Annotated in this window: 58 protein-coding genes (2 of these 58 cut by a window edge); 29 read left to right on the forward strand and 29 right to left on the reverse strand. The window is 46.1% G+C overall.

From position 1 onward, the window contains the following. Positions 1-218 carry the end of a DinB family protein gene (locus ACN0W5_RS09800; protein WP_417453952.1) on the forward strand. 277 nt of this gene lie to the left of the window's left edge, so only the last 218 of its 495 coding nucleotides appear in the window; its start codon lies beyond the left edge, outside the window; its stop codon occupies positions 216-218. Positions 219-235: 17 nt separating this feature from the next. Here ACN0W5_RS09800 and ACN0W5_RS09805 read toward each other — a convergent pair whose 3' ends face one another. The 4 genes from ACN0W5_RS09805 to ACN0W5_RS09820 all read right to left on the reverse strand — a co-directional run bounded on the left by ACN0W5_RS09805 (position 236) and on the right by ACN0W5_RS09820 (position 4295). After that, a complete protein-coding gene (locus tag ACN0W5_RS09805; RefSeq protein WP_417453953.1) occupies positions 236-1396 on the reverse strand; it encodes a PA0069 family radical SAM protein in 1161 nt (386 codons plus the stop codon). A 188-nt stretch (positions 1397-1584) separates the two neighbouring features. Further along, complete coding sequence (locus ACN0W5_RS09810) at positions 1585-2565, reverse strand: hypothetical protein (RefSeq protein ID WP_417453954.1); 981 nt, start codon at positions 2563-2565, stop codon at positions 1585-1587. Between the two features lie 42 nt (positions 2566-2607). Further along, entirely contained in the window at positions 2608-3519 is a 912-nt protein-coding gene (locus ACN0W5_RS09815; RefSeq protein WP_417453955.1) for a DMT family transporter, read from the reverse strand. Positions 3520-3707: 188 nt separating this feature from the next. Then, positions 3708-4295, reverse strand: a complete 588-nt coding sequence (locus ACN0W5_RS09820; protein WP_417453956.1) for a TetR/AcrR family transcriptional regulator — start codon at positions 4293-4295, stop codon at positions 3708-3710. Between the two features lie 262 nt (positions 4296-4557). On the opposite strand from ACN0W5_RS09820, the gene ACN0W5_RS09825 reads away from it, so the two are divergent. Next, entirely contained in the window at positions 4558-4950 is a 393-nt protein-coding gene (locus tag ACN0W5_RS09825; protein WP_417453957.1) for a DM13 domain-containing protein, read from the forward strand. Between the two features lie 136 nt (positions 4951-5086). Here the strand turns inward: ACN0W5_RS09825 and ACN0W5_RS09830 are convergent, their stop codons facing one another. Beyond that, positions 5087-6019 (reverse strand): threonine/serine dehydratase, encoded by a 933-nt coding sequence (locus tag ACN0W5_RS09830; RefSeq protein WP_417453958.1) that lies wholly within the window; start codon positions 6017-6019, stop codon positions 5087-5089. Positions 6020-6263: 244 nt separating this feature from the next. Here ACN0W5_RS09830 and ACN0W5_RS09835 point away from each other — a divergent pair, with 244 nt between their 5' ends. After that, the gene (locus ACN0W5_RS09835) at positions 6264-6710 is read left to right on the forward strand and encodes an Lrp/AsnC family transcriptional regulator (protein WP_417453959.1); all 447 of its coding nucleotides are present in this window, start codon (positions 6264-6266) and stop codon (positions 6708-6710) included. A 67-nt stretch (positions 6711-6777) separates the two neighbouring features. Next, on the forward strand, positions 6778-7398 hold the full coding sequence (locus ACN0W5_RS09840; RefSeq protein WP_417453960.1) for a LysE family translocator: 621 nt from the start codon (positions 6778-6780) through the stop codon (positions 7396-7398). A 79-nt stretch (positions 7399-7477) separates the two neighbouring features. On the opposite strand, the gene ACN0W5_RS09845 is transcribed toward ACN0W5_RS09840, so the two are convergent. Beyond that, positions 7478-8281 carry a substrate-binding periplasmic protein gene (locus ACN0W5_RS09845; RefSeq protein WP_417453961.1) on the reverse strand — a complete coding sequence of 268 codons (804 nt, stop codon included), beginning with the start codon at positions 8279-8281 and terminating at the stop codon, positions 7478-7480. 135 nt (positions 8282-8416) lie between these two features. On the opposite strand from ACN0W5_RS09845, the gene ACN0W5_RS09850 reads away from it, so the two are divergent. Next, positions 8417-8884, forward strand: a complete 468-nt coding sequence (locus ACN0W5_RS09850; protein ID WP_417453962.1) for a thiol-disulfide oxidoreductase DCC family protein — start codon at positions 8417-8419, stop codon at positions 8882-8884. Between the two features lie 41 nt (positions 8885-8925). Here ACN0W5_RS09850 and ACN0W5_RS09855 read toward each other — a convergent pair whose 3' ends face one another. The 6 genes from ACN0W5_RS09855 to ACN0W5_RS09880 all read right to left on the reverse strand — a co-directional run bounded on the left by ACN0W5_RS09855 (position 8926) and on the right by ACN0W5_RS09880 (position 14502). Continuing rightward, positions 8926-9771 (reverse strand): alpha/beta hydrolase, encoded by an 846-nt coding sequence (locus ACN0W5_RS09855; protein ID WP_417453963.1) that lies wholly within the window; start codon positions 9769-9771, stop codon positions 8926-8928. 2 nt (positions 9772-9773) lie between these two features. Then, complete coding sequence (locus ACN0W5_RS09860; RefSeq protein ID WP_417453964.1) at positions 9774-10484, reverse strand: ABC transporter ATP-binding protein; 711 nt, start codon at positions 10482-10484, stop codon at positions 9774-9776. Then, positions 10485-11231 (reverse strand): ABC transporter ATP-binding protein, encoded by a 747-nt coding sequence (locus tag ACN0W5_RS09865; RefSeq protein WP_417453965.1) that lies wholly within the window; start codon positions 11229-11231, stop codon positions 10485-10487. After that, positions 11224-12240, reverse strand: coding sequence for a branched-chain amino acid ABC transporter permease (locus tag ACN0W5_RS09870; RefSeq protein ID WP_417453966.1), 1017 nt, complete (start codon positions 12238-12240; stop codon positions 11224-11226). The genes ACN0W5_RS09865 and ACN0W5_RS09870 overlap by 8 nt, the downstream gene beginning before the upstream one ends. A gap of 7 nt (positions 12241-12247) precedes the next feature. Continuing rightward, complete coding sequence (locus ACN0W5_RS09875; protein WP_417453967.1) at positions 12248-13174, reverse strand: branched-chain amino acid ABC transporter permease; 927 nt, start codon at positions 13172-13174, stop codon at positions 12248-12250. Between the two features lie 140 nt (positions 13175-13314). After that, on the reverse strand, positions 13315-14502 hold the full coding sequence (locus ACN0W5_RS09880; protein WP_417453968.1) for an ABC transporter substrate-binding protein: 1188 nt from the start codon (positions 14500-14502) through the stop codon (positions 13315-13317). A gap of 481 nt (positions 14503-14983) precedes the next feature. Between ACN0W5_RS09880 and ACN0W5_RS09885 the strand changes: the two genes are divergently transcribed. Beyond that, complete coding sequence (locus ACN0W5_RS09885) at positions 14984-16354, forward strand: DEAD/DEAH box helicase (RefSeq protein WP_417453969.1); 1371 nt, start codon at positions 14984-14986, stop codon at positions 16352-16354. An 81-nt stretch (positions 16355-16435) separates the two neighbouring features. On the opposite strand, the gene ACN0W5_RS09890 is transcribed toward ACN0W5_RS09885, so the two are convergent. Beyond that, positions 16436-16996, reverse strand: a complete 561-nt coding sequence (locus ACN0W5_RS09890; RefSeq protein ID WP_417453970.1) for a PAS domain-containing protein — start codon at positions 16994-16996, stop codon at positions 16436-16438. Positions 16997-17223: 227 nt separating this feature from the next. Here ACN0W5_RS09890 and ACN0W5_RS09895 point away from each other — a divergent pair, with 227 nt between their 5' ends. Both ACN0W5_RS09895 and arfB read left to right on the forward strand, forming a co-directional pair. Beyond that, a complete protein-coding gene (locus tag ACN0W5_RS09895; RefSeq protein ID WP_417453971.1) occupies positions 17224-17889 on the forward strand; it encodes a glutathione S-transferase in 666 nt (221 codons plus the stop codon). A gap of 51 nt (positions 17890-17940) precedes the next feature. Further along, positions 17941-18366, forward strand: coding sequence for an alternative ribosome rescue aminoacyl-tRNA hydrolase ArfB (gene arfB / locus ACN0W5_RS09900; RefSeq protein WP_417453972.1), 426 nt, complete (start codon positions 17941-17943; stop codon positions 18364-18366). 23 nt (positions 18367-18389) lie between these two features. On the opposite strand, the gene ACN0W5_RS09905 is transcribed toward arfB, so the two are convergent. Then, entirely contained in the window at positions 18390-18869 is a 480-nt protein-coding gene (locus ACN0W5_RS09905) for an Lrp/AsnC family transcriptional regulator (RefSeq protein WP_417453973.1), read from the reverse strand. 125 nt (positions 18870-18994) lie between these two features. On the opposite strand from ACN0W5_RS09905, the gene ACN0W5_RS09910 reads away from it, so the two are divergent. Next, positions 18995-19678 (forward strand): AzlC family ABC transporter permease, encoded by a 684-nt coding sequence (locus ACN0W5_RS09910; RefSeq protein ID WP_417453974.1) that lies wholly within the window; start codon positions 18995-18997, stop codon positions 19676-19678. Continuing rightward, entirely contained in the window at positions 19675-19974 is a 300-nt protein-coding gene (locus ACN0W5_RS09915; protein ID WP_417453975.1) for an AzlD domain-containing protein, read from the forward strand. Before ACN0W5_RS09910 ends, ACN0W5_RS09915 begins: the two co-directional genes overlap by 4 nt. Before the next feature lie 66 nt (positions 19975-20040). Here ACN0W5_RS09915 and ACN0W5_RS09920 read toward each other — a convergent pair whose 3' ends face one another. Then, positions 20041-20520 carry a GNAT family N-acetyltransferase gene (locus ACN0W5_RS09920; RefSeq protein ID WP_417453976.1) on the reverse strand — a complete coding sequence of 160 codons (480 nt, stop codon included), beginning with the start codon at positions 20518-20520 and terminating at the stop codon, positions 20041-20043. Between the two features lie 344 nt (positions 20521-20864). On the opposite strand from ACN0W5_RS09920, the gene ACN0W5_RS09925 reads away from it, so the two are divergent. Continuing rightward, the gene (locus ACN0W5_RS09925; protein ID WP_417453977.1) at positions 20865-21470 is read left to right on the forward strand and encodes a hypothetical protein; all 606 of its coding nucleotides are present in this window, start codon (positions 20865-20867) and stop codon (positions 21468-21470) included. A 23-nt stretch (positions 21471-21493) separates the two neighbouring features. On the opposite strand, the gene ACN0W5_RS09930 is transcribed toward ACN0W5_RS09925, so the two are convergent. Further along, positions 21494-23170 carry a monovalent cation:proton antiporter-2 (CPA2) family protein gene (locus tag ACN0W5_RS09930; protein WP_417453978.1) on the reverse strand — a complete coding sequence of 559 codons (1677 nt, stop codon included), beginning with the start codon at positions 23168-23170 and terminating at the stop codon, positions 21494-21496. Between the two features lie 285 nt (positions 23171-23455). Here ACN0W5_RS09930 and ACN0W5_RS09935 point away from each other — a divergent pair, with 285 nt between their 5' ends. Continuing rightward, positions 23456-25033, forward strand: coding sequence for a gamma-glutamyltransferase family protein (locus ACN0W5_RS09935; RefSeq protein WP_417453979.1), 1578 nt, complete (start codon positions 23456-23458; stop codon positions 25031-25033). Continuing rightward, positions 25033-26433: a M20 family metallopeptidase gene (locus tag ACN0W5_RS09940; RefSeq protein WP_417453981.1), complete on the forward strand. Its 1401-nt coding sequence runs from the start codon at positions 25033-25035 to the stop codon at positions 26431-26433. The genes ACN0W5_RS09935 and ACN0W5_RS09940 overlap by 1 nt, the downstream gene beginning before the upstream one ends. On the opposite strand, the gene ACN0W5_RS09945 is transcribed toward ACN0W5_RS09940, so the two are convergent. From ACN0W5_RS09945 to ACN0W5_RS09960, 4 genes are all read right to left on the reverse strand, one after another. Beyond that, positions 26430-27881 (reverse strand): M81 family metallopeptidase, encoded by a 1452-nt coding sequence (locus ACN0W5_RS09945; RefSeq protein WP_417453982.1) that lies wholly within the window; start codon positions 27879-27881, stop codon positions 26430-26432. The two genes, ACN0W5_RS09940 and ACN0W5_RS09945, sit on opposite strands and share 4 nt — an antisense overlap. 77 nt (positions 27882-27958) lie before the next feature. Further along, positions 27959-29014, reverse strand: coding sequence for a DctP family TRAP transporter solute-binding subunit (locus ACN0W5_RS09950; protein ID WP_299372491.1), 1056 nt, complete (start codon positions 29012-29014; stop codon positions 27959-27961). Positions 29015-29111: 97 nt separating this feature from the next. After that, positions 29112-30392, reverse strand: a complete 1281-nt coding sequence (locus ACN0W5_RS09955) for a TRAP transporter large permease (RefSeq protein WP_417453983.1) — start codon at positions 30390-30392, stop codon at positions 29112-29114. Next, positions 30389-30916, reverse strand: a complete 528-nt coding sequence (locus ACN0W5_RS09960; RefSeq protein WP_417453984.1) for a TRAP transporter small permease — start codon at positions 30914-30916, stop codon at positions 30389-30391. Before ACN0W5_RS09960 ends, ACN0W5_RS09955 begins: the two co-directional genes overlap by 4 nt. Positions 30917-31170: 254 nt before the next feature. Between ACN0W5_RS09960 and ACN0W5_RS09965 the strand changes: the two genes are divergently transcribed. Beyond that, the gene (locus ACN0W5_RS09965; protein ID WP_417453985.1) at positions 31171-32049 is read left to right on the forward strand and encodes a MurR/RpiR family transcriptional regulator; all 879 of its coding nucleotides are present in this window, start codon (positions 31171-31173) and stop codon (positions 32047-32049) included. Between the two features lie 4 nt (positions 32050-32053). Beyond that, complete coding sequence (locus tag ACN0W5_RS09970) at positions 32054-33136, forward strand: D-TA family PLP-dependent enzyme (RefSeq protein WP_417453986.1); 1083 nt, start codon at positions 32054-32056, stop codon at positions 33134-33136. A 28-nt stretch (positions 33137-33164) separates the two neighbouring features. Here ACN0W5_RS09970 and ACN0W5_RS09975 read toward each other — a convergent pair whose 3' ends face one another. Genes ACN0W5_RS09975 through pxpB form a run of 3 tightly spaced genes read right to left on the reverse strand, consistent with a single transcriptional unit; the run spans position 33165 to position 35778 of the window. Next, positions 33165-33938, reverse strand: a complete 774-nt coding sequence (locus ACN0W5_RS09975; protein ID WP_417453987.1) for a LamB/YcsF family protein — start codon at positions 33936-33938, stop codon at positions 33165-33167. Positions 33939-33958: 20 nt separating this feature from the next. Then, entirely contained in the window at positions 33959-35032 is a 1074-nt protein-coding gene (locus ACN0W5_RS09980) for a biotin-dependent carboxyltransferase family protein (RefSeq protein ID WP_417453988.1), read from the reverse strand. Continuing rightward, complete coding sequence (gene pxpB / locus ACN0W5_RS09985) at positions 35032-35778, reverse strand: 5-oxoprolinase subunit PxpB (protein ID WP_417453989.1); 747 nt, start codon at positions 35776-35778, stop codon at positions 35032-35034. The genes ACN0W5_RS09980 and pxpB overlap by 1 nt, the downstream gene beginning before the upstream one ends. Before the next feature lie 277 nt (positions 35779-36055). On the opposite strand from pxpB, the gene ACN0W5_RS09990 reads away from it, so the two are divergent. From ACN0W5_RS09990 to ACN0W5_RS10010, 5 genes are all read left to right on the forward strand, one after another. Continuing rightward, positions 36056-37033, forward strand: coding sequence for a TRAP transporter substrate-binding protein (locus tag ACN0W5_RS09990; protein ID WP_417453990.1), 978 nt, complete (start codon positions 36056-36058; stop codon positions 37031-37033). Between the two features lie 119 nt (positions 37034-37152). Then, positions 37153-37725, forward strand: a complete 573-nt coding sequence (locus tag ACN0W5_RS09995; protein ID WP_417453991.1) for a TRAP transporter small permease — start codon at positions 37153-37155, stop codon at positions 37723-37725. A 14-nt stretch (positions 37726-37739) separates the two neighbouring features. Further along, on the forward strand, positions 37740-39035 hold the full coding sequence (locus tag ACN0W5_RS10000) for a TRAP transporter large permease (RefSeq protein ID WP_299372527.1): 1296 nt from the start codon (positions 37740-37742) through the stop codon (positions 39033-39035). Positions 39036-39091: 56 nt separating this feature from the next. Then, positions 39092-39613, forward strand: a complete 522-nt coding sequence (locus tag ACN0W5_RS10005) for a winged helix DNA-binding protein (RefSeq protein ID WP_299372529.1) — start codon at positions 39092-39094, stop codon at positions 39611-39613. 272 nt (positions 39614-39885) lie between these two features. Then, positions 39886-40863 (forward strand): helix-turn-helix domain-containing protein, encoded by a 978-nt coding sequence (locus ACN0W5_RS10010; RefSeq protein ID WP_417453992.1) that lies wholly within the window; start codon positions 39886-39888, stop codon positions 40861-40863. A 61-nt stretch (positions 40864-40924) separates the two neighbouring features. On the opposite strand, the gene pspF is transcribed toward ACN0W5_RS10010, so the two are convergent. Further along, complete coding sequence (pspF, locus tag ACN0W5_RS10015; protein ID WP_417453993.1) at positions 40925-41923, reverse strand: phage shock protein operon transcriptional activator; 999 nt, start codon at positions 41921-41923, stop codon at positions 40925-40927. 161 nt (positions 41924-42084) lie between these two features. On the opposite strand from pspF, the gene pspA reads away from it, so the two are divergent. The 3 genes from pspA to ACN0W5_RS10030 all read left to right on the forward strand — a co-directional run bounded on the left by pspA (position 42085) and on the right by ACN0W5_RS10030 (position 43630). Beyond that, positions 42085-42753, forward strand: a complete 669-nt coding sequence (pspA, locus tag ACN0W5_RS10020) for a phage shock protein PspA (RefSeq protein ID WP_299372538.1) — start codon at positions 42085-42087, stop codon at positions 42751-42753. A gap of 75 nt (positions 42754-42828) precedes the next feature. Next, the gene (locus ACN0W5_RS10025) at positions 42829-43056 is read left to right on the forward strand and encodes a hypothetical protein (RefSeq protein ID WP_046509633.1); all 228 of its coding nucleotides are present in this window, start codon (positions 42829-42831) and stop codon (positions 43054-43056) included. Between the two features lie 76 nt (positions 43057-43132). After that, complete coding sequence (locus ACN0W5_RS10030; RefSeq protein WP_417453994.1) at positions 43133-43630, forward strand: hypothetical protein; 498 nt, start codon at positions 43133-43135, stop codon at positions 43628-43630. A 115-nt stretch (positions 43631-43745) separates the two neighbouring features. Here ACN0W5_RS10030 and ACN0W5_RS10035 read toward each other — a convergent pair whose 3' ends face one another. The 3 genes from ACN0W5_RS10035 to ACN0W5_RS10045 all read right to left on the reverse strand — a co-directional run bounded on the left by ACN0W5_RS10035 (position 43746) and on the right by ACN0W5_RS10045 (position 47331). Next, positions 43746-44030 (reverse strand): DUF2218 domain-containing protein, encoded by a 285-nt coding sequence (locus tag ACN0W5_RS10035; protein ID WP_417454033.1) that lies wholly within the window; start codon positions 44028-44030, stop codon positions 43746-43748. 98 nt (positions 44031-44128) lie between these two features. Then, on the reverse strand, positions 44129-45286 hold the full coding sequence (locus ACN0W5_RS10040) for an ABC transporter substrate-binding protein (protein WP_417453995.1): 1158 nt from the start codon (positions 45284-45286) through the stop codon (positions 44129-44131). Next, the gene (locus tag ACN0W5_RS10045; protein ID WP_417453996.1) at positions 45286-47331 is read right to left on the reverse strand and encodes a TonB-dependent receptor domain-containing protein; all 2046 of its coding nucleotides are present in this window, start codon (positions 47329-47331) and stop codon (positions 45286-45288) included. The genes ACN0W5_RS10040 and ACN0W5_RS10045 overlap by 1 nt, the downstream gene beginning before the upstream one ends. Before the next feature lie 151 nt (positions 47332-47482). On the opposite strand from ACN0W5_RS10045, the gene ACN0W5_RS10050 reads away from it, so the two are divergent. After that, a complete protein-coding gene (locus ACN0W5_RS10050) occupies positions 47483-48499 on the forward strand; it encodes a helix-turn-helix domain-containing protein (RefSeq protein WP_417453997.1) in 1017 nt (338 codons plus the stop codon). Positions 48500-48537: 38 nt separating this feature from the next. On the opposite strand, the gene ACN0W5_RS10055 is transcribed toward ACN0W5_RS10050, so the two are convergent. Next, the gene (locus tag ACN0W5_RS10055; protein ID WP_417453998.1) at positions 48538-49392 is read right to left on the reverse strand and encodes a MurR/RpiR family transcriptional regulator; all 855 of its coding nucleotides are present in this window, start codon (positions 49390-49392) and stop codon (positions 48538-48540) included. Positions 49393-49755: 363 nt separating this feature from the next. Between ACN0W5_RS10055 and ACN0W5_RS10060 the strand changes: the two genes are divergently transcribed. The 4 genes from ACN0W5_RS10060 to ACN0W5_RS10075 all read left to right on the forward strand — a co-directional run bounded on the left by ACN0W5_RS10060 (position 49756) and on the right by ACN0W5_RS10075 (position 55038). Further along, a complete protein-coding gene (locus ACN0W5_RS10060; protein ID WP_417453999.1) occupies positions 49756-50787 on the forward strand; it encodes an ABC transporter substrate-binding protein in 1032 nt (343 codons plus the stop codon). A 36-nt stretch (positions 50788-50823) separates the two neighbouring features. After that, the gene (locus tag ACN0W5_RS10065; RefSeq protein ID WP_417454000.1) at positions 50824-53058 is read left to right on the forward strand and encodes an ABC transporter permease; all 2235 of its coding nucleotides are present in this window, start codon (positions 50824-50826) and stop codon (positions 53056-53058) included. Then, positions 53055-54152, forward strand: a complete 1098-nt coding sequence (locus ACN0W5_RS10070; RefSeq protein WP_417454001.1) for an ABC transporter ATP-binding protein — start codon at positions 53055-53057, stop codon at positions 54150-54152. The genes ACN0W5_RS10065 and ACN0W5_RS10070 overlap by 4 nt, the downstream gene beginning before the upstream one ends. 64 nt (positions 54153-54216) lie before the next feature. After that, positions 54217-55038, forward strand: a complete 822-nt coding sequence (locus ACN0W5_RS10075; RefSeq protein ID WP_417454002.1) for an inositol monophosphatase family protein — start codon at positions 54217-54219, stop codon at positions 55036-55038. 106 nt (positions 55039-55144) lie between these two features. On the opposite strand, the gene iolG is transcribed toward ACN0W5_RS10075, so the two are convergent. Next, positions 55145-56134 (reverse strand): inositol 2-dehydrogenase, encoded by a 990-nt coding sequence (gene iolG / locus ACN0W5_RS10080; RefSeq protein WP_417454003.1) that lies wholly within the window; start codon positions 56132-56134, stop codon positions 55145-55147. A gap of 222 nt (positions 56135-56356) precedes the next feature. Here iolG and ACN0W5_RS10085 point away from each other — a divergent pair, with 222 nt between their 5' ends. Continuing rightward, positions 56357-57671, forward strand: partial view of a bifunctional 5-dehydro-2-deoxygluconokinase/5-dehydro-2-deoxyphosphogluconate aldolase gene (locus ACN0W5_RS10085; protein ID WP_417454004.1) — the 5' portion only. The gene runs 605 nt beyond the window's last position; the window shows 1315 of its 1920 coding nt (coding positions 1-1315); its start codon is at positions 56357-56359; the stop codon falls past the right edge of the window.

A 57671-nucleotide genomic window follows, 5' to 3' on the forward strand; every position in this document is an offset into this window, starting at 1 on the left:
TGAAATATGCACAAAGTATATCTCAAGACACTTTGGATAATGATCTTAGCTACAAAAATGTTGCCGGAGATAATCATTGTGATCCCATGAGCGCCCTTCTTCGACACGCCTTTAACCATCAAACGCATCATCGTGGTCAAGTACATTGCCTGTTAAGTCAAACCGATGTTCCACCTCCTTCTCTAGATATTATGTATTATTTGCGGGCTCAGGATTAGAATTCATCTGGAAAATGTCAGCCAAATAAATCCATCTGGTTCGCTAACACAGCCTTCTTATCAGGACTTGATCTGCAAAAATCAGGCGGAATGCAAAATTGGCTGATATCCAAATGCCGTAGTGATCTTTTATTTAGTCCATAGCGCTTTCGGGCCAAAGAGAAGCGATCGGCAATGAGTTGCGCAAAAACACCTTCTCCACGCATACGCTTGCCCCAACGTGAATCATACTCACGACCGCCCCGCATCGATTTCAATATTCCCATGATACGATTAGCCCGATCCGGGTAATGCAAGCGTAACCATTCAAGCCATAAATCTTTGATCTCACCCGGCAGCCTTAACAGCACATAACTACAGGAAACTGCGCCCGCCCGCGCGGCCAAACCCAGAACACGTTCTATTTCATGATCATTCAACGCTGGAATAATTGGCGCCATGAGCACCGACACAGGCACACCAAGCTCCGTAAGCTGCCGAACGGCATCCAGTCGTTTAGATGGCGTGCTCGCTCTGGGTTCCATCGCCCGCGCCAACTTCCGGTCCAAAGTTGTTACAGATATAGCTACAGATACTAAATTCTTCTGCGCCATACGCTGCAAGATATCTGCATCGCGCATCACCAGATATCCTTTGGTGATAATACCCACAGGCTGGTTAAAAGCTTCGCAGACCTCTAGGGCCTGTCGGGTGATCTTTTGTTCCCTCTCTATGGGCTGATAAGGATCAGTATTCGCACCAAACGCTATGACCTTACATTCATATGTTTTTTTTGACAGCTCTTTGCCCAGTAATTCTGCAGCATCATCCTTTACATAGATCAAACGCTCAAAATCCACCCCCGGCGAATGCCCAAGATAGGCGTGCGTTGGTCTGGCAAAACAATAAATACAGCCATGCTCGCACCCCTTGTAAGGGTTGAAGGATAATTCAAAGGGGATATCCGGCGAACTATTCTTTGATATTACCGAACGACTTGGGTCTTTCGAGATATCGGTTTGTAGCCTCGTCCCCTCGTCCAAGCTGCCCCAACCATCGTCAGTTCTTTCCCGTTCATGCGTTTCAAAGCGTCCGACACGGTTTGTTATTGCTCCCCGCCCCCGAAGCGCATCGGGATGAAGGTGCCCCTTTTCAAGCTTGTTCTGTTTATCCGGTATTTGCTCTGTCTTTTGATCCATAAACAAGAAATACATCATTAAGAACAAAAAGAGAACAAAATCATTTACCTAATAACAAAAGCATCAAATAATTGTTATAAATTAGATAATTAAAGAAAAATATATAATGAATGAGAGTTTTGAATTTTCAGCGAATCGCATTCACTTTAACCAATAACGTCTAGACAATCACCTTGCCTGTTCGGCTATTATTTTCTTTTCAACAAATACCCGTAAAACAGACCACCTAAGAGAGGCGTTAAATATATAGGCACCTGATACAGCGCCAGAAAGGGAAGTATTTCCTGTAGGAAAGCAATCGGAATAACAGCAGCAACAAGACCTAGGTTTCTGTTCCCAGCAACCATGGAAAAGGATAAAATGCTTTCCGTTTGAATACTTCCGACAGAGCGAAACAAATGACCTATTCGCCGAATAAAAAGTCCAATGATTGAAAAAAAGAATTGGGACCCAAAGTTTGCGATGGTCACGACAATTAATAGCAAGACCATATACAAGGGATCATTTTCAATAATTTCGGATACCCCCGCCATCGCAGTTGCCACAAACAGCACCATAATAAGGGTACTTACCCCATCCAATTGGGGACTGTTTCTTTTAATGCGTTCTCGCCCCAATACTTTGCGGACAACAAACGCAAGTAAAAATGAACTTCCCACAGTGATCAGTAATTTTTGAAACAACGCCCACTGATCAAAAGTCATTTGATCCCCCAGCGTCATTCCAATAACCCATGGCGCTGTCAAAGGTATAATTGCAGTACCAGCCAAGGTGATATTAAACACCAATTCCCCATCAAGCTTTAGAAGGTATGCGAGATTTGGCGCAGACCCTAAAGGTGGGGCACACGCAGCCAATACCAACCCAATATGTATCGGAGCAGCAAGGGAGAAATAACCCGCTATCCAGTCAACACTTAAGGGAAATACCAACATCAAGCCGACAAGGAAAAGCACCAGAGAAACCGGATTTTTTAAATGACCAAGGACACGCGCCAAATCAACCCGGATCATGGCCAAAGTTATAAGACCAATGATAATAAAGCTCATATATGGCAGAAGCATTTTGCTAACAGAAGCAGGTAGATAGGCACAAAGTGGTAGGCTAAGCGTCAAAATAATCGAAGCTCTGTTCCCAATACTCGCAAGCAGTACGGATAGTGCCCCCATAACCCTTTTACCTTACCTCATAAACGTCTGATAATGAACCTGCTATTGAGAAGAAACCACCACCGGTTTTCGTTTTTTTCGAACAGACAGCCAGACCCCAAAGCCGATCAAAATGGCCCCGACAGCATGATATACTTCAGGCGTTTCCCCAAGTAAAAGGATGGCCAGAGATGCCGCAAAAACGGGCAACAGATGGATAAACTGCCCCGCTAAACTGGCCCCAACGTGCTTAACCCCTTCGTTCCAGCAGATGAAGGCAACAATTGAAACAGGCACACCCGCATAGAACACAGCCAATAAATTATTCCGTGTCATTTCCAGCGGGGCCGCTTTTATCCAACCGGGCAAATAAAGTGTCGCTAGGGCAACTTCGCCAATAAGCACACTCAACAGTATAAAAGAAAAAGGCGATGCCCCAGCAGGTTTCCACCTAAGCAAAAGTGAGTATAGCGACCAACTCAACACAGCCCCCAGAACAAACAAATCACCGCTGTTCAGAGTCAGGTTCATAAGGTTTTCCGGATGTCCCCGGACAAGGAGGGTTAGAACACCACAAAAAGAAATAACAATGCCGACAACCTGTATTGAACGAATTCTGTCGCCAAAAACCACAAATGACAGGCCTATAATAATAACCGGGATCATAGAGTTAAAAAGCGCCGCATTGGTTGCCGGGGTTGTCTGTAACCCGAAATAAAGAAGCGTGTTAAAGCTCGCGACGCTCAACAATCCCAAAATAATCATCTTACCAATAACAGGTCGGTATAGATGCCAGTCTTTCTTTAGTGAAAAAATTGTAAAAGGAAAAAGACATGCAAGTGCTAGCGTCCAACGCCAGAAAGAAAGCGTCAGAGGTGCTATTTCTGTTGAAATGGCACGACCAACAATAAAGTTCCCGGCCCAAAGTAATTGCGCCGTTATCAAGAACAAAACTGCCCAGCGTTGAGAAGACATGCCAACCTCATTTTCAGGCGATATTAGGATTTATCTTCATCAGCTTTGTGGATGCCGTGAAGACAAAGCGAAGCTAAGGCATAGGATCTGGTTCAGCAAGACTTGAATCAAATGAAACAATAATTAGATCTGACAGGCTATAAATTACCAAGAAACAATCTCATCGCTCGCATCGTTTTCCCAGATTATTACAAACCAAATTCTGTCAGAGTTCTTTCGCTCGTTTTTCGTATATCTGACGATAAGTATCCCGTTTTCGCCATTATACGAAGGCCGTTATAAGCAACGTTCAAGCTCATTGCCCTTGTTTCTAAAACCTCTTCATCTTGCCCCTCAGGATCTTCAAGATCCTTCAAGGCACAATAAAATCCCTGCACCATTTTTCCCATCATATACTGACAAGCTTTCCTTACATCCGGATCATGAGGGGCCTGATCAACTGCCGTATTACAAAGAAAACATCCCCGCCGATCGTTATCATCTTCGACGGCAAGAATAATCGTCTCAAACAGCATTCGAATTCGCTGTCCTCCGTCTGATATTTCTTTTCCTCGAAGAAGTTGGACCGCAGGCTCAATACAGTTTTTTTCGTATTGCTTTAAGGCAGATAAATACAAATTTCTTTTGTCACCAAAAGCTTTATAAAGGCTGCCCCTGGCAATTTGCATTGCCTCAAGAAGATCGGAGATCCCCGTCCCCTCATAGCCCTTAGTCCAGAACACCTGCAGTGCATTATTCAATGCGACTTCGACATCAAACTCTCGTGGTCGTGCCATTTTTTGCGCTCCTAAATCTATAACGTGTTCCCAAACAGAATAGAGCGGGCTGATTTATTCAACTGCCAATCCAGCAGTAACGAAATCATCACGCCTTTGTGTTTTTGACTGATCAGTCCCCAACACTATATTAGTCAGGAAGCAGGATCAATACCCCAAAGGGGAGCAAATATTCTTAAACAGTCTATAGCTAGATCAGCTCAAACAATTGAACGACGCCTTCCGGAATCGTTCAGCTATTTCTTAATTGTGGAGACAAAAAGTGAACCGTATATTCAGATTTCTTGCGATAACATTCTTGGCAGCGACAACCTTCTCTATCACATCGGCACATGCAGGTGGCATCGTATCAAAAGGAACGTTTGAAGGCAGAAGCGACCATATCACCACTGGTAATGTAGAAATTAAAAAAGCAAGCGATGGCAGTTACATCGTTATTCTAGCTGATAATTTTTCTCTTGACGGTGCCCCGGATCCAAAACTTGCCTTTGGTAAAGATGGTGTCGATAAAAGCACTATCTTTTCGCCCCTCAAAAGCAAAACGGGTAAACAGGAATACAGCCTTCCAGCAAGCATCAACCCAGCGAACTTCAACGAAATCTACGTCTGGTGTGAAAAATTTGATGTTCCTTTGGGTGTCGCCAACCTGAAATAACTCTCCAAATATCTAAGAGAAAACTTTCTCCCAAGAACAGGTTGTCACTCCCCCCGAGGCAACCTGTTCAACAAACGGCTAATCATTTTCATGGTTAGCCGTTTCCTGTCTTATCAGGGGTAAACGATCAGGTGAATTAAAAAGAAGTTAGCGAAGCGTTGCCACCACAAACCAGAACACCAACCTTCTCATTTTTCTCTGGAACATAGGCACCAGACAACAACCCGGCCAACGCCGTCGCGCCACCTGGTTCAGCAATCTGGCGGTAACTGTTCCAGAGGCAATCCTGAGCAACTTTCACATCTGCATCATCGACAAGAACAGACTGATGAACGAAATTCTTACTGGCCTCGAAACCAAAATCGCCAATCGTACTTGCCCCCAAGGCATCAGCGGCCAGACCGGAAACAGAAACCCCAACCGGATGACCAGCATCCAAGGCAGTATGTAATGTGCCAGTTCCTTTGGTCTCGACAGCAATAATTTTGATTCTGCCACGATACCACGACGCCACACCACCAATTAAGCCGCCGCCGCCAACCGCGACCAACAAACTATCTATCTCTGGTGCCTGTTCTTCGAACTCAAGACCAACAGTTCCCTGCCCCGCAACAATCTCATACTGGTCATAAGCATGAAGTAATTTAGCACCTGTATCCTTTTGACGCTCAAGGCAAGCCGAAAAGGCTTCGGAGAAATTCTCCCCAACAACATTAATACATGCACCATACTGTTCCAGTTTTGCCAATTTTGCAGGGGAAACAATTTCGGGAACAAAAATCTCGGCCCTCACCCCCAGCTTACTAGCTGCATAAGCAACGGCAGCCCCGTGGTTTCCACCAGAAGCCGCAATAACCCCGGCCTCAGGAATCTCACCCGACAAAAGAGCATTAAACCCGCCTCTCGCCTTAAAAGATCCGGAATGCTGCATCTGCTCAAACTTTAAGGTTATAGGAACATCGTCAACAAGCTCGCCAGCAGGTGCTCTCAAAATGGGTGTACGACGAATGTGCTCTCGGATTGAGTCGTAAGCATTTAAAATTGTTGATTGCGTAATATGTCCGGTCACAGCTTCCACCGAGATAAATTAGAGAGATAAGGATTTCACCCAATAGAAGGTAAAATTACAACCTAAAACATTATGATTACTAACTTATTTTTCAAGCCCACAATAAAAAGAACTAGAGCCTGTCATACCGAACACACAGCACAGCAAAGCTGCACTCGCCACAAAATCGTATTTTTTCCACATAAATAAATATTTTTCAATTATTATTATTGACTAAAAGAAATTTTACAGTATAAATTCCTGAATGAATGAAACAGACCGGAAAATTTTGTCTCTTCTGCAAGACAACAATAAAACCTCGATGACAACTTTGGCAGAGCATACAGGCCTGAGCGTCTCTGCCGTTAACGATCGAGTGCGGAAATTACAATCCAACGGCACGATCATAGAAAATTGCGCCATTGTCGATCCTGAAGCACTGGGATTAGGCCTTTTGGCCTTCCTTTTCATTGACCTTCACCAGAACACAGATGAAGAGGCCTTTATTCAACAAATGAAACGTTTTGCTGAAGTACAGGAACTGCATCATGTAACAGGCCAACATAATTATATGGCCAAGGTCCGAGTTAAAAACACAAAGGGATTGCAAAGCTTCTTGTCTCAGAAACTAAAACGACAGCAAGGGGTTGCCCAAACAGAAACCCTTATCGTGCTGCAAAGCGAAAAAGAAACAACCGCCTTACCAACATAACGCCGATGTAAGTAGTGAACAAAAGATTGTTCTCATCGGCATTACAAACCGATGAAGAGATCAAACAATGTTAACACTTATCCTTAAGGGCCTTCTAATGGGCTTAGCAATCGCCGCCCCCGTCGGCCCTATGGCACTTCTTTGTTTAAAGCTAAGTCTGGAAAAAGGAATTAAATCCGGCATTGTCGCGGGGCTCGGTATTGCCATGGCCGACATGACTTATGGTCTTGTCGCACTACTCGGTTTTTCCGCCGTGATGACCGTTCTTCTCGATTACAACGAAACTATTCGCCTGATTGGCGGTATCGGACTTTTAGGGCTTGCAAGTCACACCCTCTTTCAAGCACAAAAATCAAAAAAGACAGCCACCCCGAAGCCTCACGCCCCACGAATAGCCTCAAAAGATCTGATCGTTACCTATACCACGGCCTATGGACTGACAATTACAAATCCAATGACCATTCTTGTCTTTCTGGCAATTTTTGCGGGGCTCGGGGATGAAATTTCACACGAAGGCAAATGGATTGTCGCTGCAGGTATTTTTATGGGCTCCCTTGGCTGGTGGATTATAATTGCCTGTATTGGTAACATTTTACGCGCACGGCTATCCCCAAACATAATCGCCACAATCAATATTATCTCGGGCATTATTATAGGCGGATTTGGCATCTATATACTTTCAACCTGAAAGCAACACCTCACCTAACCAGCCTTTTTTATCAAACCTTTTCCCAACTCCGACTTAGCAGGCAGGTTATTTGGCTTTCTTAATTTGAAGGCGTACTATCTGCGGGCCTATATCGCTCAAGAAGCTGTTGATATTTTTGGCTTACTGAAACCCTTGCCAACGCCAAATTAAAACTTTCGACAAAGCCAGAGGATACTGATTCCTTACTCAACATAAAATGTACCGGATCAGAATTTAGTATATGAGGCAAAGGCCGAATAAAATTTAATCGACGAGCCTCTATTGCGTGGTGATATCCAACATACAAATCAGCAATGACGATATCGACACGATCATTTAGTAACTGTTGAATACGAGCTTCGGTCTCAGCATTTAACCTCAACACCCCAGCATCCAAAGCCCTCTGTTTTTCCTTACCGTACTCGGGACCGTACCAACCGCCCAATCCGGCTGTAAGACTCAACCTTTTATCGACTGCCTTTTTTAGATCGTAATCTTTGTATTTTTCGTAGTCAGGTGATCGAACAAACATCGCCACAGTCTCATCCCGATAAGGATCAGAGAAATATGCATATACTGAGCGTTCTTCGGTAACGGATGCAGCAGGCATAATATCTATCACCCCACGTTCCAAAAGTATCTGCGCCCTCTTTGAAGGTGTCAAAACCAAGTTATATTTACAATCCAGTTCAGACATTATCGATTTCACAATATCAATATCCAGCCCTGTTGGGCCTTGGTTTACAGACATAAATTGATAGGGAATATAATTGTCAGAATAGGCAATTGAATATGTTTTCTCGCAAACTGCCGCCATGGCTATTGGCGACCAAAAGCTTACAAGCATACCTACAATAAAAACTGAACTTACACGAGATTTCATCGCCAACCTCTTTCATCTTGATCGGCCATACAGGCGGTTGAACCCTCTCACAAAAAAGTATACGACAAACGGGTGCCTGTTTAGCCTTCTTTTAAACCTGATTAGCACAGTTACACACCCAAACGGGAAAAGACAATGACAACCAATGCCTTACCTTTTAAAGACTATAGTTATCGTGATGATGCCCAGGTTTCAGATTTTAACGATGAAAATCCGATCATTGTTTTCGATGGTGAGTGCGCTCTGTGTTCTTCCTTTATTCAGTTTGTTATTAGGCACGATCAACAAGAGAAATTTCAATTCACGACAGGGCAGTCCAATTTAGGTCAGGCACTCTTTCTGCACTACGAATTAGATAACGTAAATTTTGAAACCAATCTTTTGATATCAAAGGGCAGAGCCTATGCCAAGATGTCAGCCTTTTCCCAAGCCACGTCCCTCCTGCCCTATCCAGCCAAGCTTCTCAGCCTAGCCAAACTCATCCCCTCACCGCTAGATAATTGGCTTTATGACGTAATCGCAAAAAACAGATACCGTTTGTTTGGAAAGGTCGACAGTTGCCTTTTGCCAGACAGTAAACTCAAAAAACGTCTGATTAAGTAATTCTAAAAAATAGCTACTTTTCTGTTCCAATAGGTTGTGCCTCAGCTTTTGAGCTGATGCATCGCCCATTGGAACAGGGCGCTTTCCTTCTGTGCCAGCTGGGCAACAACAGACAGGTGATGACAGTTCGCCGCGTTAATACGATCAAGCTGTTTGAACTTAGTCCCCCACACTTTTTCAAGGTCATCGGATTGCCGATGGAAACCACAGCTTTCGTCACCGCCAACGACGAGAAGAAAAGGACAGACATTGTGAGGTTCAACAAATAAAGGACTTAAAGATTTTGCCTCATCCATATCCAGTTCCAGTTTGGTATTAATGGATGTTGGAACCAGCTGTGTGAGGTCAAAAAGGCCGCTGATTGCGATAGCACTGTGTATTGGTTCTATATCAGAGGGCAGGCCGTAGATTGACCAGTCCGTGGCTAATAACATGCCAACCAAATGTCCCCCTGCCGAATGCCCACAGATCTGAATTTTACGCTGATCATAGCCATGTTCATCCGCATGATGCCAAAGCCAGGCAAAAGCCTGTCTGATTTCTTCGGTAAGTTCTCTCAATGTTACTGCCGGGCACAGGTCATAACCAAGCATGGCAACATTCACGCCCTCATCCAGAAAAGCATCGGCCAGAAAACTTGACTGGCTTTTATCCATTGCCTGCCAATAACCACCGTGAATAAAAACGTGCAACGGCGCATCTTTATTCTCACCCAAATAAAGATCCAGCTTTGCCCGCTCACCAGTCCCGTATGGAAGATCCAGCATTCCGGAAACAGTCTGACTGAATTCAACCGCACGACGATCCCATTCTGCAAAGATATTCATGTGGTCCGGTATCGCCGCACGGACGTTGTAATGTTTGTCTAACTCAGGATCTATCGTCACAGCTACACCCCCAGATAACGATGTTGCATATCTTCATTTGCCAACAAGTCTTCTGAACTTCCTGACCAGACAACCCGCCCCTTTTCCATCACATAATGTCGATCGGCAATCCGGGCCATGGCCTCGGGGTGTTTATCAATCACAAGAATAGCTTGCCCGGATTTCTTGAGATTATGTTCCAGAACATGCCAGATTTCGTCGCGAATAATCGGTGCGAGCCCTTCGGTCGCTTCGTCTAGAATCATAAAGCTCGGGTTGGTCATCAAGGCACGACCAATCGCCAACATTTGTTGCTCGCCCCCCGAAAGTGTCCGGGCGTATTGTTTGGCTCTTTCTCGAAGACGGGGGAACAGATCCATGACCATATCAACAGACCAAGGATCATCAACACCTGCGTGGTTGGCTGCCGTGGCGATCAGGTTCTCAAGCACGGTCAGATTTGAAAAAACCTGCCGACCTTCGGGAACATAGCCAATACCCAACTGCGCAATATTATGACTTCTGAAGTCCTGAATAGCGACGCCACCAAAAGTGATCTCACCCCTTTTCGCAGGTGTAAGCCCCATGATTGAACGAACGGTAGTGGTTTTCCCCATACCATTCCGCCCCATAAGGGTCACGACCTCTCCGGCCTTTATTTCCAGATTAACGCCAAACAGAACCTGACTGGGGCCATAACTGGTTTCAACGCCTGAAAGCTTCAAATCCCCCACTTAATAGTCCCCCAAATAAGCACGTCGTACCTCGGGGTGGTTCTTAATCTCGGCGGAAGTTCCCGTTATCAGCACCTGCCCTTTGACCAAGACGGTGATCATATCGGCAAGGGCAAAGACAACATCCATGTCGTGCTCGACCAACAGCATGGTTACATCACCCTTTAAAGGACGTAAAAGTTCCATCATCCGAAGAGATTCCGATTGCCCCATACCCGCCATAGGCTCATCCAACAACAACATGGACGGCGCAGTTGCCAAAACCATGGCCAGCTCCAATTGCCTTTGTTGCCCATGAGCCAGATCCATAACCGGACTATCGGCAAAATCAGAAAGCCCGACACGTTCCAGTATTTTCCGTGCAGGGATGCGTAAACTGTGATCTTTGCGCGCGTTATCCCAGAAGCGGAAACTGTGTCCCTGTTGGGACTGTATTGCCATCGCCACGTTATCTTCAGCGGTAAATTCAGGCAGCAAGCTTGTGATTTGATATGACCGCTGCAAGCCCGACCTCGCACGTTTATCCACGGGCCAACGGGTTACATCTTGCCCATCAAAACGAACACGCCCTGTATCGGATTGCAGTTCACCGGACAGCTGAGCAATTGCCGTGGATTTGCCCGCCCCATTCGGACCAATTAATCCGTGAATAGTGCCACGCTTCACCGAAAAAGTGAGACCGTCACTTGCAGCAATAGCCCCAAAACATTTGGTCAGACTTATGACTTCGAGAATAGGGTCAGCCATTATCTGCTCCTTTCCCGATCAAAAGGCCATAAAGCCCCTTACGAGCGAAAAGCACAATCAAGACCAGCATCGGTCCCAGAAAAATCATCCAGTGCTCTGTCCATCCCGCCAAAACTTCTTCCATCATCAACAAAGCGGCAGAGCCAAGAACCGGACCTATAAGAGATCCCATACCGCCGAGAATAACCATAATCATAATTTCACCAGAACCGGTCCAATGCATCAGACCGGGGCCGACAAACTCGGTATGGTTCGCCAGTAAAGCGCCTGCAAGCCCGGCGATCATGCCTGACAATACGAATGCGATTAGCTTGTATCGATAGACGGGATACCCCAGCGCCTTCATTCTGACTTCGTTCTGTCGACACCCGCGCAGAACCATGCCGAAACGACTTTTGACAATCCGAGAACAACACCACAAACACAGAAGCAAGAGAATTAGACAGGTGAAGTAAAAGCTTTTGGCATCATAAAGATCCAACAGAGGAATTTCACTTCTCTCCCAGATATTAAGACCGTCCTCACCGCCATAGGTAGGAATAGAGATCATGAAAAAGTACAACATCTGTGCAAAAGCCAGCGTTATCATAATGAAATAAACGCCTGTTGTTCGCAGGCTTAACGCCCCGATAATCAACGCCAGCAAACCACTAAAAATCATTGCAAGCGGCCATTGGATAAAAGCCTGTGTTGTCCCTTGCCATTCCCCGGGCAAAAAGGCCACAGCGGTGCCTTCGTAGCTGTGATGGGTCAAGATGCCAACAACATAGGCCCCCAAACCAAGAAACGCACCGTGGCCAAAACTGACCATCCCACCATACCCAAGGATGAGGTCCAGACTGACTGCCACAAGCGCATAAATCAGAATACGGCTAGCGATATCAACCAAAAAAGGCTCGTCGAAGAGGCTGGCAAGAAGTGGAACAGTAAAAAGAATCAAAAGCCCAACCAGAGAAACAATCTTTGTTCTTAAGCTAGCCTCAGCACCTATAATTTTATTCAAAAACATATGCCAGCTAGCTCCCGTATGCCTGGAACAAACCACGTGGTTTCCAGATCAGCACCACAGCCATCAGGACATAGATCGCAACAGACGATACGGAAGCAGCAACAGTATCAGCAGATGCAGGATCAAGAAGTTCGCGCATGATGGTTGGTAAAAAAGCACGCCCATAGGTATCAACCATCCCCACCAGTAATGCACCAACTAACGCACCACGGACAGAGCCAATCCCCCCAATAATAATAACCACAAAGGTAAGAATCAGAATTTTCTCGCCCATACCGACCTCGACCGCAAGCATTGGTCCAGCCAAGGCCCCGGCAAGTCCAGCAAGCATCGCCCCCAAACCAAAGACAATCGTATAAAGCTGATCGATGTTCACCCCCAAGGCACCAACCATTTCACGGTGTGTTGCCCCTGCCCGTATTAACATGCCAACACGGGTATGAATAATCAGATGCCGTAGTAGTAATGCAACGACTAGCCCCGCCCCGATAATAAAAAGTCTATAGGATGGATAAGGTGCGCCGGGAATAAATTCCAAAGTTCCAGAAAGAAGTTCCGGCGTTGACAGAAACAGCGCCTGAGGCCCCCAGAGGATTTTAACCAGCTCATTAAAAAACAGGATCATGCCAAAGGTCGCGAGCACCTGATCAAGATGATCGCGGTTGTAAAGTCTGCGCAAGGCAGAGAATTCCAATAGCATGCCAGTCAGTCCCGCCGCCGCCAAAGCAGCAAGAATACCAAGGGTAAAACTGTCGCTCGCCTGTGTCACACTGGCTGCCACATAAGCCCCGATCATATAAAGAGACCCGTGAGCAAGATTAATGAGGTGCATAATGCCAAAAACCAGCGTCAAACCCGCTGCCATCAGGAAAAGCATCACCCCCTGTTGCAGCCCATTCAGCGACTGTTCCAGAAACAGCTCAATCGTTAACATGAATACATTCCATACACACCCAATTAGGCCAGACACGCCAGAGCCGGTTGCTTACAATTCCCGGAAAGGAAAACCTTTTCCAAGAGAAGCAACCGGCCCTGTCTATCAATTAAGGGCCTATCAAATAAGGCTTACTATATTTAAAGCTTACACTCGGCTGCATAAGCATCCTGATGAGCTGTAAAAACTTTGCTCACAATCTTGTTCGTTACGGTATCCCCGTCTTTATGAACAATGCGGACATAAATATCCTGAACCGGATGCTGGTTTGATCCAAATTTGAAATCACCCCGCACAGAGTCAAACTCAGCTTTTCGAAGTGCATCCCGGAACTTGTCATCATCGGAAAGATCACCGCCAACCGAACGCACAGCTGAATCAATCAAAAGCGCAGCATCATAGCCCTGACTTGCATAAAGGGATGGGTTGCGACCATAAGCTTCCTTGAAAGCCTTCACAAAAGATACATTTGCCGGATTATCAATGTCCTTATTCCATTGAGATGTGTTGTAAACACCAATTGCTGCATCACCAACAGCTTTCAAAATCCCCTCATCGAAAGAGAACGCCGGACCGAAAAGAGGTGTTTCTCCGCTGAGGCCAGCTTGGGAATATTGCTTCACAAAGTTGATGCCCATCCCGCCCGGTAGGAAGAAATAAACCGCATCCGGTTTCGCCGCGCGCAGGTTCGCCAGCTCCGCAGCATAATCGACCTGACCAAGTTTCGTATAAACTTCCCCTGCTACGTCACCTTTATAGAAACGCTTAAAGCCTGCAATTGCATCTTTACCCGCAGGATAGTTCGGGGCCATCAGGTAAACGTTTTTCAGCCTCTTATCTGTCACATATTGCCCCGCAGCTTCGTGAAGATTATCGTTTTGCCACGCCACATTGAAATAATTTTTATCGCATTTTTTACCAGCCAAGGCAGATGGGCCTGCATTCGGGCTGATGTAAAACTTACCTGCTCGGGTCACACTTGGCACAACGGCCATTGCGAGATTAGACCAGACAATACCCGTCACGATATCAACATCGTCCTGCTTGATCATGCGGGTTGCGATTTGCTTTGCGTTGCCAACCTTACGCGCATCGTCCACTTCAATTACTTGTGTTTCGACACCGCCAAGCTGACCATCTTTCATTTTCAGGCCAAGCATAAAACCATCGCGGATATCAATGCCAAGACTGGCTCCGCCCCCGGAAAGTGTTGTGATCATCCCAATTTTCAAAGGCTCCGCAGCCTGAACAGCCGGAGATGCAAAACCTGCACTTAGTGCCATTGCACCAGCCATAAACAATGGTAACAGATGTTTTTTATTTTTCATTTTTCGCCCCTTGAAAAACAAGCCAAGAACTTGTCTTGTCATTACGGCCCAAAGCCTATGCAGCCCGGAACCTCCCTATATTATTATGGCGAACACGGTAATCGAAGGGGTCAGAACAGGCAACTTTTTATCACCAAGACCAATAGATACGCAGCTTTACTCCCCAATAAACGCTCTCGTTCAGGTATTGATCTGTGCCTCTTTATTTATAAATGTATAGTTACAACGCATAGGGGCCATGCAAAAGATATCGGTGGATCGGGCTTGACCCAACGAGAGCCTTCCTATAGTTAAACGTCACTTCGCGAAAAATCGAGGTGTTTCGGCACGTGTTTTTTCGCTCTGATGGGATTGCGTAATAATCCCGCCTAGATCGATAGCGCTTATCCTTGTGTTGGACATTGATGTCTCCAAAAGTGCGGCGAAGAGCTAGATTGATCCAGGTATAGCCTTCACCATGCTTTTAAAGGAACTTTCCTGCATGACTCAGTTTTCCGAGCTCAATCTGATTGAGCCGCTTCAACGTGCTATCGACGCACAAGGTTTCACCACGCCGACTGCTATTCAGTCCAAGACTATTCCTGCCCTTATGGAAGGCAGAGATGTTATTGGCCTTTCCCAAACAGGTGGTGGTAAAACAGCAGCCTTCGTTCTTCCGCTACTACAGCGCCTGTACGAACGAAAAGAGCGCTATGTTGCCAACCATCCCCAGGCTTTAATTCTTGCACCAACACGTGAAATTGCGATGCAAATCGGCCACGTTCTTCGTGATCTGTCCAAGTTTTTGCCTATCCGCTACACAACAGTCACGGGTGGTGCACCAATGTTCCCACAGTTCCGCGACCTTAATCGCGGCGTAAATATTCTTGTGGCAACACCTGGCCGTTTGATCGACCACGTAAAACGCGGATCTGTTAAGTTCGATCACACAACAACCCTTATTCTTGATGAAGCAGATCGCATGCTCGATCTTGGTTTCTCGGATGAAGTGATTGAAATCGCAAACAGCCTGCCAAAAGAACACCAGACCGTTCTTTTCTCTGCGACAATGCCAAAGTCTGTTGATCGCCTGATCAAGCAGCTTTTGACGAATCCCGTTCGTATTGAAACAGCAAAAGAATCAACAACAGCCGCGAACGTTACCCAACGTGCGTTTTATGTTCACGGCGGACAGAAGCAAGCGCTCCTAAGCCACATTCTGGACAAACACCCTGGCGAACGCGTTCTTGTTTTCATGCAGACAAAAGCAGAGTGTGACCGCTGGTCCGACGCCCTTCGCGAAGATGGCCGTCGTGTGGATGCAATTCACGGTGACAAGCAGCAACGCATTAGAACCAAGGTGATGAATAAATTCCGTCGCGGCGATATTGATGTGCTTGTTGCAACCGATGTTGCAGCCCGCGGTATCGACGTACAGGGCATTAAGATTGTTGTGAATATCGATCTACCTACTGACCCGGAAAATTATGTGCACCGTATTGGCCGTACAGGTCGTGCCGAAGCCACTGGTGATGCCTATTCATTTTGCTCACCAAAAGAAATCGGCACTCTGAAACGCATCGAAAAATCTATCCGTCAAGATATCACCGTTGAAAAGGATCACCCTTTCCACGTTGAAATCAGCATGCGCGATGCAAATTCTCAGCGACCAAATAACCGTCGAGGCAAGAGCTTCGGCAAACCCGGTGGCAACCGCGGTCGTGGTGGCCCAGGCCGTAGTGGTCCTGGCCGCAATGGTCCAGCACGTGGTCGTACAGGTAACAACGAAGGTGGATTTGGCGGACGTCAGGCTCAAAATGCCAATGGTGAAAACAGATCCCAAAAAAGATTCACCAAACGTCAGGCCGCATAACGTACCCGGCAAACGGCACACGAACACAAAGAAGGCTGCTCATCGGGCAGCCTTTTTTACGTGTAGAAATAACAAAAATATTTACTTCAAGTGAATAAAATCCGTATAAGCCACAACCATATTAACGGTTTCACCATCATCCGACAGCGGTAACAAAAGAGCATCCCCTTGCCACAAATTCGGGATATCTGACGGAATACCTTCTCGATCATAAACCGGGCACTTCTTTTCAGATACAATTCGATAGTTAGTCAAAACGTCTTCAATCGTCGCACCAAAACTTCCTTTTGCAACAGATTGCCCGGTCGGATCAAATCCGCGTGCTTCCACCTCTTTGGTACCAACAAGACGGTATATAAAATCAAGTGGCTGTCGTTTTACATCCACCAAAATAATGCTCGAAAGAAACACTTTCATTTCAATGGGGTCAAGATCAGCACGCGAAGGCATTACACGCCCTTTGCGCTTTGAATCCCAGTACGCGTAGAATGCCCGAATACTTTCCGGGCAGCTGTCCAGAAAATCCAGTGTTGTTATTCTATCATATTCCGGTTTCATTCTATTAACTGGCCCATCAACTTGCACTGCAACTGCAGCTATCCACCCTGTTTCAACTCTATGCCCCGTTACATTCTTGCGCATGCAACCAAACTATTATCTTGACCGAACGAAAGCAGATAAAGATTTCAAACAGTTAACCTGCATATCGTAATTTTATACTTACATATAGATTTCATAGCTATTCGCAATAGTACCTAGAGAATTATTTCCCATTTTTTCAAGAATATTTCTCTTGGAGATAAGATATTGAAACAACAGACATATGACGGTAAAAACTATAGGTACTCACGATTAGGGCACTCCTAAACATGTCTCACAAAATCCCCTTACTATACAGTTTCAGACGCTGCCCCTATGCCATGCGGGCAAGACTCGGCTTACAAAGCAGCCATCAAATTTGTGAGTTAAGGGAGATCGTTTTGCGAGATAAGCCCACTGAAATGCTTCTGGCCTCACCGAAAGGAACAGTTCCAGTTCTACTGCTTCCAAATGGCGACGTAATAGAAGAAAGCTTGGATATCATGCTTTGGGCTCTCAATAAAAATGACCCCGAAAATTGGTTATCGCCACAAACAGCTACTCTCGAAAATATGCTGGATCTCATTAATCGGTGTGAAGGCGAGTTTAAAGGACATCTTGACCGTTATAAATATGCCCCGCGTTACGAAGGAGCTGACCCAATTGCCCACCGTACTCTCGCTGAAAATTACTTGAATGAATTAAATACCATGCTCACAAAAAGTAACTTTTTGTTTGGCGCTCAGAGATCACTTGCGGATATGGCCATCGCACCTTTTATCAGACAATTTGCCAATGTTGACCGTACATGGTTTGATCAAACAGATTATCCGCAATTGAAAAACTGGCTCGCTGATTTTCTAGACTCACCCCGGTTTAAAAGCATTTTGACAAAATACCCAGTCTGGAATGCAGGCGATCCCGTTACATACTTCCCAGAAGGGGCAACTCTGTAAGATATATGGATGGCCAACTTCTAAACACTTGATAACCTTCTATAGGCTTTCATGCTTAAAATAACAAACACCATCCAGATTGCCGAAGAAGAGCTACAGGAAACCTTCATCAGGGCCTCAGGCTCTGGCGGCCAGAACGTCAACAAAGTTTCTTCGGCAGTCCAGTTACGATTTAATGCAAAGCTTTGCCCTGCGATTTCTGTATTTGTCTTTAACCGCTTAAAAAATCTCGCCAGCCACCTGATGACCCAAGATGGTGAGATCCTAATTACGGCAAACAGCCACCGTACTCAGGAACGCAACCGCCAGGATGCACGCGACAGACTTACCGATTTAATCAAAAAAGCCACCGTACAACAAAAATCGCGCCGCCCGACCAAACCGTCAAAGTCCGCAAAAACCAAGCGGACAGATAAAAAGAAACAACGCGGTGCGATCAAAAAAGACCGCGGCCGGGTTTCCAAATCAGACTACTAACCTGATCTTCTTTGTGAATTAATTCAACTTCTATCAATCTCATCGTCTTTTAACATCGGGACAAAAGTCGTTGCTTTCACGCGGGAAACGGCAATTGATGTTTGGAAGCGCCGTACATTACTGTCATTAAAAAAGAAACGATGGGTGAAGGCTTCGTAATCTTTCATATTCTTTGCGATGACAATAAGTACAAAATCAGAGCCTCCCGCCACGCAATAACAATGCTGAACCTGCGGTTCTTTTTTTGCGCGTCGTTTAAAAGCATCCGTCTCGTCAATTCGGTCACGTTCGAGATCGACAGAGATTACGGCCGTCACCTCATAACCAACAGCTTCTGGATCAACAATCGCATTTTCTGATTGGATAACCCCGCTTTCACGCAAACGTTTTAAACGTCGCTGAACCGATGCAGTCGATGCATTTGCTTTTTCCGAGAGCAGAGCTATTGGCGTACGCGCATCTAACTGAAGCTCTTCCAATATCCGTTTATCAACATTATCCATATTATTTCAATCATAATTATAAAATATTAGATCTTATTTAATCACATATAGACATTTAACGATACAAAACAATCTTTCTATCTTGATACCTTTGAAGCCTCTTTAAACACTTTTTGGTAATTTTAATGAAACAAGGCTTTATAAGTATTTTGCCATTAGCTGCTGGTGCTGCCGCCTATGGATTTGTCTTTGGCGTTATTGCCGCACAACTTGATTTCCCGTGGTGGGGCATCGCCTTAATGAGTGCCTCGGTACATGCGGGCTCATCCCAGATTGTCGCGGTAGAGCAATTCGCATCAGAAGGATTTGTGATTGGTGCCGTCCTTGCTGGCTTGGCGCTGAATATGCGATATCTCGGCATCATAGCCTCACTCAATTCAGTCCTCAAAGAGGTTCCCCTTCTTCAACGTCTTTTTGCCATTCACATTACAAGTGATGAAAACTGGGCTTTAACTTTTGCAAAGAAAGCAAAAGATCCCTCAATTGGCGCCCCCTTCTTAATTGGGTCAGGCTTAACGATGTTCGTCACATGGATTGTTTCGACAACAGGCGGCGCTTTACTCGGACAATCGATACCTAATCTCATTGAATATGGCCTGGGCTTCGCCTTTACAGCCGCCTTTATCGCCATGGCTCGTGCAATGTGGCGTAACAAACAAGACACCCTGCCCTGGATTATTACATTCATCGTCACGGTTGTTCTTATCCGTCTATCCTTGGGAAGTGCCTTTGCCATTATTGCGGGCAGTATCGCTGGTGTTATCACAACAGGCCTAACACAACAGATAACGAGGAAGGTTGCAGCATGACTGATGCACAATGGCTTTTGATAGGAACACTGGCTTTTGGTGCCTATTCGATCCGATTTTTGGGACTGGTAAGCGGGCAACTGATAAGTGAGCACAAATACCTGAACAAGTTCCTCACCGATTTGCCAGGCTGTTTGATTGTCGCATTGATCGCGTCCTCTCTCGCAGGGGAGAATACGATCACTTGGATAGCAGCGGCGATTACCTTGGCGATTGCTTTAATGACAAATCATGTCGTGATGACTATGACTTTCGGCTTTATCACAATATTCACTTTAAACCATTATTTTGTATAGCCGACTTTAATATAGGTAATCACTTTATTATGAAGCTGGAAAAATCAAGACGACAAAGCCTCGTGTCTAGATATCCAGCTTCATAAACACCTCGTCACTTAAAGTAATAGCCCCCAGATTTTTATAAAATTTTTGAGCTGAGGGATTATTGGCCCAGACAGTCCAAACAAGGAGATCACAGTCATTCTCGCGACCGACTTGACGAAGCTCCTTGATCATCATTTTCCCAATACCCTTCGACCGCCATCCTTCACGTACGAACAAATCAGTCATGAAGATCATGCCTTGAAAACTATCTGCCCAAAATCCGAAATTGTAGATCACATAGCCTACAGGTTTCCCCTCATTCTCAGCCAATAATGCAGAAAAAATCGGCTTATCCCCAAAGCCATGCTTTAAGAGTTGTGCGAGACTGGCCTCAGTATCAAAGCCTGATCGCTCTTCTCCTAATGCGGTAAGATGGTTTGCAAATTCTTCAGCCATACTCACAAGCGCCAACATATCAGTACGATTTGCTATGCGAATAAAAACACTCTCGGATACCATCTCATCTGTCCTTTTAATGGCTGAGAAAATGACGACAGGAATATTTCATATAATTAAAAAGATAGCTTTTAACACGAATTGCACAGTACAATTGATACAATTGACATTTTAAAGCTTGGTTATTACGCACAATGCCATCAAAAATATGCGTTAGAGAATATATATCCCGTAGGACAAGTAGGGTTCTTTTTTTCTTTATAACTATTTTTATATTCTTTATTTCCGCAACAAACACCCAAGCCAACGTTAAAACGATTAAGATAGGCGTCAGCCATTTCCCTCCCTTTTTTACAATCGAACAAAACCGTCCCCTGAGTGGCCTTGGGATAGACCTGATCACAGCGATGAACGACATCCAGCCTGATTATCGATTTGAAATCGTAGAATCAAGCCCACGCCGCCGCCATACGATGTTTGAAAAGGGCCTGTATGATGTTTCGCTGTTTGATCATCTAGAATGGGGATGGAACCCTGAAGAAGTTGATGCAACAAAAGTGTTTCTTAAAGGTGGAGAACGTTACATAACTGCACGCGTGCCTAAAGGTACCCACAATTTCTTCACCGATGTTTCTTCAAAAAAAATCGGTGCCATCCTTGGATATCACTATCGCTTTGCAAACTTTGAAACTGATCCGGAGAAGCTAAAAAAGCGTTTTGATATAAACTTGGTCACATACCAAGAACAGATAATCAAACAAGTTTTGTCTCATCGCATACAAATTGGCGTTATCACGGAAACTTTTCTCAAAAAATATCTAAGAGAAAATAGCGAGGATCGGGAAAAAATCACTATTTCTGATACTTACGATCAGGAATACAACTTTATCGGTATTGTCAGAAAAAAGGCGTTGATATCAGCTTCGGAGCTGGAACAAATTATTGTTTCTGTTACCAAAAGCCCTAAATATCAGTGGATCTCGGACCAATACGGCATAAAGTGGCAAAATTGAAGCAGAAGAGCTAAAAAAAAGCCCTAGAGTTTGTGATAGTCCCTGAGCTTCTCGTAATCACCTTCACGAAGATACTCAAATAACGTACGTCTTTCTTCTTCTCCAACCCCGGCAGCCTCTAATGCTGATGCCCCCAATCTCAGACTAGCTTCAACTGTTTCCGGTATCGCGTGGGACGCACCAAGCTCTGTAAAGTGGTCCGCATCCGGCCAATCCCTGACCCTTACATGTAACGGTACATCTGGATAGAACCGCTTCATTGTGCGCACGACACCTTCGGCTGCTTTATAATTATCCAGTGTAATTACAACCAAACGCGCCCGTCCGGCCCCAACAGACTTTAAAATCTCGGGACGACTAGCATCACCAAAAAGCACGTTATAACCCAGCCGACGTCCACTCGCGACTTTTTTGGCGTCCATGTCAATTGCAACCGTCGCGACATCAACCTTCCTCAGCATCCCTGCGATCACTTCGCCAACACGTCCAAATCCAGCGACAATAACGGGACGTTCAGGTACAGGTTCCGAGACTTCCATCGCGTCTGACGCGGGGGATTTAAGCCATTCAGCCAATAGCTCCCCGGCTTTGACCATCATTGGCGTTGTCACCATACTCAAAACGATGACAGCAATCAGGGTTTCCATCATACCTTCAGGTAACAGATTCAAGCTATCACCCAGCGTGAACAACACAAATCCGAATTCTCCCGCTTGCGAAAGCAAAAACCCACACTTAACTGCGATCGACAATGGGGTTTTCCATATCTTTGCCAACACAATAATGACCAAGGCTTTGACAATGATAAGGGCAAGGGCGCCAAAGATCACAACTTCCAGATTATCAAAGACCGTTCCCGGCACAAATGACATGCCCACACTCATAAAAAAGAGCCCGAGTAACAAACCACGGAATGGCATGACATCTGCTTCGATCTGTTGTTTGTACTCTGATTCTGAAAGCAGCACGCCCGCAATAAAAGCGCCCATCGCCATGGAAAGCCCAACCAGTTCCATAATCCAGGCAAAGCCAAGTACGAGCAAAAGGGCCGTTGCGACAAAAACATCGCTATTCTTGCTATGCGCGATGGCATGTAACATCGGGTTAATTGCATAACGCCCGGCAACAAGGACAGAAATAAAAATGCCCACGGCTTGTAAAAGCGCAAACCCCATGGAAACCGAAAACCGCATCTCGCCGTAGGACAACAATGGCAAAAGGATCAGCAAGGGAACAACTGCTAGATCCTGAAAAAGAAGAATGGAAAAACTGGTTCGCCCCCAATGGCTGGTTGTCTGATGCTGATCCGCAAGAATTTGAACCCCAAAAGCCGTGGAAGAAAGCGCGAGACCAAAACCAACAACCAATGCTGTTTCCCGCGCAAGGCCAAAAGCAAAATAACTAAAGACCGCAATAAGCAACCCTGAGACAAAAACCTGTAGGCCACCCAAGCCAAACACCAGCTTTCGCAAAACCCAAAGACGTTGGGGTTTAATTTCGATTCCAATTAAAAACAGAAGAAAAACAACGCCAAATTCACCAATATGGCGCATATAGTCAGCATCGTTTACGAGGCCAAAACCCGCGGGACCGATAACTGCCCCTGCTGCGAGATACCCAAGAACGGACCCAAGACCCAGTCGGCTAAACAACAAAACCGCCACCACGGATGCTGCCAGCAACGATACGATCTCGATCATTCTTCTCCCTCTCCCCCGACACAAATTTTTTAAGTGCTATTCATACCGGTATAATCAATTTGCGTTCAATTTTGACAAAGTGCTTTTGTCTGATTTTCTTATCATATCGTCAGAATAAATATATATGGTTAATTTCAAGAATCGGTGTTCTCTCCCCTATTCTGCCACTTGATTTTTTTTGTCAGAGCAAATCTTTGACCTCTTCCCATAAAGCCGCCAGAATAGTGGTCCAACCAAAATAGCCTTCCAAAAATTCATATAATTTACACCTAACGAGTACGCGTCATGTCACATAGTTTTTCCATTTCACAATCCGTCAAAAAACCAGCGATCAAATCAGCGGGCGGTGTTGTTGCAGCACAACACATAACCGCAGCAAAAATAGGAACAGAAATTCTTGAACAAGGAGGGGATGCTGTTGATGCAGCCGTCGCCGTTTCTTTTGCTATGGGGGTATTAGAACCCTGGATGAGTGGCCCTGCGGGTGGTGGCGCCATGATGATATGGCGAGAAGAAGAACAAAAAGCTTACGCGCTAACCTATGGTATGAAATCACCAAAATCTCTGGACCCTGGCGCCTTCCCACTATCAAAAGACGGTAAAGCCGCCGACCTTTTCCCCTGGCGTGCTGTCGAAGGTGACCTGAACGTACAGGGACCACTTTCCATTGCGGTTCCCGGCACTGTTGCTGGCGCAGGAAAAGCCCATTCTGCATTTGGTAAAATGCCATGGAAAGACCTGTTACAACCAGCCATCAAAGAAGCAAAATCCGGATTGCTTGTTGATTGGTATGCCGCCCTTATCATTGCCTCGGCAACGCGCGCACTATCCAAAGATCCGCACGCAGCGGCGACTTTTCTCGAAGATGGCCAATGGCCAACCATCGCTGGCTGGACCGCACTATCAGAAAAACGAATAGATCAATCTCTATTTGCCGGCACACTCAGTCGCTTGGCTGATCAGGGACCGGACGATTTTTATAGCGGCGATATTGCGGCAACCATGGTCAAAGATATTCAAGACAAAGGTGGTTTTTTGTCATTAGATGACCTTGCCTCTTATGCCATTGAATTCGAAGATCCACTGACAATCCCCTACCGAAACAGTCGTGTATTCGCAACACCGACATTGACTGCTGGGCCGACCCTTGCGGATACACTTGGGCAGATGGAAAAACTATTTACCCCGGGCTCCACACCATCACCGGAGAGCTTCAATGCCTACGCCGAAGCTTTAAACAATGCCTATAAAAGAAGACTGACATCCATGGGAGATCAGGATGCCCCCCATGCGCCATCATGTACCACACATTTTTCCGTGGTAGATCGCCACGGCAACATGGTTTCCATGACTCAAACTCTACTGTCTCTTTTCGGGTCACGTGTCGTATCCCCCAACACAGGACTTCTGATGAACAATGGCATCATGTGGTTTGATCCTGAACAAGGGCACCCCAACTCTTTGGCTCCCAACAAACGCTGTTTGATGAATGTCTGTCCGGTGATTGGTGAGCAAGGCAATCAACGCTTTGCTATTGGCGCTTCGGGGGGACGAAAAATCATGCCCGCTGTTATGCACCTGACCTCGTTCATGACCGACCATGGCATGAGCTTAGAAGACGCTTTTCATCACCCCAGAATGGATGTGTCCGGGGGGGACGTGATCATTGCCGACGAAGACCTTGATCCAGAAATTATTTCAGCGCTATCTCAAAAACACGATGTTACGACAACAAAACGAACTGTATTCCCCTATGCCTTTGCCTGCCCCGCGGGCGTTTCCAGAGAGAGCGGTGTGAATTCCGGATGTACCGAAATTATGTCGCCGTGGGGTGATGCTGTCGCAGAAGAAGGTGTGAAATAATGGCGACACGTGACGCAACCATCAAAAGGGCAGAAAGCTATTATGATGATGGTCAATTTCTCACAGATTTGGAACGTCTCATTGCCGTTGAAACTGAAAGCCAAAACCCAGATCAATACACAGAACTTCACAGGTACCTGAACGAAGCGATAACACCGCTACTCAATAAGCTGGGTATCATCAGCAAAATATACGAAAACCCCGCCCCTTCGGGGGGACCTTTTTTGGTTGGTGAACGGATCGAAGCACCGGGTCTACCAACGGTTCTGACTTATGGTCATGGGGATGTCATTCGCGCACAAACAGAGCAGTGGCAAGATGGATTACATCCCTTCAAGGTAATTACGCGGGGCGATAAAATTTATGGCCGGGGAACCGCCGACAACAAAGGACAACACCTGATTAACCTCGCCGCATTGTCGTGCCTTCTTGCAGAAAAAGGATCACTTGGTTTTAACTTAAAAATCATCATAGAAACATCAGAAGAAACAGGCTCTGCTGGCCTTGCCGACTTCTTTGAAAGCCACAAAGAACTCTTAAAGGCCGACGTTTTGATTGCGTCTGATGGTCCCAGATTACAACCAGATACGCCAACGTTGTTTATGGGCACCCGTGGGGCAATCAATTTCGATCTATCGGTCAACTTGCGCGAAGGCGCCAACCATTCCGGCAACTGGGGCGGATTGTTGGCTGATCCTGCTATAATATTATCCCACGCAATTGCGTCTATCACAGATGCGCGTGGCCAAATACAAATTCCTGAATGGCGGCCAACAAGCTTGACCGAGGACGTTAAGAATACTCTCGAAGGCTTACCAATTGATGGCGGACCAGAAATAAATCACGACTGGGGAGAAGAAGGACTTGATCCGGCACAACGGGCCTTTGGATGGAACTCATTCGCTGTACTTGCGATGAAAAGCGGTGTTCCCGAAGCCCCAGTTAATGCCATATCTGGTCAGGCAAATGCCCATTGTCAGCTACGGTTTGTTGTCGGAACCGATCCTGATAATATATTACCAGCCTTACGGCGACACCTCGATGAAGCTGGATTTTCTACTGTAGAAATCATTCCCAGTAAGGAAGCATTCTTTAAAGCAACCCGGCTTGATCCAGACCATCCTTGGGTTAGCTTTGTAGCAAAATCCATAGAAGAAACCAGCGGAAAGAAAGCCCACATTCTCCCAAACTTGGCTGGCTCTCTTCCCAACGAAACCTTTAGCGAAATTCTTGGCCTCCCGACGGTATGGATCCCACATTCCTATGGTGGCTGCTCGCAACATGCTCCCAATGAACATCTACTCCAACCGATTGTCAAAGATGGCCTCAGAAATATGGCTGGGCTTTTTTGGGATCTATCCGAGGCAGACTTATCCGGAGCAAACAGGGGCACCTTCTAGCCAGAAAGATCTGTCCTAGGCCAGATATCGGTGCGGGCATACTTGTAGTCTGTGGTTTTAGGATCATTTGGGTAAGGTCCATCAACACTGGCATAGAGTATGTCCGACGCCACAGGTTCAAAACCATCATAAAAGTGGTTGGTGGATTTGATCGCCAAGATCTTTTTTGACTTGGGGTCAACACCAAGATTTCGAAATAAACTCGGGTCAAAGCTCTGGCTGCGGTTGGAATTAAGGATGACCGTAATCCCCATATAATCAATCGCAACACTATCCCCCAGCGGAACAATAGATTCACCAAAATCCTGCGTCGCATCCAAAACGATTTTGAGAACCTTTACATCCCCATCAATCGGTGGGCCAGCTGTATCCGACATTTTGCTACCGAAGCGTAGTTTAAGCGTCGCCCCTTCACCCGCAGAAATACACGTTTTCACAGCCATCGGATCCCAGATGGTGCCGACAGCGGCATCAAAGGCTTCCTGTTCCACCAATGTGCGGAGAAGAATTGTTGAATCACCCGGCACACCTCCTCCTGGATTATCCCAGACATCAGCAATAACAATGGGACCACTCGGGGCTTTTTTAGCCCGAACAACAGCCTCGGTAGGTGATAAAAATTCCGGACGGGTTGTTCCACGGAATGAAAACAATTCCCGGCTGAGATCATAAGCCAACGTTTGGGCGAGGTTCTTTTCACGGTCAGCGACGATTAGTATTTTCGTCCCCATATCCGGCACATCACCAGCCATAAAACCATGAATGACCGAGATCGAAAGAATACCCTCTTTTCCTTCTAGCGACTTTATCTTGTCAACGAAGCTTCGCATTGGCTCTCGACTTGTCGGCAGCACTTCGATCATGTTGCAATCAGCCACATGAAGTTCGGGGGAAACCTGTTTCTTAACTGTTCGAACCACCAGATCAACACAATCTTCAGCACATTCGACAAAATCTGTATGTGGAAATTCCTTGAAAGCAACCAGTACGTCTGCTGCATCCGTTCGCTTTTCCGAAAGATGGCTATGGGGATCGAGTGTCGCGCCAATAATGACATCTGGGCCAACGATTTCCCGAACAGCCTTTAGTAGTGTTCCTTCACAATCCTGACAGTTCTGCGCCACCATTGCCCCGTGCAAACCAAGAACGACGGCATTAACAGGAAGCGCAGATCGTAATTGATCCAAAACCTCTTCCCTCAAGCCATCCCAGGTTTTTGAATTAACAATTCCTCCCGGCTCTGCCCAAGTTGCCGTTCCTTCGACAAGATCCCACCCTTCTTCCTTTGCTCGACGGCGGCAGACAGGAAACACCGCACTACACAAGGTTGGGGTTTCAGGATGATCCCCCGGTCCAGCATAAAAGCTTTCCTTAAAGTCACTGAGATCAGCACGCAGAGGAGAAAAGGTATTTGTCTCAGTCGCGATAGATGCGCAAAATATCCGCACAGGAAAACCTCTTAAATTAATATTTGAAAATACTCTAAAAGGAACCCGGGGGAAAAGCCCCCCGGATCAATCGGTAATTATTTCAGATAATTACGTGTATTGGCTTTACCCAATTCTTCTTGAAAAAGGTCCATAAGAGTAACACCTTTTTCACCAAGCGTTTCTTCGACATGCTTCAACACAACCGGTTGTGCGGCTGCTTTAAACTCACTACGGGCTTCAGCTGATAAAGCTGTCACATCGATTTTATCTTTCAGACCGGCTAAACCACGATCAGAAGCCTCAATCACACGACTTAATCCACGGCTAGCAACAACACAGGAATTCGCAGCATAATTAAGGACACGCTGCTCATCGGCACTCAAATCATCCCAAAATGCTTTTGAGACCATGAAGGTATAAGGCGCAAACAGATGATTGGTCAGTGTCATGTACTTCTGAACTTCAGCAAATTTGGCGAATGAAATAATCGGCACTGGGTTCATCTGGCCATCGATAACCCCAGTCTGCAGTCCGGAATAAACCTCGCCCCATGCCAGTGGATAGGCTTCACCACCAAGCGATTGAATAATTTTCTGATGCGAAGGCAACGTCATTGTACGAACACGAATTCCCTTGAAGTCTTCAAGGTTTTCAATTGGGTGTTTAGAGTTTGTAACTGCAAAGAAACCACCTGTATCCGGAAAGCCAAGTACCTTCACGCCGCTAACAGTTTCTTCGATATCCTTGGAAAGTTGTGCACCAAAAGGACCATCAAAAACATCATACGTTGCCGCGTTATGATCAAAAGCAAAAGCCAAGTTCAGAACATCAATACGCGGATAATAAGACGAAATTGCACCTGTTGAAGTCAGGGTCGCCTGAATGACGTTATCCCGTACCAATTGAACGTGTTCTTTCGCAGAACCGAGCTGGTTTGAAGGATACACTTCAACTTCAATTGAACCATTTGTATCAGCTTCGACAATGTTGGCAAAAACAGCTGTACAAGCGTGCGCAGGATTTTCAAACGGGTCCATTTTGTTGTCATGGCCGAACTTTAGAACTTTTGTATCAGCCATCGCCCCGGTGACACCAGAACAAAGCAATGCACCGACAGCAACAGAAGTTGCAACTTTTTTTAGTAATTTCATCTTATGTCTCCCTTAAGATTATATTTCTTTTTCCCAAACGTGCGTCTGTAACTTCAAAAAGGTGAAGGAGCAGTCGCCACTCCTTATCTCGCGGGGATCAGGCGAACCCCAATAATCGCGGAAGGGCCAATGCTAGGTCCTCCCAAAAAGCAAAAATGAACAGAATGACTACTTCTGCAATCAAGAAGGGCCAAAGTTTTGCGGCGATACGCTCTAACTTCTCCCCCGTCACAGACGACAGGACAAAAAGGCACGCCCCCACAGGCGGCGTCATCAAAGATATGTTCAAGGCCAAAACAAAAATGATCCCCGCATGAATAGGCTCCAGCCCTATTTGTTCCGTCAAAGGGACAAGAACAGGGGCAAGCAAGATCAATATGGCCGTGATATCCATGATCATGCCAATTGCCAAAAGCAGCACGATAACCAATGCGATAATGATGTAAGGGTTGTTCGATATAGATAATATCGCTTCGGCAATCTCCTGAGGAATGCGATTAAAGCTCATCCACCACCCCAGGATCGCTGCAAACGCAATAATGACAAAGATCACACCCGTAATTCGGGCTGTGCGTATCAACATTCCAATAAAGTCAGGAACTGTAATCGCCCGATAGACAACGACACCGATAAAAAGTGCATAGCCAACAGCAATAGAGGCAGCCTCTGTCGGCGTAACAATGCCGCCAAGAATACCGCCTAGAATGATAATTGGCATAAAAAGCGCCAGAATAGAGGATTTAAAGATCTGCCAGAGCTCTTTCAGGCTGGATCTTTCCTCTGCTTCGGGAAGGTTATTCGCTTTAACCCCAACAGCAATCACGATCATACAAACAATACAGATCAATAATCCCGGTAAAATTCCCGCCGCAAACAGTCCTCCGATAGACACCCCCATCAAAGAGCCATAAACAACCATTAACCCAGAAGGCGGAATGGTTGGCCCAATAATTGATCCCGCCGCAGTCACCGCACAAGCATAATCCCGGCTATAGCCACGCTTGACCATTGCGGGGACTAACGTCTTACCAAAGGCGGCTGCATCCGCAGTCGCCGCCCCGGTCAACCCGGCAAAGAAAACAGATGCCAACATATTGGTGTGCGCCAGACCACCACGGAAATGGCCAACCAACGCCTGAGCCAGATTCACCAAACGATGGGTAATTCCGGTATGATTCATAATCTCACCCGCAAGGATGAAAAAAGGCATCGCCAAAAATGGGAAGATATTTAACCCGTTAAACATTTTACTTGGGGCAAGCGCAAAGAAAGCACCACCGCCCATGTCAATCAAGCCAATCACACCAGCCAGCCCTAGGGCAAAACCAATTGGCATACCAATCAAAACTAAAACAACAAACGCAATCCCGACAATCATTGTACTGCCCCCGCCCCAGATGACAGGCTATCATTCGGATCAATAATTACTTCGCCTTGATCCCTCATCGCGACCAACAAAACCTGAACGGCTGCAACCGCAGAAGCCACTGGTATCGCCGCAAAGGGCATTGCCAATGTCATGCCGAAAATCATTGCTTGTCGATTCCCCCCCCCGATAGCGAAATCAATTCCGTACCAGCAAAGAAAAGCAAACAAAGCAAAAGTTATGACATCCACAAGAACAAGCAATGGTCGACGAATGCCTTGGGGTAATCGATCAATTAAAATAGAGAGGCCAATGTGTTCACGCCTTGCAATACCCGCAGATATTGCTAACAGCGCAGCCCAAATCATCAGATATCGGGCTAAAACTTCCGGCCAAGGCAGTTGCCAATGGAAAAGGTAACGATCAACAACACCTAGCCATACATCTAAAACCAATAACAGCATCAGTAAGGCGACAATGCGTTCAACCGCCCAGTTCAACCTTTTACTGGCTTTTGCAGCGAAAGCTTTCATCATCCCTCCTAGAAATGTAATTTAACTACATCTACTGCTCAGAATCGGTATATGTAAAGTAAAATTACGTAAATAAACTTCATAAAGAGTAAATTTAGCGTAGTTTTATAGATACTTCCTGATATTATTACAAAAAATGATTATTTGTGTAATTTAACTACGTAGTATATTGTTTATGAACAATACGACTAGATACAAAGCAATTACACTCAGTTTACGCACAAGAAACTTAAATACGAACAACCAAGGACATACCATTGGCGGCTACTTTTGATCTCATAACTAAAATAAAAAAAATGGACGGTAGTTTTAAAGCACGCGAACAACAAGTGGCCACCTATGTACTTAATAACCTAGAAAGTGTTAGCCAAATAAGTGTTAATTCACTGGCCAAGTTTAGTAACGTCAGCGAACCAACCGTTATTCGCTTCTGCCGTAAGCTAGGCTGTGATGGCTTCAAAGATTTCAAAATTCAGCTGGCGCAAAACGTTGCTGTCAGCATGCAGTACCTTTCGCGCTCGGATAAAACCGTAACGTCAGCAGACAGCACGATTGATCAAGTCCTTGATGCCCTAATATCAACAACCGAAATTGCAAAAAACCAAATTAATCCCGATGAAATATCGAACGCTGTCAATGCCCTTGCTCGTACAAAAACACTTATTTTTTGTGGTGTCGGCGGCGGATCAACAACAGTTGCTTTTGACGCAGCAAACAGGTTTTTCCGTCTTGGCATTACCGCCCTATCCCTTAATGACGCCTATTTACTTAGAATGCACGCTGCAACACTAGGTCCCGATGACCTCATGTTTTTCATTTCATCAACAGGCACCCCTAGGGCTCTTATAGATACGGCAAAAATTGCCAATCAATACGGTGCCACAACCATGTGCCTGACAAAGCCAAATTCAGAACTGTCGCAAGTTTGCTCTCTCACCGTTGGTCTGGAACTTCCTGAAGACCCTGACATATATAAACCAACAGCATCTCGCCTGGTTTTTCTTGCCGTCATTGATGTCCTCGCAGCCTCTGTCGCACGTAAAATGCCCGAAAAAACCAAAGAAAAGCTACGTCGAATCAGGGCCTCTCTTACAGCTTTGCACGGGAACACAGACCCACAGCCAATCGGGGATTGATGGAATGGATTACTCTGTCGAAACAAAACCATCCATGATCGATGAAATTTCAACTCCCGCCGTCTTGATCGACGTTGCGATTGCCCAAAAGAACATAGAAAAGTTGCAAGGGCATTGTGATCAGCACGACATTCTATTACGCCCTCACATCAAAACACATAAGCTACCATGTATGGCCAAGCGTCAAATTAAAGCCGGGGCAATTGGCATCACCTGTCAAAAAATCGGTGAAGCTGAAATCATGGCAGCATCGGGCATCAATGATATCCTCATCACCTATAATATTGTTGGAGATCAAAAATTAAATCGACTGGCTCAACTCGCTCAAAAATGCACTTTATCAGTGGTTGCCGACAATGAATACGTAATTGAAGGGCTAGCAAGAACCTTTACAAAAGAAGAAAAACCTCTGGAAATTTTAATCGAATGTGATACCGGGGCAAATCGATGTGGCGTACAATCTGCTGAAGAGGCACTTCACCTCGCCCGCCTAATTCACAATGCAAGCGGTCTCTGCCTTGGCGGCCTGATGACCTACCCCCCTATGGGTGATCAAAGAGAAGTGAATAATTGGCTCAACAAAGCTAAAGATCTGATAGAAAATAATGGACTTCCTTGCCCCAAGATAAGTAATGGCGGCACTCCAAACATGTGGCGTTCTCAGGAAGTACCTGTCGCAACAGAACATCGATCAGGCACCTATATCTATAACGACAGATCCCTGATCGAAGCTGGCTTGTGTGCGATTAGTGATTGTGCAGTTACCATCAAAACAACCATCGTCAGTAAACCAACAAAAGATCGGGCCATCATTGACGCAGGTTCAAAAATGCTGACATCCGACCTATTGGGCATGGAGGGCTTCGGCCTCATCAAAGAAGCACCAGATGCAAAAATCACCAGCCTTAGCGAAGAACACGGCATCCTTGACCTTAGTAACAGCTCATGGTCACCCAAAGTCGGGGATCAAATACATATCATTCCCAACCATGTATGTGTTGTGTCCAATATGGTCGACTACGTGTATTTGATAGACGGCACTAAAGTTAAAAAAACGATGGTAAGTGCCAGAGGGCTGGTAACTTAAGCTATAAGCCAACTTCAGTTATGGCCCTCTACATCCCCATAACTTCTGGTAAAGATGTCAGTTCAAATCCGGCCTGTTCCAGCCTTTCTTTTACACGACGAGCAATTGCGACTGCTTCGGCAGTATCCCCGTGCACACATACACTATGTATTGGGGTATCAATCCGCTTGCCCGATGGTGTTATAATTTTGCCCTCTTGTACAAAAGAGAGAATTTGATCTGCCGATTGTTCAGGGTCATGAATAACGGCATGGGGTTCAGACCTTGGGGTCAAATTTCCGTTCTCGTCATAGGTTCTATCAGCAAAAATTTCGCCGGCCGTGGGCAGACCTAATTCAAGACCAGCCTTACATAAACAAGATCCAGCTGTCGCCAACATGATAAGAGATGGATCAACCGCGGCAATCCCACGCGCTATGGCAAGCGACATTTCCATATCAACAGCCGCCATATTATTGAGGGCACCATGAGGTTTCACATGAGTAACTTTCGTGCCCTGGCTCTTTGCAACGGCCATCAAGGCACCGATTTGATACACGATCATAGCTTCCAATTCAGAAAGCGGAATGTGCATTTTACGCCGACCAAAGCCCTGTAGATCTGGAAAGGCCGGGTGCGCGCCGATGCTCACGCCCTTTTCTTTGGCAAAGCGCGTAACATCAGACATGACCAAGGGATCACCCGCATGGTAACCACACGCAATATTGGCTGACCCAATAATATCCAGCATCGCAGTATCATTCCCGATGGAATACATGCCAAAGCCTTCGCCCATATCCGCATTTAAATTAATTTTTCCCATGTGTAGTTTCCTCTTGCTGGCTAAGCTTCTAGATGACCGGGGAAATGTCCGGTCAAACTGGCATCAACGACACCGCCGATTAAATTCACTTCATACAAGGCCTTTAGATCCATAACCCCCTCACCAAAATAATCCTGAATAGAGGAAATGGCCCGATCCAACTCTAATTTCTGTTCTTCTCGGGCAGCCTGAGCTTCATCAAGGGAAACGTACTGGAACTTAATATCATTACCCGGCACCAGTTGCCCTAAAAGTGGAAGATCAGATGTAATCACAGCACCAATTTTGGGATAACCTCCAATTGTCTGGCAATCCACAAACAGGATAATAGGCTGCCCGCTACCCGGCACCTGTATAGCCCCCGGAACTATTCCATCAGAAATAAGGTCACTTCCCTTTTCCGGCAAAGGTTTCAATTCATCGCCTTCAAGACGAATGCCCATACGATCTACGTCAGAGCTAACCTTATAACTTTGATCCGTGAATTTGACGATCATGTCATCAGAAAAATAATCATCCTGGGGCCCCGTCATTACACGAATTGTTTCTGCCGTTGTGAGCATCGGTGCAGATACAATTTTTTCCAAACCATCACGTGGGTGCGTTAGTCTAACCTTGATAGAATCCCCCGCCTGTAACGGAAGACCGTTTACTCCCCCCAACTTTGCGCGTGCATAGGTTGAGCAACTATCAAGAACCGGGGCTAAATCAAATCCTCCTTCGACGGTTAAATAGCCCGTCGCCCCATTTTTCAGAGGCTCGACAGAAAGGACATCTCCATCGTCAAGCGTGACAGACTGCCAAGGTTTTATCGCAATACTATCGCCACCATCTGCGAGATTAAGTTCGGCGGTTACATCCCCCGCAAGGCCCAGACGTATTCGCCCGCCTTCCGCCATTACCTTTGGCCCCAAAAACCGAAATTCTAGCGCCGTTTCAAAGGGGGCATTCCCCACCAAAACATTCCCCAACCGCAATGATAACGTATCCGCAGCCCCGCTCCTTGGAACACCAAAGCCAGCAAATCCTTTGCGACCCTCATCTTGAAGAGATGATAAAATACCTGGCGAGAGGATTTTTAGAACAACCGACATCAGCCCTCTCCTTCCATTGTCAAAAAGCTTTGTGGCGCAATACGCTCAGCAGCTAAATCAGCAGTAAGGTCGCCATATTCTTCTGTTGTTATTGGTCTGAATTTCACAGCCCCACCCGGAGAGAGCAAACTGGGCTGCGCCCAGGAACTGTCAAAAAAGGGAACTGGGCAACGCGCAATCAAGTGCCATCCCCCAGGGCTTTCCCACGGATACACAGCCGTTTGTTCGTTGGCAATACCAACTGATCCTGCGGGAACCCTCACTCTCGGGCTTGTTCTTCTTGGAAACTGTAGTCGCGCATCAATTTCCCCCATAAAGGCAAAACCGGGCAAAAAACCAATGAGAAAAATATCATAAATAGCCGAGCTATGTACATTAATGACGTCCTCTACGGACAGCCCGCTACGCTGTGCAACCTCAGCCAAATCAGGCGCCAACTCCCCCTCGTAACAAGCAGGCAAGACCCAGAGTTCCTTGTGCCTATCTTCCTTGCTCAAAGGCTTTTGCGCCAATGCACTTACGTGTTCAACGACATGATTAAAGTTCGCAATATCCGGGTTCAAACACACCGTCAGGGAACGGCTTGCCGAAATAATATCAAACACACCGGGCAGTCGTCCTTCGTCAACTTCCTGTTCAATACAGCCTCTCAATGCGCGAACAGAGCGCGCACCAATAGCCCCTTTTAGCTTAGGAAATTCAATCGTAAAGGCGCTATCGCCTAATGTCAGGACTCGGATATCCAAATTAGCTCTCTTAGTTTTTTTCTTTATTGAACTACAGCCTTAGACACACATCAACTATAAATCGTTATTGTTTTATTGACTTTTTGTCAACATAACGTCATCGTAAATTTATGCGTTAATGATGGCACAGGTATTTTTGGCTCATTAATCACGCTGTATTGCTCAAATCTTCCTGACTTTAAACAGTGAGAATTGAGCCAAAAAGAACGTTTAAGGCCCTGAATATATAAAAAAACATCAAGGCCAACACATAGAAACCCCTGGGAGGTTTTAAAAAATGAAACTTTTACGTAACTTCACCGCTGGTGTTGCTGCCCTTGCTATGGGTGGAATTGCCTCTGCTTCCGCTGACACTTGGGATATGCCGACACCATATCCGGATAAAACTTTTCACACCGCAAACATCATTGAATTTGCCAAGGATGTAGAAACAGCAACTAACGGCGACCTGAAAATCAAAATTCATTCCGCCGGCTCGCTTTTTAAACACCCAGAAATTAAAAATGCCGTTCGTAGCGGTCAGGTGCCAATTGGCGAGTTTTTTCTGTCACGCCTGTCGAATGAACATGCCGCCTTTGGTGCAGACTCACTTCCTTTCCTTGCAACAAATTATGACGATGCAGAAAAGCTTTGGGCCGCTCAAAAACCTGTTATCAGCGCGCTGTTGGACAAACAGGGCTTAATGCCATTGTTCTCTGTTCCGTGGCCACCACAGGGGCTTTATACAAAAAAAGAAATCAAAACGGTTGATGATCTTAAAGGCCTAAAGTTCAGAGCCTACAATGCTACGTTGGAAAAATTCGCCCAACTTACAGGTGCAGCACCGACACAGGTCGAAGTTCCAGACATCCCACAAGCCTATGCAACAGGTCGCGTTGAAGCGATGATCACATCACCATCAACGGGCGCAAACAGCAAAGCTTGGGATTTCGTTTCTCACTACACACACATACAAGCGTGGGTACCGAAAAACATTGTTGTTATTAACAAAAAATACTGGCGTAAGCTTGATGAAGCCACACAAAAGGCTGTTCTTGCTGCGGCAGAAAAAGCGGAAAAACGTGGCTGGGCAATGAGCCAGGAAGAAACCGCTGCTAAAATCAAAATCATGCAAGACAATGGCGTCACAATTGTAAATCCGCCTGCGGCTGAATTGATGACAGGTTTGAAAAAAGTTGGCACTGATATGCTTTCTGATTGGAAAGCATCTGCAGGAGATGAAGGATCTGAGATCCTGAGTTCATACGGCAACTAAGCTCCCTGTTGGGCGGTTCATTTCACTATTTTATCGCGTGATGAACCGCCCCTTTTTATATGGATCCAGCCAGAATGAATGCCCAAGGGCCTATTCATTACTCGGGGATGTGTGTGACCATGAGACAGATACTCAATAAAATATATACGATAAGCGGATGGACAGCGGCCTTTTTTCTTGTGGCCATTTGCCTGACAGTTATAGCACAGGTGGTTTTGAACCTGCTTGACCGCGTTAGTAGCCTGGTTACAGGTGAAGCAATTGGATTGACGATCCCTTCCTATGCCGACTTCACAGGTTTCTTTCTCGCCGGCGCCTCTTTTCTCGCCCTCGCCTACACATTAAGAGACGGTAGCCACATTAGGGTGTCACTGGTTTTGCAACACCTCTCCCCCAAACTGCGTCACATTGTTGAAATTTGGTGCCTGAGTATTGCCGCTGCAATGGCGCTTTATTTCACCACCTACACAGGTTTCCTCGTTCACGAATCATACATCTATAACGATCTCTCCCCAGGTATGATTGCCGTACCAATCTGGATCCCCATGACGCCTGTGCTTGTTGGATTAGCCATTCTGTCCATCGCCTTGATTGATGAACTTGTTTGCGTCATCTCCGGCGGCGAACCGAGTTACGAAGGCAAGGGTGAGAATTTACTTGAGCAAGATCACGCCGATCTTCACGCTGAATAAGAAGGGCAAAACCAATGTCAGAAATTTATTTAACCCTTCTTCTCATGCTTACACTCTTTGCTCTTTTAGGGTCTGGGGTCTGGGTTGCCTTCTCCTTGTTTGGTGTCGGCATCTTTGGGATGGCTCTCTTCACTGACGCCCCTGTTGGCGATGTCCTCGCAACAACCGTTTGGGGTGCCAGTAATCACTGGGCGCTTGCAGCCCTTCCACTATTTATCTGGATGGGTGAAATCCTGTTCCGATCTCGCTTGTCCGAAGACATGTTCAGTGGCCTGTCCCCCTGGATGGGAAAGGTGCCGGGCAAACTGCTCCACGTAAATATTTTTGGCTGTGCTATCTTTGCAGCCGTATCTGGCTCGTCTGCAGCAACAGCGGCAACCATCGGGAAAATGTCAATTCCAGAATTGTCAAAGCGCAAATACCCCGAAAGCATGATGATCGGAACTCTGGCCGGATCAGCCACCCTTGGCTTACTTATCCCCCCATCTATCATCCTGATCGTTTATGGCGTTGCTACCGAGCAATCCATCGCCCGCCTTTTCATCGCAGGCGTCATACCCGGCCTACTTCTCGTCGGCTTGTTTGTCGGCTTTGTGATTATCTGGGCGCTGATGAACAAAGACATTTTGCCAGATGTAATCGAAGAAATCTCATTGGGCGAAAAGCTTAAGCGCGCAAAAAGTCTCCTTCCTGTTGTCATACTAATTAGTGGCGTCATCGGTTCAATTTATACCGGAATCGCTTCACCTACAGACGCTGCGGCTGTTGGCGTTGTTCTTGCTCTTCTTTTGTCTTGGTTTACGGGCGACTTGAACAAAACAACATTTTTCGAAGGACTGATGGGCGCGACGAAGACATCCTGTATGATCGCCTTCATTCTAGCTGGCGCGGCATTTCTAACGGTTGCAATGGGCTTCACAGGCATTCCCAAGCTATTGGCAGAATGGATTGGCGGCCTAGAGCTCAGCCCCTACGCTCTTCTAGCTGCACTTACGGTATTCTTTGTTGTATTGGGCTGCTTTCTCGACGGCATCAGTGTTGTCGTTCTGACCACATCCGTTATCATGCCAATGGTAGAACAGGCCGGGATTGATCCGCTCTGGTTTGGTATCTACATTGTGATTGTTGTTGAAATGTCACAAATCACACCACCGGTCGGCTTCAATCTTTTTGTCTTACAGGCCTTAACCGGGCGAAATATCTTAACCGTTGCAAAGGCTGCCCTACCGTTCTTTGGTCTGCTGGTTCTTGCGCTGGCTATTATTATTGCCGTACCAGAAATCGTCACCTATCTTCCCAATAATATGTAAGCAGACTTCAACACCATCCACGAGATAACCCGTTCTATTAATCAAAAGGTCCCAGTATGTCTGACACACCCAAAACCCCGCGCCACATCGTTTCATCGGAACACCTGGCCAGTGATCAAGGGTGGCAGATGAGCGAACTGGAATACGGTTTGATAATTGCCTTTAACGGTTTTTCCCGCTGGATGGTGCGCTGTATGAATGCTGCGGGGCATCAGGACTTTAATCCGCTTGATGTTCTGGTGCTCCACAACGTGAACCACCGAAACAGAGAAAAGCGGTTAAACGATATATGCTTTGTTCTCAATGTAGAGGATCCGCATACCGTGAACTATTCCCTTAAAAAATTAATCAAAGGAAAACTAGTTAAAGGCACAAAAAAAGGGAAAGAGATCTTCTATTCAACAACAGAAGAAGGTGCAGAAGCCTGCTCTGAGTACAGAAAAATCCGCGAACTGTGCCTGATTGATCCTGCAGTCGCGACAGATACCCGATTTGACGAAGTTGCCCACACAGCACAGATTTTACGTAGCATTTCAGGTCTTTACGACCAAGCTTCCAGAGCGGCAGCGTCGCTTTAGCCCCTAAAAAATCAAACCGCGTTCTACCTATTTAATTTTATGACGCCCTTTATTGACTCGTAAAGTTTGCGAAATGATCCCACTTGTTCTAACGTAAATAAATAATAAGAATACGAGAACAGGCGTATTCAGTGGAACAAAGTTCCACATAAAAAAAATAAAGGGATTAGTGAAGCCATATAAATAATGGTGCACTAGAAACGTCAGGAATAGAGCAACCATTCAGGATACAGCTTTGTATTTTCTTGTGAATTGCTCTTGGGGCAACGAACATGGGATCGACCAGTAACCACGCAACACATGTGGAAAATACATTAGAAACAAATGGCGCCGCACAAACCGAAATCGCGGCGTCTTGGCGGCGCTCGAAACTGCTGCATCATCTCTCGCCTGATTACAGGCGCCCCCCTGAACGCATATCTTCGCACGAACTGAAACAAGCCCGTGAAAAATTGGGCCAGCTGATTCACACAGCAGAAAACAGTTTAGACAATCTGTATCTTGCTGTTGGCAATGCCGGTTGCTGTGTTGTCCTTGCAGATGCAAGCGGCATTGCCGTTGATCGGCGCGGCGCGGGCAGCGACGAAAAGACTTATGATGAATGGGGCCTTTGTACCGGGGCTTTATGGAGTGAAGAAAGTGAAGGCACCAATGGTATTGGCACCTGTATCGTTGAACAACGCGCATTAACAATTCACAAAGACCAACATTTCCATAGCAAGAACATAAACTTGTCTTGTAGTGCGGCCCCCATATTTGATCACGAAGGTCATCTATTGGCAGCCATTGATGTTTCCTCCAGTCGCGCAGACCTGACACCTGATTTTGCGAGGATTATTTCACTTTCTGTAATCAATGCGGCGAGACAGATTGAATCAGAGTACTTTCGCCAAACCTATCATAACGCAGACATCGTATTAGCGACGCCACCTGCCGAACAAAAGAAATCTTCAACAAACTTACAGACGGCTTTATTAGCGGTTGATCAAGATGGAATTGTCATTGGCGCTTCACGGGGGGCACGCCGCATCTACGGACTTAAAAACGGCCCCTTAAAAGAACCCATTCTGCTTGCTGATTTACAAGGCAAACAGGTTAATCACGCCAAAGAGTATGAATTGGCTGAACGTCGGGTTATTTTGCAAGCTCTAGCACACACCGGAGGCAATATCTCTGCCGCAGCCACCGCTATGGGGATAAGCCGCGCCACGTTACATCGGAAAATAAAGTTTATGAAATTGGCGATTTAACCAGATCAATAAAACGCCTTCCCTTATGCCAATCTGGTTCTTGCGCCAATCAGGGCCACTTTTACTTTGAACGAACAGGCACATCGTACTTCTTTAGAAGCCGTCGAAATTGATGATAACTCAACGACAAGGCTTGCGCGGCATCAGTTTGGTTAAACTGATACTTTTCTAGTGTTTGCGTAAGAATTTTTCGCTCAAAGCCCGAAACTGCTTTCGCAAAGTCATCAATGGCCAGACTCTTGTTCTCGACAAGTCCATCTTGTTTCTTATCAGTTGCCCCAAAACGCCATGGGCTGTCAAAGGGATCAATATATATCTCATCAATAGCAACGTCAGAAACTGGCAACCTGCAAATCGTACGCTCAACAGCATTCTTAAGTTCTCTGACATTACCAGGCCAAGCATAGTCAACAAGCTGTCTTCGCGCCTGTTCTGAAAAGCCGGGAAAAAGATCACGCCCCACCTCCCGCGTAACTTCCAGAGCAAAGTGATGGGCTAAAGTCAAAATATCCCGCGGCCGAACTCGTAAAGGCGGTAGCGTAACAACATCAAAGGCCAATCGATCCAGCAAATCAGCACGAAAACCACCTTCCTCGGCCAAAGCAGGTAAATCCACATTAGCAGCCCCAATTACTCGGACATCAACCTGGAGTGTTTCGCTACCCCCTACCCGCTCAAATTCACCATATTCAATAACACGCAGCACTTTCTCCTGTACCGCACTGGACGCTGTGGCAATTTCATCCAAAATGAGTGTCCCACCATCTGCCCGCTCAAATCGCCCGACATGTGTCCGCTGTGCCCCGGTAAATGCCCCCCTCTCATGTCCAAACAGTTCACTTTCCAGCAAGCTATCGTTTAAGGCAGCACAGTTAATCTTAACCAAAGGACCATCCCAGCGACGGGACAGGTAATGTAAACGAGACGTAAACAACTCTTTGCCTGTTCCCCGCTCCCCAACCACAAGACAAGGCTTATCAATCATGGCTAACTGAGATGTCTTTTCGACCACATCCAAAAAATGAGGATCTTCACCGATTATGTTAACTAGAGAGTCCATATGATTAGCTATAATAGTTATCGATTTTCACCATTAAATATCGATAATAATAACTAACATTTCAAGTAATTCATTTAAGCTATTGTTTTTATAAGAAAATTAAAACTGGCACACCTCGTGCAATCTATCTAAGTATTCTTACTCCTCGAAAGGAAATTGTTATGAGTATCTTTTCCCGTCTGACCGACATTGTTAATTCCAACATCAATTCACTGTTGGACCGTGCGGAAGAACCGGAAAAAATGGCCCGTCTTATGATTCAGGAAATGGAAGATACCTTGATTGAGGTACGCTCATCTTCTGTAAAGGCAATTGCCGATAAAAAAGATATCGAAAAGAAGCTAACCGCACTTGAGACATCTAGAGCTGAATGGGCCACCAAAGCAGAATTCGCCCTATCAAAAGGCCGCGACGATCTTGCCAAAGGTGCCCTTTTGGCAAAAAGAAAAATTGAAGAGCAAGCCGGCGCCCTTCAAACGGAGTTGGGTTATATAGAAGAAAGCCTCGCCAAATCTAGCGACGACCTCTCAAAGCTTCAGGTAAAGCTCGACGAAGCCAAGGCAAAGAAAAAGTCGATGGAAATCCGTTTAAACACAGCGGAAAAAAGAGTTAAACTTCGCAAGACAACCTACGACGGTCGCGTTGACGATGCTCTGGCCCGCTACGATAATCTAGAACGTAAAATCACAGAGCTTGATGCTGAAGCTGATTCATACGATCTTGGTAAATCAAAAACGCTTAATGATGAATTTTCCGAATTGGAAGCAGAATCAGAAATTGCCGATGAACTCGCGGCACTTAAAGCAAAAATGGCCAAGCCTAAAAAGTGATGCCTTCACCTATAACGGTCCAGAGCGGCCGGGATTTAGAATAAACAGATTTTAACTGAGAAAGAATTTAAAACAATGAGCTTCGCTGTAGCTTTCTTCGTCCCCTTGGTAGTGTTTTTATCTATCGTTGCCCCGCTCTGGATCATTTTTCACTACATCACAAAGTGGAAAACAATGAAAAAACAAGATCTGGGAAATGGTATGGTTGCCGTCCCCAAAGATGAGCTTTTAAAAATGCGTGACGTTGCGAGAAAGTTGGCAGATCGCGTTGCCACGCTTGAAAAAGTGCTCGAACAGGATTGATCGTCAAGCCTTTCATCCACGCAGCAGCAACTTCACCGCAATAGATTAAGCGACCGGAAGAGAACGGGATATTAAGATGCAAAATCATAGAAAAAAATCAGGCTGTCACAGCTATCAGGCCCACCACCACCAAGGAGCTGTCAAACGGGTTACCCGTGCATTGGCAGATCGTTTTGGCGTCCCAAGGAAGCTTGTTCTGGCCGCCTTTATCATTGGCTTATTCATTAACTTTGTTTTGACCTTAATCGTTTTTTTTCTCTCCCTCTACTGGGTAAATAACCCCGGTCGATTAGAGGAAAAGTTCAACAAAATGGCCAACAAAACAAAAAACTGGATGAACGGAACAAGCTCTCGCGGCACCCAGACACAATATGCCTACGCAGGCACACAACAAACATCATCCCGTCCAGACAGTCACGATAACCACGACAGTGATGATTTGGATTTCTCTGAACTTTGTCGCGAGTTCGAAGATCTGGAACGGCGAACAGCGGATATGGAAAAACACGTATCTTCTGAAGAATACAAACTCAATAAAGAGTTCCAAAAAATGAGAAAAGATGGCGACGCTTAACATTCATCGATCTTTTCCAAACAATACCTATTTGATTATCCGAACAAAAACCGCTCTGGAATTCAGGGCGATTTTTGTGCAACACCACGGTACTAAATATAATATCACAGAGAAATTACCCCGAATATTTCCAATTCATCTCAAGCTTTTCACGCCACGCAAACTTATCAAGATGAATGGTAATAATTCCTTCGATCTTTTCTAACCTGACGCTATCCTCCGCCTGGCAAAAAAAGGATAATGTATTTTCATTGGCCTCTATCACACAGTCACCAATGCCAAAATCGACTGCTCCCTTTTCCGGCGTGTATTGAACCGAAACTTTATGCGCAAAGTGTTTACAAAGCTGCTGTAAATATTTCGCAGCATGTTCGGTTTTGACCGACGCCTTCATCGTCATTGGCAAAATTTAAATCTCCTGGTTTTTATAATTTTACGGATTGAACCGCTTTTCGTCTTTTACCGTTATCTTCACAACATACTTATACGTTATGAATTTTATTTACCCTGAACGGATGCAGCCCAATAGACACCATCTAGAGGAACCGGCTGAAACCGATCAAAATACGTGCCTAGTGTTTCTTCTGGCGCCAAAAACCTGAAACGGTCAGGGTGAAGCCACTTTGCCATAACCTGTACGGCAACAACGTTCATCGGGCTATTATAGAAATGATGCCAAATAGCATAGGCCTTTCCTTGCTTTACAGCCTCTAGCTCTCTCAACTCAGGGCGAGAAAGGGCCGCCATTAAGCTTTTTTCAGCCCTGTCTTTATCCGTATTAGCCCCCAGCTGAATAAACTGCGGGAAACGTTCGTCGGTCATGGTAGATCCAATCGCCGTGCCGATATAAACCTCAGGTTCGTTCAGCAGCAGATACTCACGACTAACCGAACCATGTGTCCCCGGTATCATCTCTCCAAAGACGTTCCGCCCCCCAGCAGCGTCAATAAACCGCCCCATCATACGCTCTCCGATGGCCTCGCAACACTCAGCTCCCAGACCGACCCGAGATTCCATAAATACCATTGGACGAGTGAATTCATTCGGCAGAGCATCTGTAACAAGATCAAGTTGTTCTCGGTAAAAGGCTAAAAACTCTTCTGCCTCGTTCTCTCGCCCCAACAGCTTACCAAGAATCTCAATACTCTTAGGCGTGTTTACCAGCGGATCGATCCTGAAATCCAGAATAACAACGGGAACCCCCGCAGCCTCTAACGTCGCAAGAAGCTGTTTGTCTTTATCATTTGGGCCGTGACCACTTGATAACCCAAAAAATGCAACATCCGGCGCCACAGACAAGGCCTGCTCTAAGCTAAACGATGATGAATTACTGCCCCCAATCCGCGGGATATCGTCAAGCCGTGGATATCGACGGCTATATTGGCCATATGATGCAGGATCATATTTTTCAAATTCGCCCATCATCCCGACAACACGCTGCGTCGGGTCTTTCCTATCCAGTATCGCCAAGCTAGGAAGGTAGCGTCCCTCTCCCAAGATTAACTTTTCTACTGGCACATTAATTTCTACAGACCGACCCGCTAAATCAGTTATTGTCACGGTCTGACCTGCATTCGCTTGCCCCAAGAACAAACACCCAAGTAACAAAGCTATGGAAAATTTCCCAAACGCATACCCAAACCTATACATCGACATTAAAACTCATACTTTGCAGCAAGAAGGAATGTACGTCCCGGGTCGCCATAGGGTGTATATCGCGAACTGTCATACCCAACATTCGCACGATCTACATAATCTTTATCAAACAGATTTTTGACATCAACACGCAATGATAAACCATCAATGTCTTCCGGGTACCATTCGGCATAAAGACCCGCGACAAAATAGCTGTCCAATGCATTGCCGCCATTCTTCTTGGTATCATCATTTTCCAAGGCACCTTCGCCGGTAGCTCCCGCACGTAAGCCAAGATCAGGCCAGGAATACCCTGCCTCAAGACCATAGGTATCCCCCATGAGAATCCCTTGGTAGGCAAGGGTACTCACGGGAACATCCCCGTCGACACGCACATGCGTTTTGGAATAAGAACCCCGCACAAACCCATCCCCAAAGCTATATTTTGCAGACGCATTTACACCTTTGCTGACAACATCGTTCTGGGTACCACGGTTACTGTTCGAAACATCATGTGAATCATCAATTTTAGTGTAGAAAACATTACCATCAAAGGTAAAATTTCCCTCTTCGACCACGAAGCCCGCTTTGTAATTAAAAGAACGCGAGGGAGCCAGATCGTCATAGTTCCAACGCACACCAAATGCACTCCAGTAATTCTGAACCCCGATTTCAGTCATCGGCACACCACCCCAAGCGGTACCAGCACCTGCGTACCCCATAAGCCAGGGCGTGACATCATATTCGCCGCTAAAGTTACCGCTCAACCCGGCATTATCTAGGGTGGTTCCTTCATTACCTTCCAGATGATTATAATCAAACCTCCCCCCAAAAGAGACCCGGGCTTCGTCCGTCAGGGATAGTCGCGCCTGCGTAAACACACCGATATCGTACACTTCTTCTTTATAGTTAGCATCATTTTCACGCCCGCCTTTCCCCCTATCAATATAGAAGTCCGCGCCCGAGGTGATTTTTCCAAGACCCGTTGTGAAGGTATTAGAAGCCTTGCCGTTTATTGTGGTGATATCTGAAACAATGCCTTCGCCAATTGGAGTATTTTTAATATCCGCAAAGAGAGATGTATCCGTATAGCTCAGACTAAAACGTGGATCCCAAAGGTCCGTTGGTGTCTCGTCCCCAATAGAAAGCGAGAATGATTTTCTCTCATAATCAACACGCTGAGGTACGTCAGATGGATTACTTGAACCACCAAAGTTAGCCCGTACCGGACGAATACCATCATCTTTGGTGAACCCACCCGTCAATTTAACCCGGTACCCATTATCAGCACTGTACCCCACCTTTAGAAGGCCGCTTTGCATCTCGGGCTTTGTCCCCGCGACTTCATGCCCTTTCCCGTCAGAATAATTATCGCCGCTGTCATTAGAACCATACACCAAGACGTCAAAGTTATTATACTGTGCAGCCAGCGCCATATTCTCTGAAAATCCGCCAGTATTACTGTTAAAGGTCAGCTTTCCATAACCACCAAAGGCTTCATCGATATCCAGAAAATCGCGCCCGTCCTTTGTTTCATAAGAAATAGAACCTCCTAACGCTTCTGGTCCTGCATCCGCCGGAGCAACACCCGTTTCAACCTTCACAGCTTTAAGCAACTCGGGATCAATAATCGCAGTACCAATATGGTGAAACGTTTTTGTAACCTGCCGTGCCCCGTCGACATCAACAGCTAATTTTGTATCTTCTATCCCGTTCACATAAACCTTTTGCCCAATAGCAATAGGCGAACTTACCGCTACGCCGGGTTCTTGCCGGAACACATCCTTGATGTCTTGCGGATTAATACGCTCCAAGGCTTCCTGACCTACCTGGACACCGCCCGTTAGAACATCTGCCTTACCATCAATATAAACCGGATCAAGAAGGATATCCTGGTCATGGTTGACGACCTCAGACTCAATGATAAGAGGATCTTTTTTTACCTCCTGCGCCACAACACCCGAAGGCAAAGCTATCAATGCCGCCGTTCCCAACAAAAGCCCCTTTAAATTACTCTGGCTAAAATCAAATAAGTGTTCAGAAACAAGTTTGGGGCGTGTTTGCATAGCAACCTCAGCAATCAAAAATCTTTACTAATTGAGAATGCTTCTTATTATTACTTGTTCGTTTTTAACACCAGACAGAATGTTTTTGCAAAAACGTTTCTTTCATTTGCAACAAACGCTTTTACATACATCAAATTCGCATGGAGCCCCTATGCCGTCCTCAGAAATCAGCAACCACACCATGCGCAAGAACCTGACTTATGAAAATCAGATAAAAGAAACCACCTTGTTAAAAATGGGAACACCTGCGCTGAATAAACCAACACCTGAAGACAAATCAGTTGCGTCTGACAGGACAATCCTAAAAGGCAAGATAAGCAACAATCGATACTCTTCATCCCTACAGGTGCATGCGACAGACACTATCGAAGTTCATAATCATCAGGCAGAGGCGATTGTAGGGCCAAACCTAAAAATATGCCTGATTATTCATGGTAAAATAGAGGGAACCCTGGGTGATGATCATTATTCTCTGGATGCAAATAATGGCCCTAAAGGATACATCTGGGCATTACCACGACCTATCCTCTGGACCCGACAAATGCGCAAAGGAACAAAAGTTAGCAAAGTTATCATTTCCGCAGATTTTGACTGGATAAAAACCTACATCAACCAAGACATAGAAAATTCATATCGCATCAATGATTTTCTTCATGGAAAGCTCGATATCAGAGACTGGAAACCTTCGAAGCGCGCCATTTCCCTTGCCGGAAAATTAATTACCCCCCAGGCATCATCGCCAATCATCAAAAAATTACAGGCGGAAAGCAACGCTCTCGAAATTTTAGCCGAAGCTTTAAAAAGTATCCTCACCACAAAATCGTCCTCATCAAACGTTCATAAGGATGCTTCACAAGAACACAAAGCAAGGATGGTCAGAGAATATATAGAAGACAATGTCCATAAAGGCCTCACCCTCGCGGCAATCTCGACCGCTCTCGCAATGAGCAAAAGCGCCCTGCAAAAGTCTTTCAAAATCGCGTACGGCATGACGATCATGGACTACGTCAGAGAACGTCGTCTCGTCACCGCCCGAGATGCGATTGAACAGGATAACCTAACTATTTCACAAGCAGCCTTTTTGGCCGGGTACAACAGTGCTGCAAACTTTTCGACCGCCTTTAAAAGAGTATTTGGTTTTTCCCCATCCGACCTAACAAGCGAATAAGCAAGAAGCCCCCCCTGAAACCAGTCCAGCAAATATTATCAAGTTTTTTGATCCAAGGCATGGCCTAGCGCGACCACTAAGGTTAAAGCCAATGTCATGGTCGCAGAGAGAGATCTGAAAGCATGCACCTCAACTTCTTCGACCTCTAAACAGACATCGGAATGTTGCGCCAAGGGACTAAGAACGCCATCACTAATTGAAACAACGGGAATACCCTGTGACTTTGTCTCTTTCACAAGCTGGACAACATCAGATGCATAGCTTTTGAAACTGATCGCTAGCAACGCGTCCCCTTTACGCATAGAGCGCGCTTGTTCCAAAAACATCCCCCCATTTCCATCGATCAGAACACAGCGTTTATCTAAATGTGCTAAAGCGTAGGCCAAATAACTCGCTATTGGAAAAGATCTGCGCTGCGCTGATAAATATACGACATCAGCCTTTGCTAAAATATCAACCGTCTGCTCCAGCCTTTCAGGGCTAATCACATCACGAAGGTTACTTAATGCAGCAATGCCGCCATCAATAAAATCATCCAACACAATACTGGAAGCATTGGATTGATGAACACTATCCCTGCCCAAAGAACGAATCCGCTCTTTATAGTTTGAGCCATTCTCGACCAGATGAGATCGAAAAACCTTTTGCATCTCACTAAAGCCAGTGTACCCGAAAGCTTTAGCAAATCGGATAAGGCTAGAAGGCTGGACAGCAGCACGCTCAGCAATAGCAGAAACCGTTTCCAGCGCCATATCATTGGGATTATCCAACGCATACTCCGCGATCTGTTTTAGCCGCTTACTCAGATCGTCATGGCGAGAAGCCAACTCATCTCTCAAAGTTTCATAGGTGCGGGGCGTAGTCATCAAAGAACCTTTCATTTTATTCTTCATAACAGACTCACAAAAAAATGGAATATAAATTCTACATAAGGAATAAATGATACTCTTTCTCGCGCCCCCCATGCTTCGAAACAACACGCATTACGCGAAGGAGCTTTTAAACAAAGGACTTAATCATCACATAGTCACAACCGATCAAAGAACGACCCTCGTCTTTGGTAAAGACTTAATTTAGAAAATATATTCCAATAATAATTTTATTGAAATTTTTCTTTCATTTCTTTTTATCCCCTCTTATCATCGCAGCAAGGACAAAGATTCTTAATCGGGTCTTTGAACCAAATTGTGCGTTAACGTGCACAAGCTAAAGCAAGAGGAATAACCTCAAAAAAGACCAAAAAGGGAGGTCACGGGATGACTAAAAAGAATATAGCATTTGGGTTCGCTGTTGCAGCACTGTGCGCTGTATCAGCGGTTTCTGCGCAAGCAAAAGAGAAATTGAATGTTCTCTGCGCTGCGGATGAAGAATGGTGTAACCTTATGAAATCAACGTTCGAAAAAGAGTCCGGCGTTGATGTATCAATGGTACGCAAAAGCTCGGGCGAAATCTTCGCGCACATTAAAGCCGAAGCACGAAACCCCAAGGTTGACGTGTGGTGGGGTGGCACAGGTGACCCACATTTACAAGCAGCTGCAGAAGACTTAACCACACCCTATAAATCAAAACAAATTGATAACCTTCTTGAGTGGGCACAAAACCAAGCGAAACAAGGAGATTACAAAACAGTTGGAATTTATGCTGGGGCCCTTGGCATTGGTTACAACGAAGAACTCTTAAAGGAAAAAGGGCTTCCGACACCAAAATGTTGGGCTGATCTAACAAACCCCGCCTACAAAGGCGAGATACAGATGGCAAATCCAAACTCATCCGGGACAGCTTACACAACACTTGCAACCGTTGTGCAGCTTTTTGGTGAAGAAAAAGGCTTTGAATTTCTGGCAGGACTTCACGCAAACATAAACCAATACACAAAATCAGGGTCGGCCCCGATTAAAGCCTCCGCGCGCGGTGAAACCACACTCGCGATTACTTTCATGCATGACATGGTCAAGCAGGTCAAAAAAGGCTTCCCAATCAAGGTCGTCGCCCCATGTGAAGGTACTGGTTACGAAGTCGGGTCCATGAGCATCATCAAAGGTGCCCGTAATCTGGACAATGCGAAAAAATTCGCAGAATTTGCGCTTCGTTCAGACGTACAGTCCTTGGCTGAGCAAGCAAAAGCCTATCAAGTTCCATCAAACTCAGGATCTTCTGTTCCCGAAGGCGCACCAAAGCTCACAGAGATCAAATTGATCAACTATGACTTTGCTACATACGGCTCAAGCGAGACACGAAAACGTCTCCTAAAGCGTTGGGATGACGAAATTAAATCTCTGCCACGCTAATTCATAAGCGTCATTTGAGATAAAGAGGAAAGATTCGTGCGTACATCATTTTTTCCGTGGCTTGTTTTGGGCTGGATTGGCTTTGCCATACTCCCTTGGTATGCCCTTGAAGATGGCTTTTGGGCATTTGAATGGCTTATCGATGGCTATCCCTTTGATAGCGATTATGCCCCGGCGCTGCTTCAGATATTTCAGGGTAAGGAATGGTTACTACCACTTATCTTTCCGCTTCTCTTCCCCCTATGGATTATTCACAAAATCAAAAGCGATCCCAAATATGCTTCAACTCTGATTATATCGGGGGGATTTGGCCTCGCCTATCTGCTTGGACAAGGCTTTAGCATCGGCATAGGTGGCTGGGAATTCAGTACGTTAGAAAGTATGTTTGGCATACTGGAAACGCGCCAATTTGGGATGGGGTATGGGGCACTCCTCACCGCCGGGTCCTTTCTCATTCTCCTAACCACAGGACTCGCTGCCGCAGGAAACCTGCGGGGTGATGTTTTTGTCACATCAGCGATTGGAATTGTCGTCGCACTTGTCGCGACGTTTGTCTTTTTACCCGTCGGGAAAATCCTAGTTTCGGCCTTTGTAAATGAAGAAGGCCTCTACGCCCTCAGTACCTTTACAGACAACTTTTTTACCAAGAAAATATGGGGCCTTGAATGCCTGAGTTCCAGCGTCTCTTGCGGTGTTGGGTTAAACTCGTTCTTTCTTGCTATTTTAACAGCGACATCAACGACCCTACTGGGACTTGGCTTTGCATTGGTCGCAACCAGAACCGATTTCCGCTGGAAAAAATCTCTTAGGGTTCTCACTATCCTACCAATCATTACACCACCTTTCGTCATTGGCCTTGCGCTCATCCTGCTTTTGGGGCGCTCTGGGACGATCACACAATTTGTTGCGGACCTTCTAAATATCGAAGCGGGGCGTTGGCTTTATGGTTTGCCCGGCATCTGGCTGGCGCAAACGCTTTCCTTCACGCCTATCGCCTTTCTTGTCCTGATCGGTGTGGTAGAAGGTGTCAGCCCTTCAATGGAAGAAGCATCCCAAACACTTGGTGCCAGTCGATGGCATACATTCAAACAGGTCTCTCTTCCCCTAATGCGTCCGGGTATCGCCAATGCCTTTTTGATCGGCTTTATAGAAAGTATGGCTGATTTTGGTAACCCCATGGTGCTTGGCGGTAACTACGATGTTCTATCCACAGAGATCTTCTTTGCGATTGTCGGCGCCCAAAATGATCAAAGCATGGCTGCTGTTCTTGCAATCATCCTTTTGACGTTCACACTCAGCGCCTTCTTTACACAGCGCGTATGGCTTGGGAACAAGTCCTACACCACAGTCGCGGGCAAAGCTGATTCAGGCATTCATGCAGGAATGAACCCGCTACTACGCTGGGTTTGCCTGTGCGTTACTATTCCTTGGGCACTCTTTACAATTGTCATTTACGGCACAGTTCTCTTTGGTGGTTTTGTTGTGAATTGGGGACGCGATAACAGTTTCACTTTGCGACATTACGCTGATGGTTTTGGCGTTGGCTGGAACGACGGCAGCTTAGTATGGAAAGGTGCCGCTTGGGATTCTTTTTGGACGACAATTACGATTTCAGCAATCGCGGCCCCCCTTACCGCCGCGCTAGGCCTTCTGACCGCCTACCTTTTAGTCCGCCAGAAGTTCAGTGGAAAAAACATCTTCGAATTCGGCACGATGTTAAGCTTTGCGATCCCCGGAACGGTTATCGGTGTCAGCTATATTCTTGCTTTCAACGTTCCCCCCTTTGAATTGACCGGAACGGCCGCAATTCTAGTTCTCTGTTTTATGTTCAGAAATATGCCTGTCGGTGTTCGTGGTGGAATAGCAGCCATGAGCCAACTAGATAAAAGCCTGGACGAAGCTTCTCTCACACTTGGGGCAAACAGTTTTACAACATTGCGGAAAGTTATACTCCCGCTATTACGTCCAGCAATTGTTGCGGCCTTGGTATACAGCTTTGTCAGGGCGATCACCTCGGTCAGTGCTGTTATTTTCCTCGTCAGTGCAGATCATAACATGGCAACGTCCTATATCATCGGCCTCGTGGAAAATGGCGAATATGGTATCGCCATTGCCTATTCTTCTGTTCTGATTTTTGTGATGTTAACGGCAATCCTGCTCGTGCAAAAAGTCATTGGCGAGCGTAAACTTCGCAGAGCCGACAGGCTGGCACCACAATCTAAAAACTCAAAACCATCAACTAATTCTGCCGCGATGGAGAAACAAGCATGAGTCTGCACCTAAAAGCAGGATCCGTTACCTTCGAAAATGTCACAAAAAAATACGGTGCTGTTACGGCAATTGATAATGTGTCCTTTTCGATTGAACCCGGTCATCTCGTCACCCTTTTAGGGCCGAGTGGTTGCGGAAAAACCACCACCTTGCGCATGATTGCCGGACTGGAACATGCCTCTTCCGGGCGGATTTTAATCGGCGGAAAAGATGTGACAAGCCTTCCTGCCACAGATCGTGATGTCAGCATGGTTTTTCAATCTTATGCCCTTTTCCCCCACATGACAGTGGGCGAAAACGTGGCTTATGGCTTGACCGTTAGTGGATCAAAAAAAGCCGAAGCAACAGAACGTGCAGAAGAAGGCTTAGCGCTGGTCGGCCTTGCTGGCTATGCATCACGTTTGCCAAGTGAACTTTCTGGTGGCCAGCAACAAAGGGTCGCCGTTGCACGCGCCCTCGTTCTAGAACCAGAAGTATTGCTCCTTGATGAACCCCTATCAAATCTGGATGCGAAACTTCGTCGAAAAGTACGCGAAGAAATAAGGGATCTACAACAGAACCTTGGCTTAACCGCCGTGTACGTCACACACGATCAAGAAGAAGCCCTCGCCGTTTCTGATCGTATTATTGTCATGAATAGATCTGTTATTGCCCAAGAAGGCACACCGAGAGAACTGTATGAAGCCCCTTCATCAGCCTTTATCGCTGACTTTATTGGGGATGCAAATCTAATCGCGGGTGAAGTAATCAACGCAGACCACGAAAAAGCTAAGGTACGTATAGATAGTATCGAATACGACTTGCCAAGCCGTGGCTTAGGGCGTGGGTCGGCGCAAATTGCGATACGCCCCGATTCAATATTACTGGAACCTGCCCTACAATCTTCCGGGCAATCGTCTGAGGGTGCCAATCAGGTTGGCATCAAGGGCAGCGTCACCCATTCAACCTATTTAGGCAACCAAATGCACTATACCATCGACAGCCCCTTGGGTGAACTTTTTGTCGTTGATTATCGTATAGACAACGCCATCAAGGCTGGCAGCGATATCTCCATAACCTTTGCAACCAAAGGCATGGCACTAATAGCCCCATAAGCATCGCACAGAAAACACCTCTCCCAAACAGCCGTATTAGGCATAAATCTCTAAGGACTCTATTGTGTTTCTCACCTATCAGAACCTTTCCCACGAAGATAAGAATGAAATTGATCAAAGGTTCCTTCACGGCAAGGAAATGATCAAAGAAGCAGGCAAAATTGCCCTTGATTATTTCAATCGCCGGGATGAACTAATTATAGAAACAAAAACGGATCCACAGGATGTCGTCAGCATTGCAGATCAGAATGTCGAGAAAATTATCCGTGATCTAACACGAAAGAAATTTCCGGGTGACGGCTATCTCGGCGAAGAACACGGACAGGAAAAGGGGAGTAACGATTATCTCTGGGTGATCGACCCCATCGACGGTACTGCGTGCTTCCTGACAGGAATGTATGCTTGGTGTATTTCCGTCGCCCTGATGAAAGGGGACAATATCGTCGCAGGTTTTGTGTACGACCCCAACACGGATGAACTTTTCTCCGCCCTAACCGGGAACGGCGCGCACTTAAATAATCAAAAAATTGAAACTCAAAATATCAATTCCGTTACCCAAGGGGTAATGGGCTTGGGAACATCCCATCGCATCCCACCGTCACAACTATTACCATTTCTCGACAACCTGCTTTCAGCAGGCGGCATGTTTATCCGCAATGGCTCTTGTGCTCTGATGATGTCATATGTCGCATCTGGTCGTTTGATTGGCTACTACGAACCTCACATTAACCCATGGGATTGTCTGGCGGGTATTATTCTTATCGAAGAAGCTGGTGGATGGTCATCACCTTTTCTTGAGAACGACGGCTTGAACAAAGGAAATCCCATTCTCTCATCAGCTCGCGGAGTTGCCGAAGACTTGCAAAAAATGACAGGTCTTGCGTGACTAACTATAGGGCATAATTGATCTCTGAAGTTCTTTCGAGTTCACACAAAAAAGCAGAGGGCGCGTTTCGCATCCTCTGCTTTTTTAGATCAAACTCTGCCGCCGGCTAGACCAGTGAAACGGGCACGCCAGTCTTCAGAGATTCTGTTGCCGCATCGGCCAAGGCCTGTGCCATGAGGCCATCGTACCCACTTGGCGAAGGCTGTATGCCCTGTTCTACGACATCGATGAAGGCATTGAGTTCATCGCGATACGCAGCCATATAGCGTTCCAAAAAGAAATGCTGAACAGGATCAGCTTTAAAGCCAGCTGATGTTGCGACTTCTACAGTTGTTTCATGAACATTACCTGCGCGGAGCATACCTTTTGATCCATGGACTTCCACTCGCTGGTCGTACCCATAGGTTGCCCGGCGTGAATTGGATATCTGACAAACCTTACCACTTGCAGTTTTCAACACAGCCAGCGCTGTATCCACATCCCCTGCATCGCCGATAGCCGGATCAACCAACGCCGAACCCGTGGCATAGATTGAAACAGGCTCTTCCCCCAACAGAAACCGCGCCATATCAAGATCATGAATCATCATATCGCGAAACAGGCCACCGGATCGTTCAATATAAGAAACTGGCGGCGGAGAAGGATCTCTGGATTGAATGGTTACGATTTCAACATCACCGATTTCACCGTCTGATAACCGACGCTGTAATGATGCAAAATTCGGGTCAAAACGACGATTAAAGCCAATCATCAATGACTGGTTACAGCTTTCAACAACCTTTAAACAAGTTCGTATTCTGTCCGCATCCATATCTACAGGCTTTTCACAAAAAACAGCTTTACCAGCACGCACACCCGCTTCGATGAAATCAGCATGTGTATCTGTTGAAGACGCAATAAAAACAGCCTGAACATCATCTCGGGCCAACATATCTTCGACCGATGAAATTTCGGCACCCGTTTTTGCCGCCAAAGATTTTGCTGCCTCGGCAAAAGCATCTGAAACCGTCACCAACTTTGCCCGTGCATTTGCCACGATATTATCTGCGTGGAGCTGCCCAATTCGACCAGCACCAATTAATCCAAACCCAACCAAAAGAGCCTCCAAAGGAATACATATTCTGAATTGACTTAAATATAGAATATGTGTTTCATTGTCACAAGAAGAAGATGTGAAAGAAACCGTTTTTCAAATCCTAGATATGAAAAGTGAAACTTTTTTCACGCTATAATAAAGATCAAAAGTCCGCGTATTATACAATAATCGGATAGGTCTAAGTGCCCGCAAGTAGACCAGCAAGAAGAAACGACAAAAAATATGACTAAGCAACAAGATCTCGACGTAATTACCATTGGCCGTGCCTCTGTCGATCTCTACGGTCAACAAATTGGTGGACGTTTGGAAGATATGGCGAGTTTCGCAAAATCTGTCGGCGGCTGTCCGGCAAACATCGCCATTGGCACCTCAAGATTAGGGTTGCAATCCGGCTTTATCACACGGGTCGGTGACGAACAGATGGGGCGTTATATCCGCGAACAAATGGCACGCGAAGCCGTTGCAACAGACGGCATTATCACAGACAAAGAACGCTTGACGGCATTGGTGTTGTTGGGCGTCAGGGATGAAGACACCTTTCCCTTAATTTTTTACCGTGAAAATTGCGCCGATATGGCCTTGTGTGAAGAAGATATAGATCCCGATTTTATAAAAAAATCTCAATCAGTTCTCATTAGTGGCACGCACCTATCAAAACCCAATGTACTTGCCGCAAGCAAAAAAGCAGTCTCGATCGCAAAATCTGCAGGACGCAGAGTGATTCTTGATATCGATTACCGCCCCAATCTTTGGGGGTTGGCAGGCCACGAATCAGGCGAAGAACGTTTCATCAAATCAGATCTCGTGACCACCCATCTTCAATCTGTTTTAGCTGATTGTGATCTGATTGTTGGTACAGAAGAAGAAGTTCACATTGCTGGCGGCACCGAAAACACACTCGAAGCCTTAAAAAAGATCCGCTCCCTTTCCTCCGCCGTTGTTGTTCTCAAACGTGGTCCAATGGGCTGTATCGTTTACCCTGATGCGATACCGTCAAATTTGGAAGAAGGTATCACGGGTCCTGGCTTCCCTGTAGAGGTTTACAATGTGTTGGGAGCAGGTGACGCGTTCATGTCAGGTTTTTTAAGGGGTTGGCTTACCGACGAGGATTATGAGACTTGCGCCAAATGGGCCAACGCTTGTGGTGCCTTTGCCGTTTCTCGTCTGCTCTGTTCCCCAGAAATCCCGACTTGGGATGAATTACAGTATTTCCTGAAAACAGGAAGTAAACATCACGCATTGCGTAAAGATCAAGATATCAACCACATTCACTGGGCAACCACGCGCCGCCCCACAGATAAAAGCCTTATGGCCTTTGCCATCGATCACAGATCTCAATTAGAAGATATGGCTGATCGCGCGGGGGTATCCCGTGATCGCATCCCAGCGCTTAAACAGCTCGCGGTAAAAGCTGCCAGTAACGTCGCTCAAGGCCGACCGAACTATGGTATGCTTCTAGACAGTACTTATGGTGTCAAAGCACTTTTTGATGCAGCAAAAGAACCCTTGTGGATCGGGCGGCCCGTCGAATTGCCCG

It is taken from the genome of Kiloniella sp., from assembly GCF_048270245.1.
In the GTDB taxonomy this organism is placed as follows: Bacteria; Pseudomonadota; Alphaproteobacteria; order Kiloniellales; family Kiloniellaceae; genus Kiloniella.

What these genes read in the sequence shown, in the direction of transcription:
- ACN0W5_RS09895 (WP_417453971.1), top strand. Translation starts at nt 17,224, where the DNA reads ATGTCTCACAAAATCCCCTTACTATACAGTTTCAGACGCTGCCCCTAT.
- ACN0W5_RS09875 (WP_417453967.1), bottom strand. Translation starts at nt 13,174, where the DNA reads ATGTTAACGATTGAGCTGTTTCTGGAACAGTCGCTGAATGGGCTGCAA.
- ACN0W5_RS09935 (WP_417453979.1), top strand. Translation starts at nt 23,456, where the DNA reads ATGTCACATAGTTTTTCCATTTCACAATCCGTCAAAAAACCAGCGATC.
- ACN0W5_RS09890 (WP_417453970.1), bottom strand. Translation starts at nt 16,996, where the DNA reads ATGCGCAAGAATGTAACGGGGCATAGAGTTGAAACAGGGTGGATAGCT.
- ACN0W5_RS09925 (WP_417453977.1), top strand. Translation starts at nt 20,865, where the DNA reads ATGAACGACATCCAGCCTGATTATCGATTTGAAATCGTAGAATCAAGC.
- ACN0W5_RS09975 (WP_417453987.1), bottom strand. Translation starts at nt 33,938, where the DNA reads ATGGGAAAAATTAATTTAAATGCGGATATGGGCGAAGGCTTTGGCATG.
- ACN0W5_RS09810 (WP_417453954.1), bottom strand. Translation starts at nt 2,565, where the DNA reads ATGGGGGCACTATCCGTACTGCTTGCGAGTATTGGGAACAGAGCTTCG.
- ACN0W5_RS10045 (WP_417453996.1), bottom strand. Translation starts at nt 47,331, where the DNA reads ATGCAAACACGCCCCAAACTTGTTTCTGAACACTTATTTGATTTTAGC.
- arfB (WP_417453972.1), top strand. Translation starts at nt 17,941, where the DNA reads ATGCTTAAAATAACAAACACCATCCAGATTGCCGAAGAAGAGCTACAG.
- ACN0W5_RS09820 (WP_417453956.1), bottom strand. Translation starts at nt 4,295, where the DNA reads ATGGCACGACCACGAGAGTTTGATGTCGAAGTCGCATTGAATAATGCA.
- ACN0W5_RS09950 (WP_299372491.1), bottom strand. Translation starts at nt 29,014, where the DNA reads ATGAAATTACTAAAAAAAGTTGCAACTTCTGTTGCTGTCGGTGCATTG.
- ACN0W5_RS10035 (WP_417454033.1), bottom strand. Translation starts at nt 44,030, where the DNA reads ATGACGATGAAGGCGTCGGTCAAAACCGAACATGCTGCGAAATATTTA.
- ACN0W5_RS09865 (WP_417453965.1), bottom strand. Translation starts at nt 11,231, where the DNA reads ATGGCTGACCCTATTCTCGAAGTCATAAGTCTGACCAAATGTTTTGGG.
- ACN0W5_RS09960 (WP_417453984.1), bottom strand. Translation starts at nt 30,916, where the DNA reads ATGATGAAAGCTTTCGCTGCAAAAGCCAGTAAAAGGTTGAACTGGGCG.
- ACN0W5_RS10070 (WP_417454001.1), top strand. Translation starts at nt 53,055, where the DNA reads ATGAGTCTGCACCTAAAAGCAGGATCCGTTACCTTCGAAAATGTCACA.
- pspA (WP_299372538.1), top strand. Translation starts at nt 42,085, where the DNA reads ATGAGTATCTTTTCCCGTCTGACCGACATTGTTAATTCCAACATCAAT.
- ACN0W5_RS09850 (WP_417453962.1), top strand. Translation starts at nt 8,417, where the DNA reads ATGACAACCAATGCCTTACCTTTTAAAGACTATAGTTATCGTGATGAT.
- pspF (WP_417453993.1), bottom strand. Translation starts at nt 41,923, where the DNA reads ATGGACTCTCTAGTTAACATAATCGGTGAAGATCCTCATTTTTTGGAT.
- ACN0W5_RS09990 (WP_417453990.1), top strand. Translation starts at nt 36,056, where the DNA reads ATGAAACTTTTACGTAACTTCACCGCTGGTGTTGCTGCCCTTGCTATG.
- ACN0W5_RS09910 (WP_417453974.1), top strand. Translation starts at nt 18,995, where the DNA reads ATGAAACAAGGCTTTATAAGTATTTTGCCATTAGCTGCTGGTGCTGCC.
- ACN0W5_RS10010 (WP_417453992.1), top strand. Translation starts at nt 39,886, where the DNA reads ATGGGATCGACCAGTAACCACGCAACACATGTGGAAAATACATTAGAA.
- ACN0W5_RS10005 (WP_299372529.1), top strand. Translation starts at nt 39,092, where the DNA reads ATGTCTGACACACCCAAAACCCCGCGCCACATCGTTTCATCGGAACAC.
- ACN0W5_RS09995 (WP_417453991.1), top strand. Translation starts at nt 37,153, where the DNA reads ATGAGACAGATACTCAATAAAATATATACGATAAGCGGATGGACAGCG.
- ACN0W5_RS09880 (WP_417453968.1), bottom strand. Translation starts at nt 14,502, where the DNA reads ATGAAAAATAAAAAACATCTGTTACCATTGTTTATGGCTGGTGCAATG.
- ACN0W5_RS10050 (WP_417453997.1), top strand. Translation starts at nt 47,483, where the DNA reads ATGCCGTCCTCAGAAATCAGCAACCACACCATGCGCAAGAACCTGACT.
- ACN0W5_RS09980 (WP_417453988.1), bottom strand. Translation starts at nt 35,032, where the DNA reads ATGTCGGTTGTTCTAAAAATCCTCTCGCCAGGTATTTTATCATCTCTT.
- ACN0W5_RS09845 (WP_417453961.1), bottom strand. Translation starts at nt 8,281, where the DNA reads ATGAAATCTCGTGTAAGTTCAGTTTTTATTGTAGGTATGCTTGTAAGC.
- ACN0W5_RS09805 (WP_417453953.1), bottom strand. Translation starts at nt 1,396, where the DNA reads ATGGATCAAAAGACAGAGCAAATACCGGATAAACAGAACAAGCTTGAA.
- ACN0W5_RS09840 (WP_417453960.1), top strand. Translation starts at nt 6,778, where the DNA reads ATGTTAACACTTATCCTTAAGGGCCTTCTAATGGGCTTAGCAATCGCC.
- ACN0W5_RS09940 (WP_417453981.1), top strand. Translation starts at nt 25,033, where the DNA reads ATGGCGACACGTGACGCAACCATCAAAAGGGCAGAAAGCTATTATGAT.
- ACN0W5_RS10000 (WP_299372527.1), top strand. Translation starts at nt 37,740, where the DNA reads ATGTCAGAAATTTATTTAACCCTTCTTCTCATGCTTACACTCTTTGCT.
- ACN0W5_RS10040 (WP_417453995.1), bottom strand. Translation starts at nt 45,286, where the DNA reads ATGTCGATGTATAGGTTTGGGTATGCGTTTGGGAAATTTTCCATAGCT.
- ACN0W5_RS09905 (WP_417453973.1), bottom strand. Translation starts at nt 18,869, where the DNA reads ATGGATAATGTTGATAAACGGATATTGGAAGAGCTTCAGTTAGATGCG.
- ACN0W5_RS10025 (WP_046509633.1), top strand. Translation starts at nt 42,829, where the DNA reads ATGAGCTTCGCTGTAGCTTTCTTCGTCCCCTTGGTAGTGTTTTTATCT.
- ACN0W5_RS09835 (WP_417453959.1), top strand. Translation starts at nt 6,264, where the DNA reads ATGAATGAAACAGACCGGAAAATTTTGTCTCTTCTGCAAGACAACAAT.
- ACN0W5_RS09815 (WP_417453955.1), bottom strand. Translation starts at nt 3,519, where the DNA reads ATGTCTTCTCAACGCTGGGCAGTTTTGTTCTTGATAACGGCGCAATTA.
- ACN0W5_RS09955 (WP_417453983.1), bottom strand. Translation starts at nt 30,392, where the DNA reads ATGATTGTCGGGATTGCGTTTGTTGTTTTAGTTTTGATTGGTATGCCA.
- ACN0W5_RS09870 (WP_417453966.1), bottom strand. Translation starts at nt 12,240, where the DNA reads ATGTTTTTGAATAAAATTATAGGTGCTGAGGCTAGCTTAAGAACAAAG.
- ACN0W5_RS10030 (WP_417453994.1), top strand. Translation starts at nt 43,133, where the DNA reads ATGCAAAATCATAGAAAAAAATCAGGCTGTCACAGCTATCAGGCCCAC.
- ACN0W5_RS09885 (WP_417453969.1), top strand. Translation starts at nt 14,984, where the DNA reads ATGACTCAGTTTTCCGAGCTCAATCTGATTGAGCCGCTTCAACGTGCT.
- ACN0W5_RS09930 (WP_417453978.1), bottom strand. Translation starts at nt 23,170, where the DNA reads ATGATCGAGATCGTATCGTTGCTGGCAGCATCCGTGGTGGCGGTTTTG.
- ACN0W5_RS10055 (WP_417453998.1), bottom strand. Translation starts at nt 49,392, where the DNA reads ATGAAGAATAAAATGAAAGGTTCTTTGATGACTACGCCCCGCACCTAT.
- ACN0W5_RS09920 (WP_417453976.1), bottom strand. Translation starts at nt 20,520, where the DNA reads ATGGTATCCGAGAGTGTTTTTATTCGCATAGCAAATCGTACTGATATG.
- ACN0W5_RS09970 (WP_417453986.1), top strand. Translation starts at nt 32,054, where the DNA reads ATGGATTACTCTGTCGAAACAAAACCATCCATGATCGATGAAATTTCA.
- ACN0W5_RS09915 (WP_417453975.1), top strand. Translation starts at nt 19,675, where the DNA reads ATGACTGATGCACAATGGCTTTTGATAGGAACACTGGCTTTTGGTGCC.
- ACN0W5_RS10060 (WP_417453999.1), top strand. Translation starts at nt 49,756, where the DNA reads ATGACTAAAAAGAATATAGCATTTGGGTTCGCTGTTGCAGCACTGTGC.